General features: G+C 38.3%; 46 protein-coding genes (1 of these 46 only partly in view). 27 read left to right on the forward strand and 19 right to left on the reverse strand.

All coding sequences use genetic code 11. The features are described from left to right. Both F960_RS17510 and glnK read right to left on the reverse strand, forming a co-directional pair. Window positions 1-470: the start of an ammonium transporter gene (locus F960_RS17510; RefSeq protein ID WP_004868202.1), read on the reverse strand. Its footprint begins 922 nt before the window's first position; only the first 470 of its 1,392 coding nucleotides appear in the window; it begins with the start codon at window positions 468-470; its stop codon lies beyond the left edge, outside the window. Window positions 471-527: 57 nt separating this feature from the next. After that, window positions 528-866, reverse strand: a complete 339-nt coding sequence (glnK, locus tag F960_RS17515) for a P-II family nitrogen regulator (RefSeq protein ID WP_004868205.1) — start codon at window positions 864-866, stop codon at window positions 528-530. 289 nt (window positions 867-1,155) lie between these two features. Here glnK and F960_RS17520 point away from each other — a divergent pair, with 289 nt between their 5' ends. Further along, window positions 1,156-1,377 carry an accessory factor UbiK family protein gene (locus F960_RS17520; protein ID WP_004868208.1) on the forward strand — a complete coding sequence of 74 codons (222 nt, stop codon included), beginning with the start codon at window positions 1,156-1,158 and terminating at the stop codon, window positions 1,375-1,377. A 67-nt stretch (window positions 1,378-1,444) separates the two neighbouring features. Next, a complete protein-coding gene (locus F960_RS17525) occupies window positions 1,445-2,932 on the forward strand; it encodes a YifB family Mg chelatase-like AAA ATPase (protein WP_004868210.1) in 1,488 nt (495 codons plus the stop codon). A 151-nt stretch (window positions 2,933-3,083) separates the two neighbouring features. Here F960_RS17525 and F960_RS17530 read toward each other — a convergent pair whose 3' ends face one another. Together F960_RS17530 and F960_RS17535 are read right to left on the reverse strand one after the other, a co-directional pair. After that, window positions 3,084-3,866 (reverse strand): TorF family putative porin, encoded by a 783-nt coding sequence (locus tag F960_RS17530; protein ID WP_004868211.1) that lies wholly within the window; start codon window positions 3,864-3,866, stop codon window positions 3,084-3,086. Window positions 3,867-4,413: 547 nt separating this feature from the next. Then, window positions 4,414-5,184: a TorF family putative porin gene (locus F960_RS17535; protein WP_004868213.1), complete on the reverse strand. Its 771-nt coding sequence runs from the start codon at window positions 5,182-5,184 to the stop codon at window positions 4,414-4,416. Between the two features lie 291 nt (window positions 5,185-5,475). Between F960_RS17535 and F960_RS17540 the strand changes: the two genes are divergently transcribed. After that, window positions 5,476-6,786 (forward strand): OprD family outer membrane porin, encoded by a 1,311-nt coding sequence (locus F960_RS17540; protein ID WP_004868215.1) that lies wholly within the window; start codon window positions 5,476-5,478, stop codon window positions 6,784-6,786. A gap of 148 nt (window positions 6,787-6,934) precedes the next feature. After that, window positions 6,935-7,855 (forward strand): pyridoxal-phosphate dependent enzyme, encoded by a 921-nt coding sequence (locus tag F960_RS17545; RefSeq protein WP_004868217.1) that lies wholly within the window; start codon window positions 6,935-6,937, stop codon window positions 7,853-7,855. A 32-nt stretch (window positions 7,856-7,887) separates the two neighbouring features. On the opposite strand, the gene F960_RS17550 is transcribed toward F960_RS17545, so the two are convergent. The 4 genes from F960_RS17550 to F960_RS17570 form a co-directional block, all read right to left on the reverse strand. Next, a protein-coding gene (locus F960_RS17550) for an IS3-like element ISAba20 family transposase (protein WP_085945805.1) occupies window positions 7,888-8,963 on the reverse strand; the annotation gives its coding sequence in 2 pieces (ribosomal slippage) (window positions 7,888-8,711 and window positions 8,711-8,963; 1,077 coding nt in all). Between the two features lie 239 nt (window positions 8,964-9,202). Next, window positions 9,203-9,706, reverse strand: a complete 504-nt coding sequence (locus tag F960_RS17560) for a YbaK/EbsC family protein (protein ID WP_004868219.1) — start codon at window positions 9,704-9,706, stop codon at window positions 9,203-9,205. Window positions 9,707-9,887: 181 nt separating this feature from the next. After that, window positions 9,888-10,412 (reverse strand): inorganic diphosphatase, encoded by a 525-nt coding sequence (gene ppa / locus F960_RS17565; protein WP_004868221.1) that lies wholly within the window; start codon window positions 10,410-10,412, stop codon window positions 9,888-9,890. A 132-nt stretch (window positions 10,413-10,544) separates the two neighbouring features. Next, window positions 10,545-10,949, reverse strand: coding sequence for an MAPEG family protein (locus F960_RS17570; RefSeq protein ID WP_004868223.1), 405 nt, complete (start codon window positions 10,947-10,949; stop codon window positions 10,545-10,547). A gap of 97 nt (window positions 10,950-11,046) precedes the next feature. Here F960_RS17570 and F960_RS17575 point away from each other — a divergent pair, with 97 nt between their 5' ends. After that, a complete protein-coding gene (locus F960_RS17575) occupies window positions 11,047-11,424 on the forward strand; it encodes a hypothetical protein (RefSeq protein WP_004868225.1) in 378 nt (125 codons plus the stop codon). A 93-nt stretch (window positions 11,425-11,517) separates the two neighbouring features. Here the strand turns inward: F960_RS17575 and F960_RS17580 are convergent, their stop codons facing one another. The 5 genes from F960_RS17580 to F960_RS17600 form a co-directional block, all read right to left on the reverse strand. Continuing rightward, a complete protein-coding gene (locus tag F960_RS17580; RefSeq protein ID WP_004868226.1) occupies window positions 11,518-13,194 on the reverse strand; it encodes a long-chain-fatty-acid--CoA ligase in 1,677 nt (558 codons plus the stop codon). Window positions 13,195-13,343: 149 nt separating this feature from the next. Next, window positions 13,344-15,563 carry a DNA topoisomerase IV subunit A gene (gene parC, locus F960_RS17585; protein ID WP_004868229.1) on the reverse strand — a complete coding sequence of 740 codons (2,220 nt, stop codon included), beginning with the start codon at window positions 15,561-15,563 and terminating at the stop codon, window positions 13,344-13,346. A gap of 181 nt (window positions 15,564-15,744) precedes the next feature. Then, entirely contained in the window at window positions 15,745-17,064 is a 1,320-nt protein-coding gene (niaP, locus tag F960_RS17590; protein WP_004868232.1) for a niacin transporter NiaP, read from the reverse strand. A gap of 98 nt (window positions 17,065-17,162) precedes the next feature. Then, a complete protein-coding gene (locus F960_RS17595) occupies window positions 17,163-17,807 on the reverse strand; it encodes a trimeric intracellular cation channel family protein (protein ID WP_004868235.1) in 645 nt (214 codons plus the stop codon). A gap of 59 nt (window positions 17,808-17,866) precedes the next feature. Further along, the gene (locus tag F960_RS17600) at window positions 17,867-18,337 is read right to left on the reverse strand and encodes a YchJ family protein (protein WP_004868238.1); all 471 of its coding nucleotides are present in this window, start codon (window positions 18,335-18,337) and stop codon (window positions 17,867-17,869) included. A gap of 205 nt (window positions 18,338-18,542) precedes the next feature. Here F960_RS17600 and F960_RS17605 point away from each other — a divergent pair, with 205 nt between their 5' ends. Together F960_RS17605 and iaaH are read left to right on the forward strand one after the other, a co-directional pair. After that, complete coding sequence (locus F960_RS17605) at window positions 18,543-19,280, forward strand: response regulator transcription factor (protein ID WP_085945830.1); 738 nt, start codon at window positions 18,543-18,545, stop codon at window positions 19,278-19,280. 68 nt (window positions 19,281-19,348) lie between these two features. Further along, window positions 19,349-20,800, forward strand: coding sequence for an indoleacetamide hydrolase (iaaH, locus tag F960_RS17610; RefSeq protein ID WP_004868242.1), 1,452 nt, complete (start codon window positions 19,349-19,351; stop codon window positions 20,798-20,800). A 122-nt stretch (window positions 20,801-20,922) separates the two neighbouring features. Here the strand turns inward: iaaH and F960_RS17615 are convergent, their stop codons facing one another. After that, complete coding sequence (locus F960_RS17615; RefSeq protein WP_035373702.1) at window positions 20,923-22,503, reverse strand: TerC family protein; 1,581 nt, start codon at window positions 22,501-22,503, stop codon at window positions 20,923-20,925. 405 nt (window positions 22,504-22,908) lie between these two features. Here F960_RS17615 and F960_RS17620 point away from each other — a divergent pair, with 405 nt between their 5' ends. From F960_RS17620 to F960_RS17700, 17 genes are all read left to right on the forward strand, one after another. After that, window positions 22,909-23,541: an LOG family protein gene (locus tag F960_RS17620; protein ID WP_004868246.1), complete on the forward strand. Its 633-nt coding sequence runs from the start codon at window positions 22,909-22,911 to the stop codon at window positions 23,539-23,541. Between the two features lie 141 nt (window positions 23,542-23,682). Continuing rightward, entirely contained in the window at window positions 23,683-25,074 is a 1,392-nt protein-coding gene (gene mdtD, locus F960_RS17625) for a multidrug transporter subunit MdtD (protein WP_004868248.1), read from the forward strand. 90 nt (window positions 25,075-25,164) lie between these two features. Continuing rightward, complete coding sequence (locus F960_RS17630; RefSeq protein ID WP_035373703.1) at window positions 25,165-25,914, forward strand: glycoside hydrolase family 25 protein; 750 nt, start codon at window positions 25,165-25,167, stop codon at window positions 25,912-25,914. Window positions 25,915-26,093: 179 nt separating this feature from the next. After that, the gene (gene dinB, locus F960_RS17635) at window positions 26,094-27,149 is read left to right on the forward strand and encodes a DNA polymerase IV (RefSeq protein WP_004868251.1); all 1,056 of its coding nucleotides are present in this window, start codon (window positions 26,094-26,096) and stop codon (window positions 27,147-27,149) included. Window positions 27,150-27,644: 495 nt separating this feature from the next. Continuing rightward, on the forward strand, window positions 27,645-28,196 hold the full coding sequence (fimA, locus tag F960_RS17640; protein WP_004868254.1) for a type 1 fimbrial major subunit FimA: 552 nt from the start codon (window positions 27,645-27,647) through the stop codon (window positions 28,194-28,196). Window positions 28,197-28,280: 84 nt separating this feature from the next. Next, window positions 28,281-28,727: a hypothetical protein gene (locus F960_RS17645; RefSeq protein ID WP_228681424.1), complete on the forward strand. Its 447-nt coding sequence runs from the start codon at window positions 28,281-28,283 to the stop codon at window positions 28,725-28,727. Continuing rightward, window positions 28,728-29,447 carry a fimbria/pilus periplasmic chaperone gene (locus F960_RS17650; RefSeq protein WP_004868259.1) on the forward strand — a complete coding sequence of 240 codons (720 nt, stop codon included), beginning with the start codon at window positions 28,728-28,730 and terminating at the stop codon, window positions 29,445-29,447. Window positions 29,448-29,452: 5 nt separating this feature from the next. Then, complete coding sequence (fimD, locus tag F960_RS17655) at window positions 29,453-32,071, forward strand: outer membrane usher protein FimD (protein WP_004868261.1); 2,619 nt, start codon at window positions 29,453-29,455, stop codon at window positions 32,069-32,071. Between the two features lie 9 nt (window positions 32,072-32,080). Further along, a complete protein-coding gene (locus F960_RS17660; RefSeq protein ID WP_004868262.1) occupies window positions 32,081-33,091 on the forward strand; it encodes a fimbrial adhesin FimH in 1,011 nt (336 codons plus the stop codon). 8 nt (window positions 33,092-33,099) lie between these two features. Then, the gene (locus F960_RS17665; protein WP_004868265.1) at window positions 33,100-33,645 is read left to right on the forward strand and encodes a fimbrial protein; all 546 of its coding nucleotides are present in this window, start codon (window positions 33,100-33,102) and stop codon (window positions 33,643-33,645) included. A gap of 190 nt (window positions 33,646-33,835) precedes the next feature. Then, on the forward strand, window positions 33,836-34,852 hold the full coding sequence (locus F960_RS17670; protein WP_004868267.1) for a helix-turn-helix domain-containing protein: 1,017 nt from the start codon (window positions 33,836-33,838) through the stop codon (window positions 34,850-34,852). Between the two features lie 418 nt (window positions 34,853-35,270). Further along, window positions 35,271-36,578, forward strand: a complete 1,308-nt coding sequence (gene shiA / locus F960_RS17675; RefSeq protein WP_004868269.1) for a shikimate transporter — start codon at window positions 35,271-35,273, stop codon at window positions 36,576-36,578. 65 nt (window positions 36,579-36,643) lie between these two features. Further along, the gene (gene creB, locus F960_RS17680) at window positions 36,644-37,384 is read left to right on the forward strand and encodes a two-component system response regulator CreB (protein WP_035373704.1); all 741 of its coding nucleotides are present in this window, start codon (window positions 36,644-36,646) and stop codon (window positions 37,382-37,384) included. Between the two features lie 86 nt (window positions 37,385-37,470). Continuing rightward, window positions 37,471-38,931 carry a two-component system sensor histidine kinase CreC gene (creC, locus tag F960_RS17685; protein ID WP_035373700.1) on the forward strand — a complete coding sequence of 487 codons (1,461 nt, stop codon included), beginning with the start codon at window positions 37,471-37,473 and terminating at the stop codon, window positions 38,929-38,931. A gap of 87 nt (window positions 38,932-39,018) precedes the next feature. Beyond that, window positions 39,019-40,419, forward strand: coding sequence for a cell envelope integrity protein CreD (creD, locus tag F960_RS17690; protein WP_004868275.1), 1,401 nt, complete (start codon window positions 39,019-39,021; stop codon window positions 40,417-40,419). Window positions 40,420-40,489: 70 nt separating this feature from the next. Further along, window positions 40,490-40,729: a hypothetical protein gene (locus tag F960_RS17695; RefSeq protein ID WP_004868278.1), complete on the forward strand. Its 240-nt coding sequence runs from the start codon at window positions 40,490-40,492 to the stop codon at window positions 40,727-40,729. Window positions 40,730-40,766: 37 nt separating this feature from the next. Then, window positions 40,767-41,126 carry a RidA family protein gene (locus F960_RS17700; protein WP_004868281.1) on the forward strand — a complete coding sequence of 120 codons (360 nt, stop codon included), beginning with the start codon at window positions 40,767-40,769 and terminating at the stop codon, window positions 41,124-41,126. An 83-nt stretch (window positions 41,127-41,209) separates the two neighbouring features. On the opposite strand, the gene F960_RS17705 is transcribed toward F960_RS17700, so the two are convergent. The 3 genes from F960_RS17705 to F960_RS17715 all read right to left on the reverse strand — a co-directional run bounded on the left by F960_RS17705 (window position 41,210) and on the right by F960_RS17715 (window position 48,127). Beyond that, a complete protein-coding gene (locus F960_RS17705) occupies window positions 41,210-41,749 on the reverse strand; it encodes a DUF2726 domain-containing protein (protein ID WP_004868282.1) in 540 nt (179 codons plus the stop codon). A 621-nt stretch (window positions 41,750-42,370) separates the two neighbouring features. Then, window positions 42,371-44,773, reverse strand: coding sequence for a YgiQ family radical SAM protein (locus tag F960_RS17710; RefSeq protein ID WP_004868285.1), 2,403 nt, complete (start codon window positions 44,771-44,773; stop codon window positions 42,371-42,373). Window positions 44,774-45,706: 933 nt separating this feature from the next. Beyond that, window positions 45,707-48,127 carry a heavy metal translocating P-type ATPase gene (locus F960_RS17715; protein WP_004868288.1) on the reverse strand — a complete coding sequence of 807 codons (2,421 nt, stop codon included), beginning with the start codon at window positions 48,125-48,127 and terminating at the stop codon, window positions 45,707-45,709. A 72-nt stretch (window positions 48,128-48,199) separates the two neighbouring features. Here F960_RS17715 and cadR point away from each other — a divergent pair, with 72 nt between their 5' ends. After that, window positions 48,200-48,652 carry a Cd(II)/Pb(II)-responsive transcriptional regulator gene (gene cadR, locus F960_RS17720; protein WP_004868290.1) on the forward strand — a complete coding sequence of 151 codons (453 nt, stop codon included), beginning with the start codon at window positions 48,200-48,202 and terminating at the stop codon, window positions 48,650-48,652. A 144-nt stretch (window positions 48,653-48,796) separates the two neighbouring features. On the opposite strand, the gene F960_RS17725 is transcribed toward cadR, so the two are convergent. Together F960_RS17725 and F960_RS17730 are read right to left on the reverse strand one after the other, a co-directional pair. Beyond that, window positions 48,797-50,008, reverse strand: a complete 1,212-nt coding sequence (locus F960_RS17725; RefSeq protein WP_004868292.1) for an MFS transporter — start codon at window positions 50,006-50,008, stop codon at window positions 48,797-48,799. A gap of 339 nt (window positions 50,009-50,347) precedes the next feature. Beyond that, window positions 50,348-50,659: an ankyrin repeat domain-containing protein gene (locus tag F960_RS17730; RefSeq protein ID WP_004868294.1), complete on the reverse strand. Its 312-nt coding sequence runs from the start codon at window positions 50,657-50,659 to the stop codon at window positions 50,348-50,350. A 362-nt stretch (window positions 50,660-51,021) separates the two neighbouring features. Between F960_RS17730 and F960_RS17735 the strand changes: the two genes are divergently transcribed. Beyond that, window positions 51,022-51,837, forward strand: coding sequence for an FkbM family methyltransferase (locus F960_RS17735; RefSeq protein ID WP_004868295.1), 816 nt, complete (start codon window positions 51,022-51,024; stop codon window positions 51,835-51,837). A 61-nt stretch (window positions 51,838-51,898) separates the two neighbouring features. Further along, complete coding sequence (locus tag F960_RS17740; protein WP_004854881.1) at window positions 51,899-52,861, forward strand: IS30 family transposase; 963 nt, start codon at window positions 51,899-51,901, stop codon at window positions 52,859-52,861. Window positions 52,862-53,137: the final 276 nt, after the last annotated feature.

The raw sequence follows: 53,137 nt of genomic DNA on the forward strand, positions 1-53,137 counted from the left end.
GGAATCGTTCCACTCAGCGCATCAGTTGTAATCCCTGAAAGCATGGCTTTATCTAAGCCACCAATAAAGGCATTACCAGAACCAAAAGCTAAGCTGTACCCAATCACAACCCAAACGACACTGACAATCGCTGCCGCTGACAAACTATGTGCCATTGTCGATAAGACATTTTTTTTACGAACCATTCCGCCATAAAACAATGCCAAACCCGGAATCGTCATGAGTAAAACTAATGCAGTTGAAACTAAGATCCATGCCGTATCCCCTGTATCCAATTTTGGTTTTGCAGGTTCGGCAGGTGAAGCAGCAGGCGCTTCTTGAGGAGTGGCAGCAACAGGAGTCGTTGCTGAATCTGTTGAAACAGTTACAACATTTGACGCAGCAGGCTCAGTTACGGCATCTTCTGCCCATGCAACTGAACCACTGAGGAGCGCGCTTGACAGGCCGAGCGCAAGTAGCATTTTTTTCATTGTGTCCCCCAACCTTTTTTTGCGAGTTATACAATACTCAGCAAACTTTATGCCAACTTAAACAGCATCTGGACCTGTTTCACCTGTACGGATACGGATCACTTGTTCTAGATTCGTTACAAAGATTTTTCCATCACCAATTTTGCCTGTGCTAGCAACACGAGTGATTGACTCAATAACAGAATCCACCATGTCATCGCTGATCGCGATTTCAATTTTTACTTTAGGTAGAAAATCAACAACATATTCAGCGCCACGATAAAGTTCTGTATGACCTTTTTGACGACCGAAACCTTTCACTTCTGTTACGGTGATGCCTTGAACACCGATTTCAGAAAGTGCTTCACGCACATCATCCAATTTGAATGGTTTTACAATTGCAGTTACGAGCTTCATGTTCTTTTCCTTCGGCTTCTTTCACCAGTAAGGTTATATGTTCAAAAATCGTGCCAAAAATGCTCCAATGGTTGGGGATATCAAAGCATTTGTGACAAGCTGTCTTTATAACCTATTTTATACTCTAAGATGTAGATTAGGCTTCAAAAAAATATAAATTTTCTTGAACGTTTTACAATTTTACCTAAGAAAAATCGTCGTTTAAATTTTTTATCCTAAAGTACGAGATTCTATCGCTGTAAACTGCGTGCTACACTAGCAAACACTTTACTTGGCATTTGGAATACCGATGATTGAAGCATTATTGCAAGCGATTTTGGAACAAGTCGATCAACCCAAAAAAGATCTCGAACATAATCTTCGCGCACTGCTAAATGAAGCTGTGACAAAAATGGATCTCGTTTCACGTGAAGAACTTGAACGCCAACAAACGGCTTTAAATAGTGCAAATCAAAAATTAATCGCCTTACAAGAACAAGTAAAAACGTTAGAAACATTGCTGCAAAAATAATTTTTGCGCACTTTTGGTGCAAAAATCACATATAACGATTAAAAATAAAGCAACACTTGGATATTTTATGTCTTTTGCAAAAATTAATACTCGGGGATTATTGGGTCTGCACGCCCCTTTAATAGAAGTTGAAGTGCATATGAGTCAAGGTTTACCTTCTTTGACCATCGTTGGACTCGCAGAAGCAGCCGTTCGAGAAAGTAAAGATCGGGTGCGCTCTGCCATCATCAACAGTGGTTTTGTTTTTCCCACCAAACGCCTGACCATCAATCTTGCCCCTGCTGATTTACCCAAAGATGGATCTCGTTTAGATCTGCCTATCGCGCTTGGCATCCTGATCGCTTCGGGTCAATTACCTGAAAATATCACAGATGATTATGAATTTGTCGGTGAATTGGCACTAGATGGGCAACTGCGAGCCGTCACTGGCACACTTTCTATCGCAATGGCATGCCAGCAAGCCGAACATAAATTGTTATTACCTCAAGATAATGCCCAAGAAGCTGCGCAACTTCCTGATATAGCGGTCTATGCCGCAAGCAGTTTACAGCAGGTTTGTGAGCACTTTTCAAATATGAACAAAATTGAGGCAACCATAGCTGAACGCTCACTTTTGGATCAACACTATCGCTCGGATTTAGCAGATGTTAAAGGACAGTTACGTCCGCGACGAGCACTTGAGATTGCGGCAGCTGGCGGACATTCGATATTATTTAAAGGGCCTCCGGGTACAGGGAAAACATTATTGGCATCGCGTTTGCCTAGTATTTTGCCGCCTTTAAATGCTGATGAAAATTTGCAAGTCGCCAGTATCTATTCGATTGCAAATGCCTCACATCAGTTTGGACAACGCCCTTTTCGTGCCCCACATCATACAGCTTCTGCAATTGCATTGGTTGGTGGAGGCTCGCATCCTAAGCCCGGTGAAATTACCTTAGCGCATCTCGGGGTTTTATTTTTAGATGAATTACCCGAATTTGACCGTAAAGTTTTGGAGGTTTTGAGACAGCCCTTAGAATCCAAAGAAATTGTCATTTCTAGAGCTTCAAGACAAATTACTTTTCCCGCAAATTTTCAACTTATTGCAGCTATGAATCCTTGCCCATGTGGTTATGCATTCAATCAAGATTCTCGCTGTCAATGTTCCGCTGATGCGATTAAACGCTATCAAAATCGGATCTCTGGACCTTTGCTAGATCGCATTGATTTGCACATCGATGTCCCACCCCTCAAAGCACAAGAATTACAAGATGATCGTCCAGTTGAAAGCTCTGAAACCGTGCGGACTCGTGTCATCAATGCTTATCATCTACAAATAAATCGGCAAAACTGCCTCAATCAAGCCCTCTCCCCAAAACAATTAGAGACATACGCAATACTTGATGACCCGTCTAAAAATATGCTCGAGATGGCACAGCAACGATTAAATCTATCTGCACGTGCTTATCACCGCATCCTACGTGTTGCTCGAACTATTGCAGATCTTGGGCAAAGTGAGCTGATTCAGAGTATGCATTTATCCGAAGCCTTGTCTTATCGTGGGCAGCAGCATTGATAGGTCTATAATTATTTAATGGGTTTATTGTTATTTAATTGATTTCATCAGATATCTCTCACCCTACCTTCTCCCACAATGGGAGAAGGTGCTTTATGATATTTATAGCGAATGGATGATGATTTTGGACTTTTAAAAAAAGCTCTAAAGCTTAAAAGGTTTTAGTTAAAGTAAAAACTGCGCCAGTTTCTACACCACGTTTGGCAGCGCCAGATAAACCATCAGTGTCGATATTGGTACCCACACCCGCAAGTTCTGCGGTCAAACCCGGAATTGATTTAACTGCATAATTTACCCCAACTTTCCAATCGACATAGTTATCTTTACCATCTGGCAATGCCTTTTTATCCATTGTGGTATACCCGACATTTGCTAGACCGCCAAAACCTGTATCACCAAATGGCGCAGAATATCCCACATTAAAATTCCAACTGTCTCCACCAACAGCCGCCCAATCGTCGGTATAGTTGACATTGGTCAATAAACTACTGCCTTTAACAAATACATCAGCAAAAGTTAATTTGAGATACCCTTCAGTCCAATTGAAATCATCCGTTGCGCTTGGATAGTTATATTCCACAATCCCGACATCTAAAACAGGTTTAAAATGTTCAGAAATATTGAGCGGTGTGCTAAAACCAATCGACGGATCCAACTCCAAATGAGGATCTTTGCCCTCAGCTACACCAAAATCGACATTCGAAGCAAATGCACTAAAATACAAGCCTGAAGTATGCGAAATCGTAAAGCTGCCTTGAACTGCAGGATCTGATTGGGTTTGCGTCATTCCACGAAAACGATAATCTGAAGTTAGTGCGGCATTGCCTGAAAAACTAAGACCTAACTTTGCCAATGCAGTATTGTCTTCTGCCATCGCCATAGTTGCGGATGATGATAATGCAACAAGTGCGGCTGCTTTGATTGAGAATTTCATCGGCTCTCCCCCATCGATAGATGTCTATTTATTTTGCTGTTTGATGAACTCAAAGACTGGATTGCAATTGCTATGCCAATTCAAAAAATCACCAACTCAAAATAAAAAATAAAATTTAATTTTCAAATCGTTAGATTGCTAAATTAAAAATTCATATAAATCTTCATCATCATCAAAATGTTGGATATTGCCTAAAGAAACACTTAAAAATATATAGCTCATGTCGATCTCACTTTTTTGAAATAGTTCAAAAATGATCAACCATCTCGGCGTAAAAATTCTAGTTATATCTATTTGAATTACATAAATTTTATATAAAATTAAACACTGATTTTTCTAAGTAAATCACTTCGCAAGCTCTAGGCTGAACTGTCTCTTTTCTAATATCGTGTTTTGCTCAATATTGAATATTTTCAGGTTTTTATTTAATTTTTTGAGACAGCTACAATATTTTCAGTTTGATTTAATTCTGAACTGTTATGCGTAAAAAAAGTGCATTATTGCTGAAATAATGCACTTTTTTTGAGAATCTAAATATTTTTAGATCTTAAAAATTATAATTTAAACCAAAAACCACATGATCATCAAAGTCTTCACCTGAACGATCTTCACCACCGATAACATAATCCACAGAAGCGACTAAGCCTGTATTGGCAAAGTGTTTACTCACCCCAATCCGAGCTTCATTAAATGCGAAATCTTTCTGAGTTTGCACCACTTCATCATCATGACTGCTGTTATAAGCTGTTGCACCAATAGAGGTATTTAAGCTGAAATCTTGTGGCAATGCATAGCTATACATCGCGCTCAGGTAGGTATCGCCAATATTTGAAGCAGATGAATCTGCGAGAGTTACTGCACTCAATAGGGTTAGATTTTTATAAATGAGGCTGGCTGTCAAATCATAAGAAGTTACAGGGCGCTTATCACCATTATCCGCCACAATGTTATTGGTATTGTGATAGATATACGCAGTTGCCTGTACGTTATAGCTCCAGTTTTGGTTAATTTCATGACCATATGCGAGATATAAATCATTTTCAAAACCGAAGTTTTTATCTTCATGCGCAGGATTGTAGTCTAGCGTAGATCCCCAATAGCCGACTTTTATGCCACTTTTATGTGCATATTCAATTCCGCCTTGTGCTGCAAGGTCATCACTTTCTACCCCACCGCGATAAATGTATTTTGATACAACGCCAATATTTCCTGAAATCACACCATTTGGTGTTTGGACAGACGTTTCATTTGCAAAAACAGCACCGCTCATAGCAAAAAATACAATTGCCACGCGTTTACTCAAATTTAAAATAAACATAAATTTTCGACAGCAGGGAGAAAAATTAAGAAAGCGATTTTACAGGTTTTTCATACTATAGTGGATTGATATTTCAAATATATTTCATTATTTTTACGATTAAGTCTATATTTAAAAACACAATTTCGGCATTTTTCAGCGAAAAAATGCACGAAATCTTATGCAAAAGTCGTATAACATTAGTGAAATAAAATTGATAAAAAACGTATCTTTTTTATAAATTACTTATACAATTTATCCATTTTCTGGGCACAGTAAAAAAATTGTAATTTTTTATTTAAGAGGCACTCGATGCTAAAAGCACAACAACTAACATTAGCGGTACTGATCCAAGCCGCACTCGTTTCAACAGCATTTGCTAGTGAACAAAGCGAATCTAAGGGTTTTGTTGAAGATGCAGAAGGAACTGTATTATTCCGTACGGGTTATTTAACTCGTGATAAAAAAAATGGGACGCCAGATACAAGCTCTTTTGCTCAAACAGCAATGGTTAACTTAGAGTCTGGCTTTACCCAAGGTCCTGTTGGATTTGGTGTTGGTATTATTGGCGACACTTCATTTAAAATCGGAAACAATAAAAATGCTGGTAACGGCATGATTCCTCGCGAGACTCTTAATGGCGTGAAAGGTGCAGGCGATACCTATGACACTTGGACTCGCGGTGGCGGAATCGTAAAAGCACGTGTATCAAATACAACTGTACGTTATGGTACTCAAGTTTTAGATATTCCTGTATTTGCAAGTAACACAGCTCGTTTGGTTCCTGAGTATTTCACAGGTACTTTACTTACTAGCCATGAAATCAAAAATTTAGAAATCATCGGCGGTAAATTCACTAAAGATTCTTATTCAGATCAAATCAACACTGACGGACGTAATCTTCGTAGTGCTTGGGTTTGGGGTGCTAAATATAAATTTGATGAGAACTTAACTGGGTCTTATTATGGTTTAGACATCAAAGATAAACTTGATCGTCACTACCTCAATGCAAACTATAAATTACCTTTAGCAGATAAAAGCTCAGTAACTTTTGACTTAAGTGGTTACCGTACAGAATTTGATGCAAATGCGAGCACTTATTCTGCGACAGTTCCAGATGGTCAAGATCGTACAAATAATATTTGGGCTTTATCAGGTACTTATAATCAAGGTCCACATACTGTGATGTTGGCTTACCAACAAAATACAGGTAATGTTGGTTATGATTATGGTGAGAATGCTGATGGTGCACAAAGTATTTACCTACCAAACTCATATCTTTCTGACTTCATCGGTAATCATGAAAAATCAGCTCAAATCCAATATAACCTTGATTTAGGGGCATTTGGTGTACCTGGTTTAAATTGGACTACTGCTTTTGTATATGGTTGGGATATTAAAGTTGCTGATTCAAGTGACCGTACAAAACTTATCTCAGACAATGCAACTGAACGTGAATTCTTTAACCAAGTAAAATATACAATCCAAAGTGGTTTTGCTAAAGATGTAAGCTTACGTGTACGTAACTCTTATTACCGTGCTAGTGCTGACTATCAAAAACCATATATCGGTGACACCAACGAATGGCGTTTATTCCTTGATATTCCTGTAAAATTATTTTAATCACTAAAATAATTTAAACAGTAAAAGCCTGCAATTTTGCGGGCTTTTTTTGTGAGTTATATTTGATATAAGTTCACTTTTAGCAAGTGAAGCTTCATTTTCACGCAATAGCATGATAAATCTTCTTTTTTAATAAAAATTATGAAATATGAGTGCAAATACCCCTTGTATAAGATCAAGCGTTTTAAGTGAATTGAACCATTGTAATATATGGCTAAAAATGGAATCGTGCCAGTCTACTGGTTCATTTAAACAAAGAAGTATAGGGAATGCTTGTTTGCAATACTCAAAACAAGGGGCGAAAAGATTTATCAGTTCATCAGGGGGGAATGCTGGTATTTCTGTTGCTTATATGGGGAATGAACTCAATATTCCAGTCACTATCGTTGTTCCTAAAACGACTTCTGCTAAAGCGATACAACTCATGCGTGAAGAAAATGCAGAGGTTATTGTTCATGGTAATTCATGGGGTGAAGCTAATGATCTAGCTTTAACGTATGTAAGTCCTGAAGCAGTATATATTCACCCGTTCGATGATCCATATCTATGGAATGGTATTGCACCTATTATTGATGAGGTTATCGCTGAGGGTATAAAACCTGATGCCGTTATCTTATCTGTCGGTGGTGGTAGCCTTCTCTCTGGAATTAGCCAAGGTTTAAAAGCAAATTCACTCACGATCCCGATCTATGCCATTGAAACTGAAGGAACTGCCTCTCTTAATGCTTCTATTAAAATAAGCAAATATGTCAAATTAGAAGACGTCACAGGCATTGCTACAACACTCGCAGCCAAACAAGTATGTGAAAATGCTTTTAAAATTTCTCAAAATGAAAACATCGTTGGGTTAACTGTTACAGATGAAGAAGCTCTTCGTGCTTGTTTTCGTTTTTTGGATGACCATAGGACATTGGTTGAACCTGCTTGTGGGGCAACGTTATCAACACTATATGATAAAAAAATCTCATTTCCCTCTTTAACAAACGTTTTAGTGATTGTTTGTGGAGGAGCATCAATTACTTTAAAACAGTTATTAAAATATGCTGAAGGTAATACCCCCCATTTTTAATTGAATTAATGGGTAGAAAATCTAAAGCCTTGTTATTGTTTAAAAATAGGTGGACAACCATTTACTGACATATGAGGTCGTTCATGATTATAAAAGTACTGCCAGTCAGTTGTATAGTCCTGCACCTCGCTCAGATCTCGAAATAAATATTGATTTAGACACTCATAACGTACTGTACGATTAAATCGCTCAACATATGCATTTTGCTGTGGATTGCCTGGTTGAGTAAATACATGCTCAATACCATGCTGATCACACCACTTTTCCATCAGCTCACTTATATACTCTGGGCCATTGTCGGTTCTAATGCGTTTAGGTTTACCTCGCCATTCAATGAGCTGATCAAGTCCTCTCAGCACACGTTCTGCTGGCAACGAAAAGTCAATCAATATATCCAATGACTCGCGATTATAGTCATCAATCACGTTGTGAACTCGATAACTACGTCCATCACTGAGTTGATCATACATAAAGTCCATTGACCATGATTCATTCTTAGCTGTCGGTACTGCAAGGGTTTCAGGCTGTTCTCGTTTAATCCGCTTATTAGGCTTGATTCTTAAATTAAGCTCAAGCTCCTTATAAATGCGATAGACACGTTTGTGGTTCCATTTGTATTTTTTAACATTACGCAAATACAGGAAACAAAGCTTGAAGCCCCATGTTTTATGATCATTGGTTAATTGAATCAACCATTCGGCAATCTGTTGATTCTCTTCATCTAAACGAGCTTTATAGCGATAACACGTTTGACTGACTTTAAAAATTAAGCAGGCCATGCTGATTGAAATCTTAAATTGCTCAGTAGCTTGCTGAGCAAGTAACTTTCGCTGAACAGGCCTTAAAACTTTTTTAAAAGTGCATCTTGCAAGATGTCTGACTTTAGCCGCTCATCAGCATACATGCGTTTTAAACGGGCATTTTCAGCCTCAAGTTCTTTAAGCCGCGTCATCATTGAAAGATCCATGCCGCCATATTTGGACTTCCACTTGTAGAATGTAGCAGAGCTCATACCATGTTCGCGGCACAAGTTCGGTATGGGTGTTCCTGCTTCAGCTTGCTTCAAGATACTCATGATCAAGCTGTCTGAATACTTAGATGTTTTCATAGAAAATCTCCTTAAATCAAGGTTATTCGATTTTCTACTTTTAAACTCAATTATTTTTAGGGAGGATTACCGAAGATTTTAAATTTAACATATAGTTTTCAGGGAAAATTAACAATTTTTGTCAGCAGTAGACAGGCCAAACCACTGATAGTCGATTAACTCCATGATTCATTTTTCCGACTCCTAGATTGACAAAGAATCACTTAAACCCAGTTTATGGATACATCACAAGTCTAGCATCAAACTTCTTGGATAATATCCAATAATATCGGCTGTACGATTTGCAAATAATCTTTTGATTTCATTTTAATTGATTTGCTCAAACTGCCTGCATTAAAAGCAATTTCATCAAAACGATTAAAAATATCATGATCAGCAATCACCGTTAATGCATCATGAAAACTAAATGGCGGTACTGAGCCCGGAACACATGCCGTCAACTCAAAAGCTGTTTCCACGCTTGCCATTGAAACACGTTTCACTTGTATGGCTTCTGCTAGTTTTTTAAAGTCAACTTTGCGATCACCTGCACTAATCACCAAAAGATATTGGTACTTACTTTGCCCACGAATCTGACAAACCAAAGCTTTCGCACCCTGCCCTACTTCTGTACCTCGAATTTTGGCGACTTCTTCACTTTTTCCTTCTGATGCATGTTCAATGACTTGATATTGGACATGCTTTGAATCGAGTAAACTTGAAATTTGCTCAAAAGGCGACTGGTTTAGGGATGCTTCAGTCATGTTATTCTTCCTCAATTTTATTCTTTAAAATACGACTAACACATTAAAGTCATCGCGTTAAACTTTTGTGATAAATATAATATATCTAATGGATTTGAGCGATTAAGATCAAACCTACACTGATATAAAAAAACCTGCATATTGATGCAGGTTTTTGATTTAGAAAATAAATTCTAAATGATTATTTAGCAGCTTCGATTGCTTTAAGTACTTCTGCTTTAGCAACATCAGCACCTTCCCAACCAGTCAACTTAACCCATTTTCCAGGTTCTAAATCTTTGTAATGTGCAAAGAAATGTTCGATTTGGTTGATCAATAATTCAGGAAGATCTGTATATTCTTGAACATCTTTATAAAGTGGAGTCAATTTTTCGTGTGGAACTGCTACAAGTTTAGCATCGATACCACCGTCATCTTCCATGTTCAATTTACCAACAGGACGACAACGAATCACTGAACCATGTACCAATGGGTAAGGTGTAACAACCAATACGTCTAATGGGTCACCATCTTCAGATAAAGTATTTGGTACATAACCATAGTTCGCAGGATAGAACATTGCTGTAGCCATGAAACGGTCTACAAACAAAGCATCAGAATCTTTATCTACTTCGTATTTGATTGGTGATGCGTTTGCAGGAATTTCGATAACAACATAGATATCGTTAGGTGCATCTTTACCCGCTGGGATATTACTGTAGCTCATACAATACTCTTTAACAGTTCAATGTTTAAATCTTGCCGATTATAACGCTATAAATCGCAAATTTATGCAAATTATACAATTTGCCAGATAAAAATAGCGAAGTTCATAGACAATGCTTGGCTATTTTTATGTCTAGATCGTCATCATTTTGATAATAATAATGAACAATGTAATAGGACAAAGGAGTGATAAGAACCAAATGATCGATCTCAAGGTCGATAGATTGGCCAAATAACATAGTCCATAAATCACACGTAGTGCGATATAGATCATTCCCAATTTCATAATAATGAATTGAGGGACGACCAAATACTCTGCCATCAAAATTGAGGCGATAAAGAGAGGCAAACTCTCAAAACTATTCTGTTGCACAGCATTGGCACGTGCTGCAAGCCCAGTGGTTTTTGCTAAAAATTCACGTGGATTTTGATTATCTTTGAGTTTAAATCCACCCACAACCTTTGCAATAATTGCAAAAGCATAAGGTAGCAAGCAAGCTGCTAAAATGAGATAGATAATGCCACTGATCTCTTGCATGAATATTATTCTCATGATTTTTTCAGTTGCATATCATAGCATGGTGTTTATAAGATGTTTTTTGTTAAATAGTACGTTTTACAAAATTGGAGCAGACATGATCAATCCAGATCAGAAAGAAATGTTAGATGTGTTAGATCAACGACAGAAGCATCAGCAAAAACTGGATCGGGTATTTAAAATCGTGATTCCAATTATGGCCTTTTTACTCTGTGTGATTTGCGCCAATATGAATTGGCAATCGACATTAGGCACATTTATCATGCTTTGGGTCGCATTTTACGCTGTTGGCATCAAACGTTTAAACGTCTGGTTGTGGGTGTTTGTCGTCGCTTTATATTGTTTGGTCGATATCTTTTTTAGTTATGGCACATTTCAGATTGAAGCCATTGGTCGCCAAATGGGTACGATGATGGTATTTGTGATTATTTTAGGTATTGGTCGCCCTTATGTTGATCAGTGGTTTATAAAATAATCCTCCCTGCTCCAAATAAAAAAACCTCTTACATTGAAGAGGTTTTTTTATTTTCAAATCACTCAAATCATATCAATGAGCGACATGATTGGCTTAGTTGGTTTTACGTAAGTCTTTACGCAAGATCTTGCCTACATTTGATTTTGGCAATTCATCCATAAATTCAACATAACGTGGACGTTTGTAGCCCGTTAAGTTTTCTTTTGCGAATGCTAAAACTTCTTCGGTTGTTAAAGATGGATCTTTTTTCACAACGAATAATTTTGGAACTTCACCTGATTTTTCATCAGGAACACCAATAGCTGCAACTTCCAAGATTTTTGGATGAGTCGCCATCACTTCTTCGATTTCAGAAGGATAAACATTAAAACCTGATACCAAAATCATGTCTTTTTTACGGTCAACAATCTTGGTATAACCGCGTTCATCCATCACACCGATATCGCCAGTACGGAAGAAACCATTGGTCATGACTTTTTCAGTTTCATCAGGGCGATTCCAGTAGCCTTTCATGACTTGTGGACCACGAATCGAAATTTCACCTTGTTCACCCAATGCAACTTCATTGCCATCGTCATCTAAAATCGCAACTTCAGTAGATGGTAATGGAACACCAATCGTACCGCTAAATGCTTCAGATGCTGGTGGATTTGCTGTTGCAACTGGTGAGGTTTCTGAAAGACCATAGCCTTCAATAATCGTCGTGCCTGTAATTTTTTTCCAAGCTTCAGCGGTTGAAGGAAGTACTGCCATACCTCCGCCCATTGCCATTTTCAACTTGCTAAAATCAAGTTGTTTAAAATCTTCATTGTGCACAAGTGCATTGAACAAAGTATTTACAGCAGGGAAAAATGCAGGTGGATGATTTTTTAAATCTTTAATCACAGAGGGTAGATCACGTGGGTTGGCAATCAATACGTTCGCTTCACCTTTATACATACCGTATAACGCACATACCATGAAAGCAAAAATATGGTATAGCGGTAAGGCACAGATAATACGATCATCTTTGCTGCCATCTTGTGCGCCAAACTTACTTTGGAAAATGCCATCACATTGCAAAAGGTTTGCGACCAAGTTGCGATGTGTCAATTCAGCACCTTTCGCAACACCTGTCGTCCCGCCTGTATATTGCAGAACTGCGGTATCGCTCAAAGTCATATTTGGACGTTTGTAATTGTTTGCATTGGCTTTTGCCATCGCAGCATTGAAACGGATATGCCCCGGAATATTCCATGCAGGAATTTGTTTACGCACTTTACGTAACACAAAATTGACCAAAGTACCTTTCAACGTACCCAACATATCCCCAACCGAAGCAACGATGACATGCTTCACAGGTGTTTTACCTAAAATACTTTGATAAACAGAAGCAAAGTTTTCGATAATCACCAACACTTCTACGCCTGCATCATTTAACTGATGCTCAAGCTCACGCGCGGTGTAAAGTGGATTAACATTGACCAATACCAGACCTGCACGAAACACGCCTAAAGCCACAACTGGATATTGGAAAACGTTTGGCATCATTACGGCTACACGTGTGCCTTTTGCAAGTCCTAAGCTTTGCAAATATGCTGCAAATTTACGGCTTGCAGCATCAAGTTCATCAAAGGACATTGTTTTATCCATAAAGATAAAAGCATCACGTGAACCAAATTTCTGGAAATTACGTTCAAAAATGTCGTTTAAAGATGTATTTTCTGGTGGCAATTCAATTGTTTCAGGAATTCCAGTCTTTTTGTACTCTGCGTACCAGATCTTTTCCATAATGCCATTATCTCCAATCAGTAATCCTTAGTTTTAAACTGTTTTTTCTCAATATTAAGCATCGTTTTTTGCCTTGTTTTGCTCAATATTGCATCCATTTTCACGAATTGTTGTCATATATAACGTATTTCGATCAATGGATGCTAGTTTTATCTTTGAATGAACAGTTTATTTGCTTTTTGATAACCCCGTGGTAAGAGTTGACCTTTACTTGCACGCTTACCCATATATTTTTGTAGATCATCGCCTTTTAGTTTTAGCTGTTGATTCCCTGCAAACACTTGAATTATTTCATTTAAATTCAATGTTATCACGGACTGAACCAGATCATCAGCTTCAAGTTGTATCAACTTGTTTCCTTTCCCTTTGTTCAGGATTGGCAAATCTGACAAATCAACAATCAACAATCTTCCAGCTGTACTTAAAATGGCGAGATGTGTTGCGTCTTCTGTTTTAAGTAATGGTAAGGCTTTACTATCGCTCGACACACTCAAGAAAGATTTACCTGCTTTGGCATTGGTATCCAAATGTTTGGCATTGGTTGTAAAGCCGTAGCCTTTAGTACTGAGTGCCACGATATTTTGTTCATCTTCTGCGACCATGATTTGGATAAATCCAACACCATTTGCAGGAGAAAGTTTTGAACTCAACGGTTCACCTAAGCCACGTGCCGATGGCAAACTATTGATCGGTAATGCATAGCTACGCCCTGTTTCATCAAGCACGTAAACACGTTGATTGGACTTACCAATATCAGAACTCAAATATTGGTCGCCTGCACGGAAGTTGAGATTTACAGCATCAACCTCATGACCTTTGGCACAGCGAATCCAACCTGCTTCTGAAAGGACAACAGTCACAGGCTCAGCCGGCATCAAATCTTGTTCACGAATCGCTGATGCTTCTGCACGTGTCACAATCGGTGAACGACGATCATCACCAAATTTTTTCGCATCATCTTTGAGTTCATTGATAATCAAGTTTTTCAAAGATTCTGGATTTGCCAATTGTTCACGAATCACTGCAGCTCTCGCTTCAAGTTCGTCTTGTTCACGGCGAATTTCCATTTCTTCAAGTTTTGCCAAATGACGTAACTTAAGTTCTAAAATGGCTTCTGCTTGAATCTCATCAATATTGAAATGTGACATCAATACTGGTTTAGGTTGATCTTCTTCACGAATAATCTTGATCACCGTATCAATATCCAAATAGGCAATCAATAAACCTGCAAGGATATGCAAGCGTTTTTCGATTTTACTTAGATGATATTGCAGACGACGTGTGACAGTATCTTTACGGATTTCAATCCATTCTAATAAAATTTTACGGATGGATTTAACTTGTGGTCGACCATCTGCGCCAATCATATTCATATTGACACGATAGCTTGACTCAAGATCAGTCGTAGCAAATAAATGGCTCATCACTGCGTCAGCATCAATACGATTTGAACGCAGTACAATCACCAAACGGGTCGGATTTTGGTGATCAGATTCATCACGTACATCGACCACCAATGGCAATTTTTTTGCCTGCATTTGGTCAGCGATTTGAGTGATAATCTTTGAACCAGACACTTGATATGGCAGCTCTGTGATCACGATTTCATTTTTATCGATCGTATACACCGCTCGGCTACGATAACTTCCACGCCCTGTGGTTTGAATTTTCAATAATTCTTCTGCAGGCGTTATGATCTCGGCTCTGGTCGGTAAATCAGGACCCGGTACATATTCTGCGACTTTTTCATCGGTCAGATTTGGATTGCGAATCAATGCAATCGTACCTTTGACCACTTCACGTAAATTGTGCGGTGGAATGTCAGTCGCCATACCTACTGCGATCCCTGTTGTCCCGTTCAGCAAGATATTGGGTACACGAGCCGGTAAAGTGATCGGCTCTTTCATCGAACCGTCAAAGTTATCTTGCCAGTCCACAGTGCCCTGACCCAACTCTGACAAAAGTAGATCACTATAAGGTGATAATTTTGCTTCGGTATAACGCATCGCAGCGAAGGATTTTGGATCGTCGGGTGAACCCCAGTTACCTTGACCTTCAATAAATGGATAACGGTAGCTAAAGGGCTGAGCCATCAGCACCATTGCTTCATAACATGCCGAGTCACCATGCGGATGATATTTACCTAAAACATCCCCGACGGTACGCGCAGATTTTTTGGGTTTACCACTTGGTTTTAAACCAAGTTCACTCATGGCATAAACAATACGACGCTGTACTGGTTTTAAACCATCACTAATATGCGGTAATGCACGATCCATAATTACGTACATCGCATAGTTTAAATATGCTTGTTCAGTAAATTCGGCTACGGAGCGGTTTTCTGTCGCATGATGCGCAAGGCTTGTCATAACAACTGTTAATCCTAATAAATCGTTTTAATGTAAAGGAGGCAAAGCCTCTTATTTGTTTTATATGCTAAGTCGCAAGGTATCTGGATACAAGGGGAGAATCAATACCTTACGACACACCTTGTCTTATGATCAAAATTATCAACGATTAAATCAAGGTTCAAGTCAAAAAGTAGAACAATTATAATCCTATAGATTCTAAAGTTTTACCTTTGGTTTCTTCACCCAAGATAAGAATCACTAAGGCAACTGCAATTAAAACAGCAGTAAACATAATGAATACATGACTAAAACCATTATTCATGACCATCATATGTGTCACCACCATTGGTGCAACTATACCACCTAAACGCCCAATCGCAGATGCCCAACCCGAACCAAAAGCACGAATATTGGCAGGATACTGTTCAGGTGTGTAGGTATAAAGCACACCCCATGCACCAAGATTGAAAAATGACATTAAACAGCCCCAGAACATGATCATGCCTACTGTGCTTGCTTGCCCGAAGAAATACGCCGAGACCGCACACATGCCAATAAATCCAGCCAATGTTGCCTTACGACCTAACTTTTCAACCAACCATGCCGCAGCAACATAACCAGGAAGCTGCGCCAAGATCATGATCAAAACATATTCAAAAGACTGTACGATACTGTAACCTTGTTTGACCAATAAACTCGGTAACCACGTAAAGATTCCATAATAAGAATAGACAATGCCAAACCAGATCAACCACAACATCAAGCTACGCTTGGCAAAACCACCTGACCAAAGCTGACGAAATGAAATATTGTGCTGAGCTGCAACAGGTTGCACCTCGATTTTTTCAATCACCTCGACACCACATTGTTTTTCAAGTTTTTGTACCAAAGCATGCGCTTCTTCAATACGCCCACGATTGATCAAATATGGAATAGATTCTGGAACTTTCTTTAAAATAATAAAAATATAAAGCGCAGGTAAACCACCGACCAAAAATGCCGCATGCCAACCAAATTTTGGAATTAGAAAATAGGACACCAAGGCTGCAACTAACCAGCCCAATCCCCAGAAACTTTCAAGCAAAACAATAAAACGTCCACGTACATGTGCAGGAACATATTCACTGACTAGCGTTACAGCCACAGGAAGCTGTCCACCCAACCCCAAACCCACGATAAAGCGGAAAACCAAGAGCCACGTCAAATTGGGTGCAAAAGCACATAGTGCCGTCGCGATACTATAGGTCACTAAAGTTGCAGCAAAAACAGTATGACGACCAAACTTATCAGCCAAACCACCTGAAAATACTGCACCGATCGCCATTCCCACAAAGCCGATACTGACGATCAAACCACTCTGCGAAGGCAAAAGCCCCCAGTCCTTGACCAAGGTCGCCATGATGAATGCAATGATACCGGTGTCCATCGCATCAAACATCCAACCTAAGCCAACCACCCAAAGCAAAGTATAGTGAAATTTGCCAATCGGCAGACGTTGCACACGTGAAACTAAATCCATATCTAGATCTCTGAAATTCGTGAAAGGGAAATAACTGCTTTCACAACAGGATGTATTATTGTGCAGATTTTAAGCATTTTTAGAGTAAAAATATAATTTTAATTTTCATCTTTTGATGAGGCGGATTGTTCATCATCATCTTGATAGATAAATTTAGGCATTTCTAAACCAAAATAAATCGCGATACAGCGTAAAGAAAAACCAAAAACCAAGGTCGAAATAATGGTTACTTCTTGAGATAAACCAATATCTTGGCAAACCCAATAACAAATCACTGCAACAAAAGAAATACTGGCATAAAGTTCACGGCGGAACACCAATGGGACATCATTACATAAAATATCACGTAAAATACCGCCTGATACCCCAGTTAAAACTCCCGCAACGGCAGAAACGACAAAACCGTGTCCCATTTGCAAGGCGATCTGACAGCCAATGATGGTAAAACCAATCAGACCAAGCGCATCAAGTAATAAGAAGATTTGACGTAAATGACGCATCCATTTGGCAATAATAATCGTCACAAATGCAGCAGCACAGGTCAAAACCAGATATTCAGGATGCTTCACCCAAGTCAGAGGATAATGTCCAAGCAATACATCTCGAACGGAACCACCGCCGAGTGCTGTTACACAGGCGATCAGGACAACGCCAAACCAATCCATACTACGTCGACCTGCAGATAACGCACCCGTCATCGCCTCAGCCGTAATCGCAATAATATAAATAATCAGTAACAACATTGCCCTTCTTCCACTAGGGTTTTTATTGCGCGCTATTTTAAGCTATCTTTAGAAAAAAACTAGATAAAATGTGCACAACAAGATTTAAATTTTTTCCCTGATCCACAAACACACGGCTGTTTCATTGTGATTTGCATATCCGTTGTCGGATCTAAAAAATACCAAGTATCATCGAATTTAACAAAGTGTGATAACTCTTGGTGAATTTGTGCCTTTTGTCCATCATAATAATGTGCTTTGAACTCGACCAATGCATGATTTTTGTCAATTTTTTCATTTGTTTGTACGATTTCAAGTTTTAACCATTGATTGACCTTGCTCCACTCTGCAATCGCTGGCACATCCAAAGCCTTTTGTTGCCCAAGTGCTGTCGTTGCTACGATATAGTCAATTTGCTGTTTAGCAAAAGCACTATAGCGTGAGCGCATCAGTTGTTCGGCTGTTTGGGCTTTAGCTTGGTTTAAATGCAAAGGCTGACAGCAGTCTTGATAATGTTTTTCTGAACCACATGGGCAAGATAGGTCTGACATATAACAACTCAGAGAAGGGTTAATTCAATCAATATTTTAAGTCTAAACGAATGCATTTAAATATATCATTTTAAGGACTGTTTTAATCACTTTACATAGGCAACAAACGCCCCAAATCACAAATAAAATACAGATCTGCCATTCTACTTTTAGATATCAATGCATATATTATTTATCCAAGATTCAGTCTATTTATACGTAGAATATTGCTGTGCTTTTACAACAAGATTTAAGCTCTTCAGAGCTAACACTATTTGCTGAAATATTATGGAAACTTGGATCAAAAAAAGGAGAAAATGACTTACGGGAAAATATTATTGCCGATATTGCAGCCTTACTTCACGCCGATTTCGCTGCATCCTATGTCTGGGATGCCAAGCATGCTTTATCTAAACATCCCATTATGTGGAAAATCGACCAAAAGGCCATTCAAGAATATGAGCAAATTTGGCAATATGATGATCCCATAACATCAGAGCTTCGAAAACGGCAAAAACCAACTTTTGTCAATGAAGTGATGGCTTATTCTCATCTAAAAAAAACTTCATATTACAATGAGTTCCTGCAACCCTATGGTTTATATCATGGTTTAAATATCTACTTTATGCGTGATGGTATTGATCTTGGTGATTTTCGGATTTGGCGTGCCTCTGATTCAGCCATGTTTACCGATCGAGAAAAAAGAATCTTAAATATTCTTGAGCCCTATATAAGCAATGCATTGCCTATAGAAATCTCAACTCGCTACGACTTAACCCCTCGAGAACATGAAATTGTTCTTTTAGTTTCTAAAGGTTTGAGTGATAAAGATGTTGCAAATTTATTGAATATTGGCTTTACCACGATCAGAACACACCTAAAAAATGCAATGAAAAAAATAGGTTGTAACAATCGTACAGAAATGGCACTTCATGTTCAGCATTCACGCAATCCTCAATTTTGAGGATGCCCAATGACTTCATAGTTGTATTAAATTGATACGACCATAACTTAAACGGATTTTAAGTCATTATGTTAGCGAACCATGAAAATACCAACCTAAAGCCTTCACTGGATTTATCAAAATTATCTACAAATGAGATATCGACACTAATTCACAGCAAAAAAATTAGCTGTGAACAACTGGTACATTTATATTTTTCCAATATAGAACAATTGCAGTCATTAAATGCATTTGTCACTGTAGATAAAGCTTCAACATTACAACAAGCAAAATCGTGGGATCAGCATATTTTAGAGGGTAAACCTTGCCCTGCTTTAATCGGAACGTTAATTGCAGTCAAAGATAATATTCATGTTGCAGGTTTTCCCAATAGTGCAGGAACACCTGCCCTCGCTCAATTTAGACCAGAAACGTCTGCACCGATTATTCAAAAATTGATTGATCAGGGCGCGATTATTGTTGGCAAAACGCATATGCATGAACTTGCATTTGGCGTGACGGGCTACAATCCAGCTATACATTTCAATGACGTGATCGGCACTCGTAATGCCACAAATCCATTGCATATTGCGGGCGGTTCTTCTTCTGGAAGTGCCGTAGCCGTTGCTGCGGGTATGGTTCCCATTGCCATAGGAACTGATACAGGTGCTTCAGTTCGATTGCCTTGTGCTTTAAATGGCTGTGTTGGTTTTCGCCCAACGCTTGGCAGATATGCTCAAGACGGAATCACACCCATTTCGCACACTCGAGATACAGCGGGTCCAATGGCGCATACCGTTTCAGATATTGCATTGATTGATCATGTGATCACTCAGCAAACGATTAAAGCACCCATTCCTGCCCAACAGATTAGGCTTGGAATCAATCAATATTTTTGGGCAAACTTAGATGAAAACGTCCATCATCATGCTCATCTTGCACTTGAGCGCTTAAAATCTGCAGGCGTTAAAATCGTTGAAGTACAAATGCCTGAGTTAGAACAACTCAATCATCATATTTCGTTTCCAGTTGTGATCTATGAAGGCAAACATGATCTCGTTCAATATTTAAAAAATAACACTCAAATCACGATCGAATCCGTAGTCGATCAAATCACTAGTCCTGATGTTCTTGCTTTGTTTAAGCAAAATATTCTTCCAGAATTAATGGCAAATGCTGAAGGAGAACTTGTACCTGTTTTGCCTTTATACCAAAAAGCCATCAATGAATTTAGACCTCAATTACTCGCACTGTATGAAAAAACATTTAAGGAAAATAATTTAAATGCTTTGATCTTTCCGACATCCCCAATTGTTGCACCGCTGGCAAATGATGAAGCAAGTTCTATAGAAAATTTCCAAAGATTAATTCAAAACACAGACCCAGGCAGCAATATCGGACTCCCTGGACTGAGTTTAGCTATTGCAAATGTCACTGAATCCAATCTTGCCATTGGACTGGAAATAGATGGTTTACCCCATTCTGATGATGAGTTATTGGCAATCGGTATGACTTTAGAATCTATTTTAAAGAACGTATAAGTGACCGTTTCAAGAACTTAAGCAAAAAATAGGATGTACTGATCCTCGAACCATTTTGCTTCTCCATAAAAAAAACCAAGTATTTAAATACTTGGTTTTTTAACTAAAAACTAAAATGCTTTTTATTCATCATTTTCAGGATCTTCAGTCGCGATAATATGGACTTTCTCGATTTTATGCCCATCCATCGTAACAACTTCAAAGATATAACCATTGGATTCAAACTTTTCGCCATTTTCAGGCAAACGTCCAAGATGGAATAAAATAAATCCTGATAAGGTTGAATATTGCTCTGATTCATCAACCAAATCACAACCTAACAGTAGAGAAACGTGACGAATATCTGTTGATCCTTCAAGGATCAATGAGCCATCTTCCAAGCTTTCAGCCGCAGTTTCCAGTTCATCTTCATCAGGGAATTCACCCGCGATCGCTTCTAAGATATCAATCGGTGTGGCAATCCCTTCGATTGAGCCATATTCATTGAGTACGATCGCCATTTGTAATGGTGCTTGACGAAGTTGTTCCATCACCATTAAAACTTGCGCATTTTCATGCACGATCACAGGTTCACGGATATGCTTCGCAAAATTGAGTTCACCTGTTTCAATATAGTCATTCAAAACTTTATGGGTCAGAACCACACCCGCGATATTGTCCAACTCACCATGCGCCACGATCAAACGTGAATGCGTCATACTCATCAAACGATCTTTGACGGTTGCATGATCATCATCCAAATCGAGCCATTCTAATTCGGGACGAGGAGTCATCACAGATTTTACTGGGCGTTCAGACAAACCAAGCACACCCTGCACCATAACACTATGGTATGCCCCATTTTCAGGGTCAAACATTTCATCTGCTAAAGCTTGAGTGGCAAGAACATCTTCGGTTTGACCTGCATTTTCATTTGAGTTTTTACCACCCAACATACGCAGTACGGCAGAAGCAGTGCGAAAACGCAAATCTGTCGTTGTCACCATTTTCTCTTGGTTCTTGCGCATGGTTTGGTTCATAAACTCGACCAAAACCGAGAAGCCAATTGCTGCGTATAAATAGCCTTTTGGAATATGGTAACCAAAGCCTTCAATAATGAGTGAGAAACCAATCATCATCAAAAAGCCAAGACACAAAATCACCACGGTAGGATGACGTTCAACAAACTCCATCAGGGGTTTGGATGCCCACATCATGATACCAACGGCAATAATCACCGCACAGATCATCACGGGTAGGTCTTTAACCATACCAACAGCGGTAATGACGCTATCTAGGGAGAACACAGCATCTAAAACCACAATTTGAACGATTACCATCCAAAATGCTGCATGGACTGGGTTTTCATCTTTCAATTGCTGCCCGCCCTCAAGACGTTCATGCAATTCCATTGTGCCTTTAAATAACAAGAACACCCCACCAAACAGCAAAATCAGATCACGCCCTGAAAATGGGTGCTCAAAGATATGGAATAGCGGTCTGGTCAATGTCACCACCCAAGCAATCGACATGAGCAAGATAATTCGCATTCCAAGCGCTAAAGCTAAACCGGTTAAGCGCCCTGCTCGTCTTTGTTCTGGTGGAAGTTTTGCTGCCAAAATCGAAATAAAGACGAGGTTATCAATCCCAAGTACAATTTCGAGCACGATAAGCGTGGCAAGTCCCACCCATGCAGAAGGGTCAGACATCCATTCAAAAAACATCATGATTGAGACTCCCCTGCTTTTTGCATAGAGAGATTTGGGATATATAGATTAAAGGAAAAATCAGAACTGACTTTTGCTATTGTTATTTCTACAGGCTGATGATATTCAGACAAATTATTTTCGGAGCGATGACAACCACTACCCATGTTCGTACGTTTGTTGTGAGACACGATTTTATTATAACAAAAATCACTTTAGATTTATCAAAATTATGTTCATTTATGTTCTATTTATTTGTGTGATAATCCATGTGATTTAGCTGCAATCTATTTTCCTACAATAAAACCAAAGCCATACAATTGATTGCAAAATACTGTGATTACACGCATAGATTTGTCATAATTATTGCTTAGAGTAGCTGTATATATAAGAACATGATAGTTTTAAGGAGAAAGATAATTGATGAATAGTGTATTAAAACAGATGACAAATGAAATTGATGATTTAACTGCAAACTTAGAAAAAACAACACAACCCTTGGTCGCCTTATATTGTGGTTCAAGACCAGGTAACAATCCAATTTATAAAGAAAAAGCCATTCAACTGGCACAAGGTATCGCCAATCATGGTTTTGGCATCGTTTACGGCGGTGCAAGTATTGGCTTGATGGGTCAAGTTGCCGATACAGTGATTGAAAATGGTGGTGAAGTCGTCGGTGTCATTCCAGAATTTATGCTGGATTATGAAATCGCACATAGCCAATTGACCGAATTGCATGTGGTGAAAACCATGCATGAGCGTAAAGCAATGATGGCTGAACGTGCCGATGCATTTATTGCCCTACCGGGTGGCTTAGGTACGTTTGAGGAAATTTTGGAAATCGCCACATGGGGGCAACTCAATCAACACCAAAAACCCATGATGCTTTATAACGTCAATGGTTTCTATGATCACATGATTGCACAGCTTGATCATGCTGTTGAAGAAGGTTTTTTACCACCTCAGCATCGTTCAAAATTGATTGTTTGTAAGCATAAACATCAAATTTTCAATGCGATTAAAAATTTGGAAAGTCCAAAAACCTTTGTAGTCTAAAATCCGATCTAAAAGTTTAAATCACCAAAACAAAAGTGAGCCGATGCTCACTTTTATTTTTCGACTCGAATAAATGATTAATACAGAATTTCACACTTAAAATCAGTACACTGAATATAAAAATAATGATCACATATATTCATGAATCAAGCACCCGTCCACGAAAGCTTACAACCTGAATTTAGACTCTTGGTATTTTTGGTTTCTATTGGCTTTTTTATGCAAGGCTTAGATACCACGATTATCAATACTGCGCTTCCTGCAATGGCGCACAGTCTAAATGAAAACCCGCTACGCATGCATAGTGTGGTGATTAGTTACGTGCTTTCGGTGGCTGCCTGTATTCCATTAAGTGGTTGGTTCGCTGATCGTTTTGGGGTACGCAATACTTTTTTTGCCGCAATTGTGATTTTCACATTGGCATCTTTAGGTTGTGGGTTATCTCAAAATTTTAATGAATTGATTTTCTTTCGCGTCTTACAAGGTATAGGCGGTGCATTTTTATTGCCTGTTGGGCGTTTGGCGCTGTTAAAAATCATTCCCCGTTCGCAGTTCTTATCGGCAATGAGCATGATGAGTCTAGCAGGTTTGGTCGGTCCACTTTTAGGTCCAACTTTGGGTGGTTTTCTCGTTGAAAAAGCCTCTTGGCACTGGATTTTCTTTATCAATTTACCGATAGGTTTGCTGGGGGTTTTAGTGACATTTAAAGCCATGCCCAATGTCACCGAACCTACCGTTAAAACATTTGATCTCAGTGGTTTTATCTTATTGGTCATTGCCATGGTTGGACTGGCTCTTGGGATTGAAAGTATTACCAGTAAAGACGTTTCAAAATGGTTAAGCATGTCGATGCTGGTTGCTGGCATCGTGGCTTCTCTGATTTATGCCTATCATGCACATACGCATCAAAATGCATTATTTAGAAGTAAACTTTTTAGAAATCAAGTTTATACCATTGGTGTATTGGGCAATTTCTTTGCGCGTTTAGGTGGAAATGCCATCCCATTTTTGATGCCTCTGATGTTGCAAGTGGCGTTCAATATTGATCCATTTATCACAGGTCTGATGATGACGCCTGTGGTTTTAGGGTCTTTATTTTCCAAACCGATCATTCGCCCGATTGTACAATACGTCGGCTATCGCCGCTTTTTATTAATCAATACCCTGTTGGTTGGTGCATGTATTGCAAGTTTTAGCTTGACCAATCAAGACACGCCAACATGGATTCGGACGATTCATTTCTTTATTTTTGGGGTACTCAATTCTTTGCAATTTGTCACCATGAATACCCTGACATTGAAAGATTTACCGCAACAAGATGCCAGTAGTGGTAATAGCTTTTTATCCATGATTATGATGCTTTCCATGAGTATTGGTGTGGCTTTGGCAGGAACATTACTCAATGCATTTAGTGCTTATTATGGTAATGATCAAATGACAAAAGCCTTTCATGTGACTTTGTTATGTTTGGGTTGTATCAATATTTTAACGGCGTTTATTTTCAAACAAATTCCAAAAGATACACCGATCTAGCCATGTAGTTTTGCGTAAATTTAATAGAGTTTAGCAGCTGATCAGGATAAAATTGTGCCTGATCATTTGATACAAACTTTTGACTTTTACATGAAAAAAACCGCTTTTTTGAACAAAACGAAGATGAAATATCTTTCATTCTTTGCCATTTGTGCGCTTGGGGTTTTGCTCATTTTGACCTTGTTTATTTTCAAACCTAAATATGCAGTCGCCCAAGACTATCCTGTGCAAGGCTTTGATATTTCTCATCATCAAGGTTCGATTGACTGGTCAAAAATTTCACCCCAAAAATATCAATTTGTTTATATCAAAGCCACGGAAGGTGGTGATTATAAAGATGATCGTTTTCAGGATTATTGGTTAGAAGCTCGTGAACGTGGTATGCGTGTAGGTGCTTATCATTTTTATCGTCTATGCAAAGATGGTGCAAGCCAAGCACAAAACTTTATCGAAACTGTTCCAATTAAAAACAATAGCTTAGCCCCTGTGATTGATCTTGAATACGATGCGAACTGTATCAATCAATACACTAAAGAGCAGCTACTCAAGCAAATTCAAATCATGCATGATCGTTTGCAGCAGCATTATGGCAAAGCCCCTATTTTTTATACCTCGAAAATTTTCTATAACATGGTGTTGACTGGAAATTTTCAAAAAACGCCGATTTGGATTCGTGAATATAAAGATTCGCCCAATCTCAAAGACAAACGCCCGTGGACGATTTGGCAATATAGCAATACTGGTAAAATTCAAGGCATTGAAAAAGCGGTAGATTTAAATCGCTATGCAGGCTCAGAACAAGACTGGAAACAGTATTTAAAATCGATTGGTCTTGAGTAGTTTTTTAAATAATACTTTGATTTAAATCAGTTTATATTTTAGACAAACTTAAATAAAAGCCTAAATAAAATCTTAAAAGACAGAATATGTCGCCAAAAACAATGTCCTGATTAAAACACTGCGCCATTTCAGTTAAACTAAGAGCATATATCGCGCGCTAAACTAGATGAGATTTGTGCATGAGAAAAATCATACACATTGATATGGATGCATTTTATGCCTCTGTTGAACTTCGTGAACGTCCTGATTTAAAAGGACTTCCTGTGGTTATTTCTTCTCATCATCCACGCGCTGTGATTGCCGCAGCATCTTACCCTGCTCGTGCCTTTGGACTGCGCTCCGCCATGTCGATGTCTCAAGCACGTAAACTCTGTCCGCAAGTCATCGTCATTGAGCCAAATTTCCAAAAATATCGTGATGTTTCAAGCCAAATCCATCATATTTTTCAGCAATATACCCATCTTATTGAACCCCTGTCTTTAGATGAAGCCTATCTAGACGTCACAGAAAATCTGCAAAATATCCCTAGCGCAACCGAAGTTGCCGAGCGTATTCGGGCGGATATTTTCAAACAAACAGGATTGACGGCTTCAGCAGGTGTGGCACCGAATAAATTTTTGGCAAAAATTGCTTCAGACTGGCATAAGCCCAATGGCATTTGCATCATCAAACCGAGTCAAGTTCAGCACTTTATCCGTGATTTAGCATTAAAGAAAATTCCGGGAGTCGGTAAAGTCACGCAGGAAAAACTGAAAAGCTTAGAACTTGAGACGCTTGGAGATTTACAGCAAATTGATGAGGCAGTATTGATTCACCATTTTGGTAAATACGGGAAACAATTATTTTTATATGCTCAAGGGATCGATGAGCGCCCTGTTCAATCTGAACGCCAAAGACAGCAAATTTCCAAAGAAACCACTTTTGATCAAGACTTTGTCTTGCATGAATGTATGCCTTATTGGCAGCCCTTAGCAGCAAGTATTTGGCAGAGTTTAAATAAGAAAAATATGATCGCGCGTGGTGTAAGCGTCAAACTTAAGCTAAAAAATTTCCAAGTGTTACAACACAGTAAAAGTTTTAAACAAGCTTTGGGATCTGAAGATGAACTGTTGCAAGTGGTTCACATCCTTTTACAAGAAATGCAGATTCCCATGCAATACCAATTTCGCTTGGTCGGAGTAGGTGTCTATCAACTCGATGACAAAGAGCAAGATGTGCAACTGAATTTGTGGTGAAAAAAGTTTCGACTCAGCTGTGACAATCAAAATAGCAAATCAGCAAAAAAACCATTTATTGTTTAATAAATCTTAAAAAGATAACCAGCAAATACGATCTAAAATACATATTTGCATAGCTTATATCTGAATAAAATCACAATCGAATTTTAAATTTCGGTATAAAAAGTCTACTCATCACTAACATAACTCCTACAAATGCAAAAATCGTTAAAAATCTGCAAAATCACCTAAAGACTATGCCTAGTGTATCTTTCAAGCGATTTAACAATATTTCACCAAAACACATATTCGCTAAATGCAGATTAACTATGTGCGAAATGGAAAGCTGAATAGTGTGAACCAGATCAAAATAATTCTATATTTTTCTTAGTAATTCATCTAATTATTCAGAAAAATGAAGCTATGGAAGTTTTTCCAAGTCGTCGGGCAAGCTTTCAAAAATTTTAAAATTAGGCAAAAAATTTTTTCGTCGCACTATAAGTGGGTCTTCTTATGAAACTAGGTTTAATTTGTATTTCAACTTTATCTGCTCTTGCAATCTCTACTTCTGCTCTTGCAGCTGATCCTGTAACAGTAAATGGCGGTACAGTTCATTTTACAGGTGAAATTGTCAATGCTGCTTGTGCGGTAAGCACAGAATCTGCGAACCAAACTGTAGATTTGGGTCAGTATCGTACTGCTCGTTTAGCGGTATCTGGCGATAAAACAACTCCAGTTCCTTTCCAAATCAAACTCGTTGACTGTGATCCAACTGTTCAAGCAACAGCTGCGGTTTCTTTCTATGGTCAATCAGATGCAACTAACGCGAACTTACTTGCTGTTTCAGCTGGTGGAACAAACTCAACTGCTGCAACAAACGTAGGTATCGAAATTGCTGATGATACTTCAAAAGTTTTAGGTGTTGCTGGTACTGATTTCTCTACACCTAAACAATTGATCGAAGGTGATAACACACTTCAGTTCAGCGCACGTTATGTAGCAACTGGTGCATCAACTCCAGGTCAAGCAAATGCTGATGCTACTTTTGTTGTTAAATACGAATAATCAATTTAACGATAAGTGATTGATGATATGAGAATTTACCCCACCAAAAACCAATATTTAATTTTCATTGCGATGCTAGGTGTTATGTCCAGTAGCGTAGCTGAAAGTTATGTATTTGGTGGGAGAGCTCATTTTCAGGGGGTTTTAATGAATCAAGGGTGTTCTGTGCTTGTTAGCAAAGAGCAATCTCCAAACATTAAAACTCCCACTATTCCGATTGAAGTCAACTTTTCATTATGCCCAGTAGGAATATATGACAATTTGACCATTAGCTTATCTGAGCTCGAAAGCCTTACGAAAGGTGAGTTCTATATTGATGCTCAAAATCGGAACGTGATTTATTTAAACAATGAATTGAATATTCCCAGTCTAAATTTGATGAACATCAATCAACGATTTATTCATCATATTGATTTACCAACTGAATATGACAGCTTTTCAAAAAATACGATGAGTATTTTTATGAATCAAAGCTATCCCGAGAAATCTACGCTCTCTTCGAATATTTTGATTTCTGTTTTCTATCCATAAATGATTTTTAAGGATGTATTTAAATTGAACTTATTTAAAAATAGCGTTCTAAGTATAACCTTAGCATGTTTGGCAACGTCTAGTTTTGCAAATCAAAACGTCATTGGTGGAATCTCATTAGGATCAACTCGCATAATTTATCCTATGGATGCCAAGCAAGTATCTTTAGCGATTGTAAATAGCAATCTTAAAGAACGCTTTTTAATTAACTCATGGATAGAGGCAACTGACGAAAAAAAATCTAAAGATTTTTTGATTACACCACCACTTTTTGTTGCAGAAGCCAATACTGAAAATACCTTACGTATCGTCAGCTTAGCGACAAACTTACCCCAAGATCGCGAATCGGTTTTTTGGGTCAATGTCAAAGCTATTCCTTCAATTGATAAAGCGAATCTGGTTGATAAAAATATTTTGCAGCTTGCAGTTTTATCTAGAATCAAGCTGTTTATCCGCCCCAATCATTTAAAAATGAAACCAGAAGCGGCGCTTAATGAACTGAAATTTTCCAAATCTGCGGACGGCGTCTATGTCAATAATTCGTCCCCTTATCACGTTTCTTTTGTGAATATTCACATCGACAACCAGAAGTTGCCGAATACGATGGCTGCCCCTTTCGCACAAACCAAAATCGCCAGTAAAACAGGTGCGAAATTAAGTTATCAAACAGTCAATGATTACGGTGGTTTGACTCCAAAAGTGAGTTTGGAACTGAATTAATTGCTATGAATATGCTATGTAACACGCCAGCGAATGCTGTATGTATGAGAAGAAATATCAAATTATCACCATTTGGTAGCGTGATTACTTTGGCTATTTCAATGACTGTTGCAGGTTTAACACATGCTGAACAGGTATTTAACCCTGCATTTTTAAAAGATAATTTATCCCATGCTGAAGTTTCCGATTTAACTCGATTTGAAAAATCGACCTATCAGCTTCCCGGGGTTTATCGTGTTGATATTTATGTCAATGATCAATACGTGATGACTCGTGACGTCAATTTTATCGAAAAGCAAGATATTCAAGATAAAACAGGTCTAATGCCTTGCCTTGATCAAAAAACGCTACAAGGTTTTTCGATCAATATGGGGCAATATCCTGCATTAACTGAGCAAAATCAGCAATGTCCAGATTTTATTTCGATTATTGAAGGCGCAAATAGTCAGTTTCAATTTGATAAGCAAAAATTGTATATCAGCTTGCCCCAAGCATCTTTACGTAACCAAATCCGTGGTTATATTGCCCCTGATCAGTGGGATGCGGGTATCAATGCGATGTTTATGAACTATCACTTATCAGGCTATAACAACTCAAAAACAGATAGTGATAGTCTTTTTTTAAGATTGGACAATGGTATCAATCTCGGTTCATGGCAGCTCAGACATTCAAGTAGCTGGAACTATAGTAGCCGAAATGGCAGATCTACCGATGACTGGAACAATCTCAATACCTATTTGCAAAAAACCATTATCCCGTTGAAAAGCCAATTGGTGATCGGTGATGGTTCAACCAATAGTGAGGTATTTGAAAGTTTTGGTTTTAGAGGCGTGCATTTATCAACTGCTGATGCAATGTATCCTGATAGTCAGCAAGGCTATGCACCAACCGTTCGTGGTGTTGCCAAAACCAATGCCAAAGTTGTGATTAAACAAAATGGTTATGTGATCCAACAGACCAATGTCGCCCCCGGCCCTTTTATTATTCAGGACTTGAACCCAACGTCAATCAGTGGTGACCTATTGGTTACGATTGAGGAAAATGATGGTTCAGTGCAAAGCTTTACTGTGCCCTATTCAAGCTTACCGATTTTGCAACGTGAAGGTCGTACCAAATATAGTGTCGTTGCTGGTGAATATCGTAGCGGGCTTAATTCTCAAGACAGCCCAACAGTCGTACAAGCCACAGCCATTCACGGTTTAAAAAAGGGCTTCTCGGTTTATGCAGGTACGCAACTCTCTGAAAAATATAAAAGTGCGCTTTTGGGTATGGGTGCAAACCTCGGTGATTTTGGTGCATTGTCTTTTGACTTCACCCATGCAGACAGTGAACTTGCAGACAAGTCAACTCATCAAGGGCAATCATTACGTTTTCTTTATTCAAAATCATTGTTGAGTTCAGGTACTACATTTCAGCTCTTAGGTTATCGCTACTCAACCAAGGGTTTCTATACTTTAGGAGATGTTGCCTACAACCGTATGAGTGGTTACCACACTTCTGAAACTCAAGATGGTAATCAGGCCAATACTCCGATTATCACAGATTATTTTGATTTATATGATGCGAAAAAAGGTCGTTTTGAAGTCAACATTTCGCATTCATTGGGTAAATATGGTTCGGTATTTGTCTCAGGCAACCAGCAAACCTATTGGGGTACAACCAAACGCAATGAATGGATTCAAGCAGGTTATGCCAACTCTTGGAAAGCACTGAATTATTCATTTTCAGTCAGCCATAACAAGTTTTCACAGATTGACCAAAGTGAAACGATGTATGCCTTCAACTTATCGTTCCCTTTAGATCGCTTATGGCCTAAATCCAATTTCCAAGACTCACCGATTAAAAATGCTTATGGAACATTGTCGAGCACACAAAACTCAAATGGCAACGACTCTTATCTTGCAGGCTTGAGCGGCACGCTACTGAAAGACCGCAATCTCAGTTATAGCATCAATCAGGGACGTGTTACGACACAGGGTGATATTGGGTCCGTGACGCTCAACTACGATGGCCGCTATGGTTCAGTGGGTGCAGGTTATAGCTATGAGAAAAATTCAAATCAATTGACCTATAACGCATCAGGTGGTGTTTTGGCTCATGCAAATGGTCTGACATTTGGTCAGCCATTGGGTGCGACATCAATTTTGATCAAAGCGCCGGGGGCAAAAGATGTTGATATTGAAAACTATACAGGCGTCAGAACTGACTGGCGTGGTTATGCCATTGTCCCTTATGCAACAGAATATCGCGCCAACAGAGTGGCACTCAATGCCAACAGTTTTAGCAACAATCTTGAAATCAACAATAATGTTGAAAATGTCGTACCGATCAAAGGTGCGATTGTACGGGCGAATTTTGATACCAGTATTGGTGTAAGAGCACTGGTGACCTTATCTCATCAAGGTCAATTTGTTCCTTATGCCAGTAGTGTGATTGAACAAAATAGTTCAGCCCGAGGCATGGTTGCAGATGATGGGCGCAGTTATCTCACGGGCTTACCAAGCAAAGGTAATTTAGAGGTTCGTTGGGGCGATGCTGAAAATGAAAAATGCTTAGCGGTATATGACATTTCAGAACAAGATTTAAGTAAACCTGTTGTTCAATTCGATCTTGAATGTAAGTAAGGAGATATTATGAAATACAAACTCTTGATCTCCACTTTATTATTGCTCACTTCAGCAAAATCGTTTGCAGTTGTTTGCTGGAATAGCAAAGGACAAGGTGTCGTAGATGAGGTTTTTTATGACTTGTCAAATAGCTTTAACAGTTCAAATAATGCTGTGGGCAAAATCGTTGAACTGAAAAAAAACTTTAGTAATCAACTTTATGGTGTATGTCCTGTGCATAACTCAGGTATCAGTAGCAACATGACAAAACGTAGCTATACGACTGATTTACCAATCGTTGAAACTATAGACCAATACCAATATTTACCCATCAATGAATATTTGGTTGGTGCAATGAAAATTACCGATAGTTATGCAGGCGACTTTTATCCACCTGTTAAATATGTACAAATGGGCATGCACCCCAATGTGAGTATAGGACAACCTTTCCCGATTGAAGATTCTAACTTTACATTTAGAGTCAAAGTTGTAAAACCATTTATCGATTTTGTACCGATTCCAAAGAAAACCATGCTAACGGTTTATATCACCACAGGATCGGGCGAAGCGCTCAATATTCCTGTATATAACATCAGCTATAGTGGCACGATTACTGTACCTCAGAACTGTACGATCAATACTGGCGATGTACTAGAAATCAATTTTGGTGAAATTCCCGCTTATGCATTTAGCCAAGCTGGAGCAGGCGGTAAGCCAGCGAATGTCAATAAACAAGTCAAAACTTTAGCGATCCAATGTACCAATATTGAGGCTCAGGCTATGCTGACATTGCGACTTGAGGCTGAGAAAGCCAGCAACGATATGATGCTTTCAGATAATCCTGATATAGGATTTAAAATTTCAGATCAAAATGACCAAATCCTGATCCCCAATAGCATCAATAGCTACATTCCCTTTAACCTGCTTCAACAGCCTGCGAATGTCACGATTAAAGCTTGGCCTGTGAGCAGTACAGGAAATACACCTGAAATCGGACCATTCCGTTCTAGGGGTTATCTCCGTGTAGACTTTGAGTAGGTAAAAAGATGAAAAATATAACAAAAGTAATGATGAGTTTGATGCTAATCAACTGTTTAAATATATCAAATCCTGCGTATGCGAATACTTCAATTGAGTTGGCAAAAATCAACATCGAGCTTTACGGGGTGGTCACTACGGCAAGCTGTGGAGTACTTGAGTCAGAGCAAGAAAAATATGTAAAGCTCGGTACGATCAGCAGTAAAAATCTAAGCCAAACAGGAGATCAGTCTGCGCCTATTCCATTTCAATTTGAAATGCGCAATTGCCCGCCTGATGGCTCCGTCACTATTCGTTTTGATGGAGTAAAAGACACTGATAATATTGAACTTTTAGCATTGGAAAATGTAACAAACAAAGCGAGTAATATCGCCATTGAAATTCGAGATCAAGACAAAAATCGCTTAGCAATCGGTCAACAAAGTACTCGTTTTAAGGTCGATGCCGATGGTCATGCTTCAGCATTATTTTATGCCAACTACATCGTAACGAAAGGACAAGCGACAGCAGGTAGCGCAAATGCAAATGCGCAATTCTCCATTCAATATGATTAAAGCATGCCATTGACACCTGGATATTTAATCGCCAATTTAGCAAGCAATACTTAATTTAAAAATCAAAAGCATATAGATAAATCTCTTATGCAATACGTTCAAAATACCTGAAATTCCAAGGTGCAAAATGCACCATTTTATCCAGTAAAAAACTCAACAAAAGTACATACAATCCTTGATCGGGGCGTTTATGAAGTCATATTTAAAAAGAAGTAGTGTCGGCTGTGGTATTTTTCAGTTATTAGATGATTTTTGTACATTATCTAAACTAAATTCACCGATACAGCAAGCACATGATTACAACATCACTGAACGCATTCCTTTTGACCTTTGGTTGGAATGCTTGGGGGAAATTAATAATCAATATCAACAAGATGGTCTTGGTTTAGATATTGGTATTTTGGCGCAACCTCATCATATTGGTATCGTGGCTTATATCGCTAAATCCTGCTCACAACTCTCTGAATATATCTCTTTAATGCCAAAATATGAAAAGCTTTGGTTTGATTATGTGTCCAAAAAATATCGGATATTTAAGGATAACTTCACGATATCTTGGGATAAACCCGCATATTTACAATCAGGTATCTACACACAAGAAACCGCGATTTCAGAAGAAATTTACATTGCGATTTTATATCGACATCTGATGATATTGACTGATTTAGATCAAGATATCTTTTTAGGTCTCGAACTTGCTAGAGCAAAACCACAAGATATTCAAAAATATGAAAAATTTTTCAATTGCCCGATTAAATTTAATGCCATAAAAAGCAAAATAACCCTCTCTAAATCGTTGCTCAATATAAAACTACAAGATGCAGATCCAATATTGTTTGAAATTTTGAGCAATCAAGCCAATTGGTTTTTAGAAGATATTCCAATTGAAGATCCATTTATTGAAGAAGTTCATCTAGAAACCATTAAAGCTATTGCGAATAATAAGGTGCATATTGATGATATTTCTGAAGCACTCAATATTTCATCAAGAACATTGCAAAATAGACTGAGAAAAAGAGATATTTCTTTCAAATATATTTTAAATAGTATCCGCTCGGAGCTGGCAAAAAAATATTTGAAAAATGATGATTTAAATATTACCGAAATTGCATTTTTACTTTCTTATAAAGATCAAACTTCTTTCAATCGAGCATTTAAAAGTTGGACTGGACTTAACCCCTCAACTTGGCGACAAAAATATGGCTAAAATTGGATTTCACCACCAACAGCCTTGATGTGTAAAAACATAAATAAGGATGATTATAATTTTAAATACAACAATAAAAATCAATTCATAACAATACATAATATGCAATTTTAAATGATAAGCACTGAATCGCCCCATTCCTTTTTTACTTTATATATACTCTATAGAACTTCATCTGCAAGCTTCATTTTCTCAAAGCCTGCTGTGTATTTTATAAGCAAAAGAACAGTATTAGACCAAATAGTTATACCAATCACACCATTTTAGAGTAAGCTTATCCGCGCAATACATTACCCATGTATCTGCTTGAGTTGCCAAAAATCACCTTTACTTTTGGCAAGTTGTCCCTGTGATTGGCGTGACGATCAAATCCGAATATTGCAGGGCACTCTGATCATGTCATGGGCCGTTCAATTTAATGCAATCCTCCCCTCTTTCTCCTGAACTCCAAGAACAAAAAGCACGCAAAGCCGCTCTTAGTAGCTTTATCGGCGCTGTCGTTGATTGGTACGATTTTCTGCTTTATGGCATTGTTGCCGCTCTTATTTTCAAAGATCAGTTTTTTCCCAGTATCGGCAATCAAATGGGCACTTTGGCCGCGCTCGCAACCTTTGGCGTTGGTTTTTTATTTCGTCCCTTAGGTGGAATTGTCTTTGGTCATTTTGGCGATCGGATCGGTCGTAAAAAAATGTTAGTCCTCACTGTGGTCATGATGGGATTGTCTACCGTAGGCATCGGTTTATTACCCAATTTTGAGATGATTGGTTGGTGGGCACCCGTATTGTTGGTGACATTACGTGCTTTACAAGGCTTTGCTGTAGGTGGCGAATGGGGCGGCGCAGCGTTGATGGCTGTTGAAAATGCACCAAAAAATAAAAAAGCCTTCTACAGTAGTGGCGTTCAGATCGGCTACGGCGTAGGACTGGTTTTAGCGACTGGTGCAGTATCTTTGATCATTGCCACATTAGGCGACCAAGCTTTCAATGATTGGGCTTGGCGTATTCCATTTTTAGCCAGTATTGTACTGATCGGCATTGCTATGTGGATTCGCCGCGGGCAAGAGGAGTCTACAGAGTTTTTAGCGGAAGTTGCTCAGACTCAGCAAAAACCTAAACGCTTACCGATCGTAGAAGCTGTGAGCAAACATCCAAAAGCATTTTTCTACATTATTGCATTGCGTTTGGCAGAGCTTTTGACCATGTATATCGTGGCAAATTTTGCTCTAAACTATTCAACCCAAAACTTGGGTATGGATAAACAATTTTTCCTCAATATTACCCTGATGGTCGGTGCGATTAGTTGTTTTAGCATCCCGTTATTTGCTTGGTGTGCAGACCATTTCAATCATAAACGCATGATTGTGATCGGTGGTTTAATCGGTGCACTTGCTGCATATCCTTTTTTTCTTGCCTTAGATGCTCAAAATACTTGGGCAATCATTGCCTGTTCGATCTTACTTGCCAATGTTGCGCATGACATGGTGGTGAGTGTCCATCAACCTATTTTCACTTCATTATTCGGCACAGCCTATCGCTATAGCGGTGCGGGTGTGGGCTATCAAGTGGCGAGTATTGTCGGCGGAGGTTTTACCCCTGCGATTGCCGCTTCATTGGTTATTTGGGGTAATGGTTCTTGGCACTATGTTGCATTATATTTGGCGATCGGCTGTTTAATCACGGCACTGGTAGCAGCGACTATGCCCTATAAAAATACGAGCAAAGTTTAGCTTTTCCATCTAAGATACAACTGTCCAAGTTACATGTTTGATTGAATACAGACAGTTAAAATATGATGAATAATAAAAAACAAATCCTGTGCGTAGAAGATGATGCCGCAATATTGCTGCCCCTACGCTATGCGCTCGAAAAAGAAGACTGGCAAGTCTTTTGGGCAAATACGGGCAATCAAGCAATCGATATGATTGGGCAGCAGGCTTTTGATTTTATTATTTTGGATGTGGGTTTACCTGATCTCAATGGTTTTGAAGTTTGCAAAAAAATCCGAACCTTCAATCAAACGCCCCTGCTATTTTTAACTGCGCGTGATGATGAAATAGATCGAATCATTGGTTTGGAAATCGGTGCCGATGATTATTGTCCCAAACCTTTTAGTGCAAGGGAAATTGTGTCACGTATCAAAGCGATTTGGCGCAGAATGGATCTACAAAATCAGCAACGCAATTTTCAGCAAAACAATCTTCAGCAAAATGAAAATCTATCTGAAAATTCTGAAAATAAAAATCTGCAAACATGGCAGTGCCATGATGAATCCTTGAAAATTCATTATTTAAATCAAAGCCTACAACTGACCCGTTATGAATATCGCTTATTGAAACTTCTCATAGAACACCCTGAACAAGTGTTTAGCCGTCAGCAGTTGATGGATCATGTATGGGAAAATCCTGAGCATAGCTTGGAAAGAACCGTAGATACACATATCAAAAGTATCCGCAATAAACTCAAACAGATCTCACCTGAAAATGACCCGATCGAGACACATCGGGGGTTTGGCTATAGCCTCAAAAAACAGTGATATACGCTCAAGCAATAGCGACGATTTGCCAATAAACCCAAACTCATGCTATCTATATTTTGAATAGACTTTAAACAATAAAACACATGTCCATTTTCATCCGTATTTGGTTTTTCTTTGGCTTGATTATCTTGCTTGGACTTTGTTTCATGTCCTATACATTCAATCAACAAGTCAAACCCAATGTTCGTCAAGTGGTTGAAGATACACTGGCTGAAAATGCCAATATTATTGCCATGCTTGTCGCTGAAGATGTGCATAACAAACAAGTCACTACGCCTGAGTTTAATGAAAAAATCCAAAATGCCTTGCATAGAAAACTCAATGCCAATATTTGGCAACACAGCAAACAACAAATCAATCAACAGATCTATATTACCGATCCACAAGGTAAAGTGATTTATGATTCAAAAGGAGAAGCTACAGGGCAAGATTATTCAAAATGGAATGATGTCTATCTGACCTTGCAGGGCAAATACGGCGTACGCTCTACCCGTAGCGATCCAAATAATCCTGACAGTAGCGTGATGTATATTGCAGCCCCGATTTATTATCAAAATGAGCTGATTGGTGTAGTCAGCATTGGCAAACCGAATAGTTCAGTACAGCCCTATATCCAGCGTGCCGAAGATAAGCTGATCGTGCAGGCACTTTGGATCACACTTGCAAGCCTATTTTTAGCCAGCCTTGTGGCCTATTGGCTCAAACACAGCATAGATCGGGTCCGAAAATATGCTCAGGCACTTGCTCCAGTCAATCAAGCCCCACATTTTCGTTCTGCACATGAACTCAATCAGGTCACCGAAGCACTTGAAAATATGCGGGAAAAACTTGAAGATCGTGCCTATGTTGAACACTATGTCAATACACTTACGCATGAACTCAAAAGTCCACTCACTGCGATCCAAGCAAGTGCTGAAATTTTAAAAGACGATATTCCCCAAGCAGATCAACAACAGTTTGCAACACATATTATTTCGCAAAGTCAAAGGCTTAAAACACTTATTGACCGCATGTTATTATTGACACGACTCGAACAGTCCAAATCACAGATTGAGCTAAAAAATATCTGTGTATCTTCTTTAATTGAACAAAATATTGAGCAATACCATAGCCTGATCCAACAAAAAAATTTAAATCTGATTTTAGATATTCAAGCCAATTGCCAGACTCTAGCTGATCCATTTTGGCTTAGCCAAACCATTTCTAACCTTTTGGACAATGCTTTTGATTTTGCTGAAGCTCAAGCAAAAGTCTTCATTCAACTCAAACAATACCAAGATACTATCGAAATCATCATTTTTAATGAGGGCGAACCCATTCCTGCATTTGCGCTCAATCAAATCTTTGATACTTATTTTTCATTGCCTCGCCCATCGACTAAGCAACGTAGTTCTGGCATAGGGCTGAGTATCGTTAAACAAGTCATTGAACAGCATCATGCTTCCATCAAGATAGAAAACTGTACTCAAAATCAAATTGGTCAGCTTGAACCACACCAACAAGGGGTTATGGTTCACATCCAACTTCACACAAAGTTCACATAAATTTCGTCAAGATTTCACTTTTAAATCAAATAGACCACATATCCGTTTCACATAATCAGGCTGTCAAAAACCTAAAAAGAGACAGCTATGCGCCTACCTTTATTCAATCTCAAAATCTATGCCATTATTATTTTAATTTTTGTGTTTTACATCGGATTATTTTTTATTTCAAATTTAGTCAGTGAAAGACAGCATTACCAACAAAATTTTTTACAAGACATTAGCCAATCTCAAATCAGTGAACAAAGCATTGTTTCACCCTATATCCGTATCCCTTTTGAGCTTAAAAAAGTATGCACCAATGAAAAGAAAGAGAATTATGATTGTATCGAAACACAATGGACCTATATCGGTGCAAAAAATACTGATTGGCGTGGACAGTTCAATGTTTCCAACAACACCTACAAACGCAGTATTTATCGTGCAACCAGCTATGATGCTGATTTCAATGCGATTGGAGAATTTGCGAAAGAGAATTTATCGGTACAAAATTATCTTTGGAATAAAGCCGAAATCGTCTTTCCGATTCGTGATGCACGTGGTTTAAAATCCAAACCTAGCATGCAAATAGGAACGACAACATATCAATTTGATTTTACAAAGCAAAATAAAGAAAAAAATGGTTTTGATTTTATGAGTATCAGTGCTGAACAACATCCTGAACTCATTACAGCCATACAAAATGGCTTTAAATTTAATGCCCAACTCAATCTCAGTGGGCTGAGTAAATTTACCCTGATTCCAACCAGTGATGCTTTTGTTTATCAATCACAAGGAAATTGGGCTGACATCAAATACGATGGGCAAATTTTACCATTTCAAAAACAAAGCAAAGAACAACAATTCTCCGCAAAATGGAACAATATCGCACTCGGACAAAGTAATTTAGAGACCTTTACTAGCTGTAAAGACACACAATGTTTTAAAAACTTTAGCCAAGGTTTGCTCAGCACCGATCCAGAATATGCTGAAAAAAATCAAAAAATTGGAGCGACAACAGAATTTATTGAATCAGCAGACATCTATACACAAACTGACCGAGCAATCAAATACGGCATCGTCATTATTATTATCAGCTTCATCAGTTTCTTTCTATTTGAAGTTTTAAAAGGTCTACGCATCCACCCTATCCAATATTCATTGGTTGCCATTGCACAAGGACTATTTTTTGTATTATTGCTTTCAATCAGTGAATATTATGCATTTACTTGGGCATATCTCATCGCTGCGGTTGCCTGTATCTCACTGATTTCAAGTTACTTATATTTTGTGATGCAAGGACTAAAACCCGCTGTTTTATTTTCACTGATCCTGAGTGCTCTCTATGCCATGGTTTATCTGTTGCTTGGTTCGAGCGGAAAAACCTTCTTAATTGGTTCCATCATTTCCTTCTTATTACTTGCTGTCGTGATGTATATCACTCGTTCAATCGATTGGTATGAACTCAGCAATAAACAAGAAGGTTCACAAATGAAAGTAGAAAACTGATTTCTAGCGCTTATTCATCCAAAACTTGATTTGATAGTAAACAAATCGAGTTTTGCAAAGAGAGACCATCATGAACATTCATAGCAAAATTTACCAACAGGAACTCAGACAATTTTTTCCACCCGATACCCCTCTAGCCTTTTGTTTAAATCAATTAAGAAGGCTAAAAATTGAATTTTTAAACTTGGGCAATATCATTATTTGTCCAAAGCAAAAATGCATTTTTATTTTCCAAACAAAATATCTCAATCGTATCGAAGATTACAAAGCAACATGTTCAGAACTTGATTCATCACGTAAACTAAGTTAAATAACGCAAAACTTCAATTTGATGAAATGAGAAATATATGACTGTTCAACGTCTTCATGTCGAAAAACGTTTTTCTGAAATCGCAATTTCAGGCAATCTAGTTCATTTGGCTGGACAGCTCGCGACTGATCTAAGCTTAGATATCAAAGGGCAAACCCAACAAACTTTAGATATCATCGACCAATTTCTAGCTGATGCAGGCACAGATAAAAGCCATATCATGTCTGTTTTGATTCATATCAAAGATATTGAAAATGACTATGCGGGTATGAATGAAGTTTGGGATGCTTGGTGTGCCGATATCCAAGCTTTGCCACGTACTTGTGTTGAAGCAAAAATGTATTTGCCAGAAGTTTTGGTTGAAATGACAGTTGTCGCTGTACGACCAGAAAAATGAAATAAAAAAACCAAGACCAAATCATACATTCAATCTTGGTGATCATGAGATGAGAAAATGCATGCCATCCGCATGCATTTTTATTATGAGTTTAACAATAAACTTGTATCTGTTTGATACGCTTTCATATTTGTAGGGGCTTGCACAGCATAATCTTCAAAATGATGATCGACTTCAGATTTTGAATGAAAATCCATTCTCAATTGTTGATGATCAGGAACCCCGCGATAGCGATATACACGATAACCTGCCATTTGTAGCAATTCATCCTGATAACGATCTTGCTTGATACGTTTAATCGAAGGATTGGCATCATCTACAGCAACAATCGCCACCACTTGATAGTCTTGGTTTAAAATGACAAAGTCTGCAACCATACTCTTGTATTTATTGCGAGTATGAGAATATTTAGTCGTTAAAAGCGCGTCAAATGACACTTGTGCCAACACTGTTGAGCCCACTAAAATTTCTTTTAAGCGTGAAATGGTCAATTGAGCTTGGCTATTCAGCACCGCTCTTTGCCGTAGCACACTATCTGTCGGTTTTTTGCTCATGTGACTTTTAATCATCGCCATGATCGCAATTGTAAGCAAAACCACACTTACAATAATGATTAAGTTCATTTTCTTGTCCTTAATATAGTTATAATCTGTAACGGATTGATCCGACTATCTTGTTATAAAATGCGTTTTTTTATATCAACTTACATCCTACCTGAAACCAACCTCTAATAAAATAATCAACTTCTTTATTTCATCTGAAAATTAGATAATCACATTGTAAGTTATTTCATTTTAACAATTTGTCGATTAGAACCTATTGATTTCCATCCATGTTAAGTAATCAATATTTACCTGTTCTAAAAAATAAATTATCCGCTAATTAGTTTTAATTAATATTACAATCACCCAGCATTGTAAATATAGAAAATACTTTGGTCGTATCCCTATAAATTTACTATATTAACTAAACTCAAGTTAATCAATTAGCAACCGCTAAATAGCTGTGATATTTTTGTAAACTTATATTTATCAATAATTTAGTTTTTTAATATTTGATATTTTTCATGTAATATTTTATGTGCCCCACATTCTTAATTGACTTTTGTGACAGAATCCACAGTTTTGATCATTTTTTGTTGTGTTTAAATGTTTATTTATTATTCTCCATAAATATATTTTTAGCTTCAATAGTCTAAAAAATCCTTTACCCCCATAAAAAAGGACGCTTTCGCGTCCTCTATTTTATGCTTTCGATTTATTTTTTGATTTTGGCTTAGTACCACCAAATGGCTTTTTACGATCACCCGTTTCACGTGGTGGCAAACCGGTATGTTGTGTCAAAATCTGACCTTTTTTCGGTTGATTTCCACTTGCACTGCGATTTTGATTTTGCTGACCGCGCACACCGCTAGTACCTGTACGTTTTTGCGAATCCCCAGCAACGCTTGAATTCTTTTTACGCGCAGACTGATATTGACCATCGGTACCTTGTGGCTGATAGGTTGGAATCAAATGTTGTTTCGAATTACCAATCAAATCAGCACGCCCCATATCACGTAGAGCATCACGTAATAAAGGCCAGTTATTTGGATCATGATAACGTAGGAATGCTTTGTGCAGACGACGACGTTTTTCACCTTTAACAATATCGACATTTTCAGTATAACGTGCCACTTTTGCTAATGGGTTTTTCAAAGTGTGGTACATCGTGGTCGCAGTCGCCATCGGAGATGGATAGAAAGTCTGAACCTGATCGGCACGGAAACCATTTTTCTTGAGCCAAATCGCCAGATTCATCATGTCATAATCGGTCGTACCCGGATGTGCCGCGATAAAGTACGGAATCAAGTATTGTTCTTTACCTGCTTCTTTACTGAAACGATCAAACATTTGTTTAAAGCGGTCATAGGTCCCGATCCCCGGTTTCATCATCTTCGACAATGGACCTTTTTCAGTATGTTCAGGCGCAATTTTTAGATAACCACCGACATGATGCTGAACCAATTCTTTGACATATTCTGGATTTAAAACCGCCAAATCATAACGTAAACCAGAACCAATCAAGATTTTCTTGATCCCTTTAATAGCGCGTGCTTTACGATAAAGCTGAGTCAAAGGTGCATGATCGGTGTGTAAGTTTTGGCATACACCCGGGAATACACAAGACGGCTTACGGCAGTTCTTTTCGATTTCAGGATCTTTACAGTGCAAACGATACATATTTGCAGTCGGTCCACCTAAATCGGAGATAATCCCTGTAAAGCCCGGTGCAGTATCACGAATTTTTTCTACTTCACGCAGAATCGAGTCTTCCGAACGGTTTTGGATAATACGGCCTTCATGCTCTGTAATTGAGCAGAAAGTACAACCACCAAAACATCCACGCATGATATTGACGGAAAATTTAATCATGTCAAAAGCAGGGAAACGCGCTTCACCATAAGATGGATGAGGCAGACGTGCATAAGGCAAATCAAAAACGTAATCCATTTCTTCAGTGGTCAATGGAATCGGTGGCGCATTTAACCAAACATCTCGCTCACCATGTTTTTGTACCAGTGCTCGTGCATTGCCCGGATTGGTTTCGAGATGCAAAATACGGTTGGCATGTGCATACAACACAGCATCATTTGCCACTTCTTCAAATGAAGGCAAACGAATCACAGCCAATTCACGTGGTGGCAATTTATGTTTAATGGCTTTTGATGCAGGTTGTAGTCGAACAATTTGGGTATTTTCATCCAACTGATCGCCTTCACGAATCACTGGATTTGCAACGGCTTCTTTTTGAAAATTTTGATATTGGGTTAAAGAATTGCCTTTGTCTTTTTCAATGTCACAACCATCCAAATCCTCAGTCATCACATAAGGATTGATAATCGGATCAACACGTCCAACGCTATCGACATCGTTTGAGGCAATTTCTACAAACTGTGATTTAGACGCACGATTATTTTTATTGATAATAAATGCTGTACCACGAACATCTGTGATCTCGTGAATTTTTTCACCTTTAGCAAGGCGATGCATCACTTCGATAATCGAACGCTCACCATTACCATACATTAAAAGATCAGCTTTAGAATCCATCAAAATCGAGCGACGAACTTTATCTGACCAATAATCATAATGCGCAATACGTCGTAATGAACCCTCGATACCGCCCAATAAAACAGGTACATCTGGAAATGCTTCACGGCAACGCTGACAATAGACTGTTGCAGCACGGTCTGGACGTTTATTGGGTACATTATTTGGAGAATAAGCATCATCAGAACGGATTTTACGATCTGCCGTATAGCGGTTGATCATCGAATCCATATTGCCTGCGGTTACGCCCCAAGCGATATTTGGCTGACCTAAAACACGGAAAGCGTCGACATTGGTCCAGTCAGGTTGAGCAATAATCCCCACACGGAAACCTTGAGCTTCAAGAACACGCCCAATGATCCCAGATACAAAAGATGGGTGATCAATATAAGCATCGCCACAGACCAAAATAAAGTCACAACTATCCCAACCGAGTAGATCCATTTCTTCACGTGACATAGGCAAAAAGGGTGCTGGTTCAAAGCACGATGCCCAATATTTGTCATAATCAAACAACGCTTTTGGCGCAGTCTGAGCGGTATATGCAGTAGACATGGTAAAAAATCTCGATTGGCGGTTGGCGATCGGAGAGGATCAAAGATGAAAGGCGCTCATTTTAACATGAAAATGCTTCACTTATGTAGATTAAAATTTGTTCGTTTTTTAGTATTCTTTGCACATGAAATTTAAAAGGGAAATTTTTCAAGTATGCAGAGTTGATTCATTTTATTTTTAGAAATAATAGGGTCTGTTGACATTTCACAACTGAATTGCGTTGTTGGCTAAAATTGAGCAGGCAAGGCACGAAATGCAGAGAATGGCGAGACCATTTTCAAATTTCGTAACGATGCCTGAGATAATTTTAGCCACAACCCTGTGGGACGAGAGTATTTTTTGATGCTATTTCGTTGTAGCTTGATCATTTAGATCACTAAATTTCTCAATCCACGCCTCATATCATCTAAAAAATACTCATCGTCGCAACCAATTTGAAATGTCAACAGACCCTAATATGTAAATAAACTACTTTTCATGATTATTTCAAAAATGAAATTTAATTTGAGAATTTTTTAATCCCTCCCAACCTCCCTTTTGGAAAGGGAGGGGTTAATCAATTTAAACTTAATATTTTGAATATAAAAAATAATTTTTATAAATATCTAGTCTAAATATAATTTAAAACTTCCACATTAAACAAAAAGTTAATGTCTAAGACAAAATTTACAATCGCGATTAAGGCAGGATGCCGCATGGTCGGACAAGGGAGTTCCGCATTTTTTAAAGCAGTGCTTTAAAAATTGCTCAGGATGTAGCCCATTTGTCCGACACTGGTTTTCTTGCGAAATATATTTCTCATTTGTCCGAAAACAAAGTAAGAAGAATTATCTACGCAAAGTTATTTAAATCCTTCAAACAAAGTGTGATCACATAAACCACTATACTTTTCAATATCTCATAAGATAATGAAAAGTATCATTTTTTAAAACCTTATTTCCTTAATAGCCTTAATCCATTCGCCACAACCAACAAACTCACACCAACATCGGCAAAAACAGCCATCCACATTGTTCCAAGATTCATCAACGTAATGATCAAGAAAACCAGTTTTGTGATCAAAGCTAAGCCAATATTTTGCAACAAGATCTGATGTGTCTTTTGTGATAAGCGTATAAAACTTGGAATTTTACGTAAATCATCATCCATCAACGCAACATCGGCAGTTTCAATCGCAACATCCGTTCCCATTGTACCCATTGCAAAACCGATATTGGCACGAGCCAAGGCAGGCGCATCATTGATACCATCCCCCACCATGCCTATTGAGCTGGTTTCAGCATAACTTGCCACCAGATTCAATTTATCTTCGGGTAAAAAACTTCCTTTGGCATCATCGATTCCCACTTGTTGAGCAATGACATTGACCGTATGCACATTATCACCACTGAGCATCAAGGTTTTCACACCCAATTGATGTAGCTCTTGAATCGCTTGTCGACTACTTTCTTTGACCGTATCTGCTGCCGCTGCAATCGCCAAAACATGCTGATCTTTGGCAAAAAGTACAACTGTCTTACCTTGTTTTTCGAGTTCGGTGATTTGTGCCTCAAGTTCAGGAGAACAATAATTCAGTTCATGTATCAAACGGTGATTACCGAGCCAATACGTCACACCCGCTATTTCACCTCTGGTCCCACGACCTGCAAGCGCAGTAAATTCATTGACATCCAATACTTCCTGACCCGTTGAAGCCTGCACGATTGCCTGTGATACAGGATGATCTGAACGACTTGCCAGACTCAATAACAGAGGCTCGACTTCTGCTTGAGTATTTTCCAAAACAATTAAATCAGTAAGTTTCGGTTTACCATGAGTAATGGTGCCTGTTTTATCAAAAGCTAGATATTTAAGCAATCGACCTTCTTCGAGATACACCCCACCCTTAATCAATATACCTTTACGTGCTGCGGCAGCTAGCCCACTCACCACAGTTACAGGCGTTGAAATCACCAAAGCGCAAGGACATGCAATCACTAAAATAACTAATGCTTTATAAATCCAATCCAACCATGCCCCACCCATAAATAGTGGTGGAATAACGGCAATCAATATCGCAAAGGCGAAAACAATCGGCGTATACACTTTAGCAAAGCGATCAACAAAACGCTGTGTCGGCGCTTTTTCACCTTGCGCTTCCTCAACAGCATGGATGATACGTGCCAAAGTTGTGTCATTAGCCGCTGCTGTCACTCGATATTCAAAAGAACCAGCTTGGTTAATGGTGCCTGCATAAACCAAATCACCCTCAAACTTTTCTACCGGAATACTCTCTCCTGTAATTGGCGCTTGGTTAATCGTCGACTGCCCTTTGCTAATCAATCCGTCCAAGCCAATTTTTTCACCCGGTTTCACACGTACAGTCTGCCCGATGCTCACATTAGTTGCATCGACACTCTGCCATTGTCCAGACGGATCAAGTACCGTGACTTGATTGGGTGCAAGTTGCATCAATTGCCCAATAGCATTACGTGCACGAGCCAAAGATTTCGCTTCGATCAACTCAGCCAAAGCAAACAAGACCATCACCATTGCTGCTTCTGGCCAATGACCAATCAACAAAGCGCCTGTAACAGCGATACTCATTAAGGCATTAATATTAAGGTTTAAATTTTTAACAGCGATCAAACCCTTTTTATAGGTTTCAATCCCCGCGAGCGCAATCGCAACAACACTGGTTGCCAAAGTAAACCATGTCGGTAAATCAAACCAATCACCACATTCAGCAGCCAAGGCAAAAACCCCAGCCAACACAAAAATCCAAATCGGCTTTTGTTTTTCTACTGCAGGAGTGGCAAATTGCCCGTCAGTATTGGCAAGTTCAGGCTCAAAACCCAATTCCTGAATCGCTTTTACAATAGAAGATAAAGCTTCAGGCTCATGCACCACCGTTAAAACACGCTGCATCAAGTTAAAATCGAGTGATTTAACTGGAGGCATATTGCCCAATTTTTTTTGAATCAAACCTTCTTCCGTTGGACAATCCATTTGCATGATACGGATAGACGTTTTTAAATATTCACCTTGTTTTTCAGAAGCCGCCAATTGCTCAAAATGTAATGGTTCCGCGCTACAACAGTGTGTATTTTCAGATTTTTCTGAGGAGCAACATGTCTCAGATGATGCTTTTTGATTGGCACTACTACAGCAAGAATCAGTTTTCACAGCATGCTCATTTGTAGCATTGCAACACGACGCGCTTTTTTTCGGCTCAACCGTTAGCGATATATCGCCTGTACCGCAACAAACGCTTTTTACTGCCACTTTATTGGATGAATGATCATGTGAATGCTGGTCATGTGCCTGATGAGTATGAACTGAATCATCCGACAATTTTGCATATTTTTTATCCATGACTGATCCTTTTAAATGCTATACTGCTATTAAATACCCTGAAGTAACTTCAGACTCAAGTGGAAAAAACACATGAAAATTGGTGAAATTGCTGGGCAAATAGGCTGTAGTGTTGAAACCATTCGTTTTTATGAAAAAGAAGGTTTGTTACAAAAACCACTACGCAATACAGAAAATAATTATCGTCATTACGATCAAATGCATTTAGATCGCTTACGTTTTATACGTCGTTGCCGATCTTTAGGAATGACACACGAAGAAATTCGTACCTTACTCGGCGCAAAAAACAATCCTGATGGCTGTCATGCAATCAATGATTTGGTCGATATTCATTTACAACATGTACAGCATCGCATCCAAGAAATACAAGCCTTGGAACAAGAGTTATTACTTTTAAGACAACAATGCCAAGGTTCAAGTGAAATAGAAAAATGTGGAATATTAAAAGAATTAGAACGTGAAACTGATCATGTTGCGACAGCAGATGCAGTACATTCTGGTCAAATTTGTGGCCATAAACATTGAAAATAGCAGACTATTTTCGAGAGATTTTTTTGGCTAAGTCCAATTTTAGCTTAAGTTAATTTAACTTAAATACCCCCTTCTTTCACTATGAAGAGGGGGTTATTTGTATAAGTTCTAATTTCTATTTTCAAATATTTTATAAAATCATGACTTCGATAAAGTCAATTTTCGTAAATGTAAAGCGATCAAAAAGCCAAGGAAAAGTGCGCAAGTAATGGAGATGGTCAAACCCAACCAACCAAAACTTTCCCATACCAAGCCGCCGCTACTACCCAACAAGCTCGAACCGACGTAATAACAAAATAAATAAAGCGATGAACCCACTGCACGATACTGCAAAGACTGGACTGAAACCCAGCTACTTGAAGTCGAATGTCCAGCAAAAAATGAAAAAGTGAAAATCAATAGACCTAAAATAATCGTCCACATTGATGGAATCAACATGATCCAAAGTCCTAAGATCATCGTTAAAAACATGATCGGCAAGACTTTTTCACGTCCATATTTACGACACCAACTTGCCGCACGTGGTGAACTATAAATCCCTGATAAATAAGCAATCGAAATCAAACCGATCCAAGTTTGCGAAAGCTCAAAAGGTTTTTCTAAAAGATGATAACTAATATAATTAAATACCGTTACAAAACAACCCATTAAAATAAAACCTTCGGCAAATAACAAACGCAATTTTGCATCTGATAAATTCTTTTTAAAGGATTCTTTAAATCGAGAAAAGTTAATGGGATAAGGTTTAAAATGTTTTGAAGCAGGCAAAGCAATATAAAAAACCAATGCAATCACCAAATTCAGCAAGCCGATAATCATGGTTGCCGTTTGCCAAGAGATAAAATCGAGCAATACACCTGCAATCAAACGACCGCCCATACCACCAATCGCAGTACCTGAAATATATAAGCCCATAGCAAAACCGACATCTTTATCAGCGATTTCTTCGCCAATATAAGTCATCGCTACAGAAGCCACGCCACTGACTGCCAAGCCAATCAACATTCGTGTGGTTAAAAATATTTCCCAATACGGTAAAAATGAACTGACCAATAGCAAAATCGAAGTGGAAAATAACGAAATCACCATGATTTTTTTGCGACCAAACCGATCCGAAATCAGCCCTGCAAATAACAGACCTAAAGCTAGAGCGACTGTCGAAAAAGACAGAGGAAAACTACTGTGGGTCGGAGTCGTATGAAAAAATTTGGCAAGAAACGGCATCATTGGTTGCACACAATACAATGATGAAAATATGGCAAAACCAGCTAAAAATAATGACAGTAAAATGGCATAAAACGGCTTAGTTCCGTACTCAATATATACGTTTGTTTCGCTTGATTCAGACATAATGACTCCTTAGCTCGGATAATTATACGCCTGTTTTTTAAAATTAGTTAACTAGGTTTACAATATTTAAGACCACTGTTATTCCAAATATTTGTGATGGATATCACGTTTTGTAGCTAAAAACTTACACCAACTGTATCTCATTTCTACTTTGTGAATGTGATGCTTTGCAATATTCTATAAACATCAGGAAACAGGAAGTTTCCAAAACAATAAAAATAAAAGCAAAGTTTAAAATAAAAAATAAGGACGAATGATATGACAGGAGTTATATCTATTATAACCAATACGAAAAACCCTCGGCATGGATGTCGAGGGTTTTTCAATTTAAAGCCGATTTTACAAGCTTTTTAAATACGCAATAATTTCTTTATTTTCAGCCATTTCAGCAAGTTCTAATGCTGAATATTGAGCCTTATAATCGACATCAGCACCCTTCGATACCAACAACTTAACCACTTCTAAATGGTCATTTTCAGCAGCTGCTTGTAGTGCACTATACCCTTCTTCGTCGGTAGAATTTACATCTATACCCTTCTCTAAACTTGCTTGCACTTGCGCCACATCACCAAGCGATGACCAATAAACGAGTTCAGGGAGATGAAGTTCATCATCATCTTCGGGAATAGGGGAGAATGAGTTGAGTTTCATCATCAATCCGATTTAAAACCAATAAGAACAAGCTTACTATATTTTATTCTTCAATTTCTGTCCAAATTACGTGAATAGCTTTTGATAGCGCTAGCCTACTTCAAAGCACATTCATGGAACTTTTATATAAAAATAGAATATGAAACATATCCATATAATAAAAGTTTCTAATTCGCTTTATTTTTAAAAGATTGAATAAAAGAGCAAGCATACATAGAATACTAAAAGGGGAATATTATTTGCTTGATCATATAGTTAAACTCAAGGATTGAGATTTACAGTTATTGCTAAAATAAACCTTGAAAATATTAATCATGCGAAAATTCAATTAAAAAGTAATTTAATTCACTTATAGAAATCATATGAAAAAAACAGCACCGATGTCACTGCACCAATTGAAAAAAGTACCTGCGAAGTCAGCACAAAAATCGCAGAAGACGACATTATTTGAGCCAATTGTCCAACTTTATCCAGTCGAAAATATTCAATTCTTACTCTTTAATGGACCTGATATGATCAGTGCCCATCTAAGAACAGGGAAATATTGGGAACATTTTCTTATACAAATTCTTCAGCATTTTTTGGGAAGAATGCAGAAACCAGTATTTGTCGATATTGGAGCAAATCTTGGTTCAATTTCGATTCCTATTGGAAAATTTATCCAACCCAAACAAGGGAAAGTGATCAGTTTTGAAGCACAACGTGGTGTTTTTTACCAACTTTGTGGCAATATTTTTGCAAATAATTTAGTAAATACCTGTACTGCTTACAATATTGCAATTGGTCATATAGAGTCTGAAATTGATATTCCTATTTTAGACTTGAGTCATGAAACAAATGTAGGCTCTCTTTCATTGGATGCAGAGATTCGCAAAGAGCAATCTCTTTTAAGTACCACTGTAGATCAATTTGAAAAGGTTTCTTTAAAAACAATTGATTCTTTGAATCTCCCACATGCAAGCCTAATTAAAATAGATGTTGAAGGTTTGGAGCTTGAAGTTTTACAAGGTGCAAAAAACTGGATTGAATCCTCAAATTATCCACCCATCTTTTTTGAAGTATGGGGCGATTATATGAAAAATCAGATTTCAAAACGTGAAATGTTAATGGATTTTGTATGCAATACTTTAGGATACGCAGATTCAAATCCCAAGTGCAACACACTTGTAGTTAGTTGAAAAAGTTAGGTGTATTCATAGAATCATTAGACTTTTTCAACTCGCAATTGGAAAGCACACAATGAAGAAATACACCCAACTTTCTCAAGATGAAAGATACGAAATTTATGCTACTTTGAAAAGTAAAAGTTCAATCGCTAGCCTTGCTCGGGAGTTAGGGCGTTCACGATCAACCATCTACCGTGAGTTAAAAAGAAATACTGGGCAACGTGGATATAGAGCTCAACAGGCAGCGAAATTTGCAAGTCAAAGACGGTACCATCCTTCATCATCCATGACAGCATTTGCCTTCGCTTATATTGATTACTTAATTGGCTTAGACTGGTCACCAGAACAAATTTCAGGTGCTTTAACACAACGCGGTTGGCTGGATGTACCTTCACATGAGTGGATTTACCAGCACATTTATCAAGATAAATCACAAGGAGGTAACCTCCATCTACACTTAAGGCATCAGAAGAAATATCGAAAACGAGGTTACAAAAACACGGATCGTAGAGGGCAAATCATTGATAAAACAAGTATTCATTGCCGAGACCAGGTCATTGATCAGCGACAACGTTTAGGAGATTTCGAAGGTGATACGGTGATTGGTAAACATCATAAAGGAGCTTTATTAACCCTCGTTGATCGAAAGAGCCTGTACGTACATATTGTTCATTTAGGGTCAACGAGAGCATCCTCTAAAACGATTACTTGTGCATTAGATCGTTTACGAATGAGCCATGCTTATAGTGTAACATTTGATAATGGAAAGGAATTTGCCGAACACAAAAGAATTACTGATGTCGGCATAGATACTTATTTTGCTGATCCTTACAAGTCTATTCAGCGAGCTAGAAATGAAAATACGAATGGTTTAATCCGTCAATATCTGCCAAAATCATCATCGTTTGATGACGTGTCAAACGATGAAATAGAGCAGATAGAATTTTCACTCAACCATCGTCCTAGAAAAACACTAGGCTGGTATACGCCAAGTGAAGTTATGGCTGGGTTTTATACTGTTGCACTTGCTGCTTGAATCCGCCATATGAAACAATATTACAAGGTGAATTATGCATTGCTCAACATCCATCCAACAAATATGTAGAGATCACATTGGCAGAGAATAATTCACTGTCTATGAAATTTTTAAAGTAATCAACGTTTAGCTCTGCAACCTATTTTATCGTCTAGCACGCTTATTATTGAATCTAATCGTTATTTTCCGGCAAAAAAAATCCCTCATCTATTTAGATGAGGGATTTTAGAATAATGAGCTGGCGATGACTTACTCTCACATGGGTAACCCCACACT

The organism is Acinetobacter gerneri DSM 14967 = CIP 107464 = MTCC 9824, assembly GCF_000368565.1.
GTDB lineage: Bacteria > Pseudomonadota > Gammaproteobacteria > Pseudomonadales > Moraxellaceae > Acinetobacter > Acinetobacter gerneri.

Bases quoted from the DNA above. Each gene is read 5' to 3' on its own strand.
- F960_RS17715 (WP_004868288.1), bottom strand. From the start codon at position 48,127: ATGGATAAAAAATATGCAAAATTGTCGGATGATTCAGTTCATACTCAT.
- F960_RS17700 (WP_004868281.1), top strand. From the start codon at position 40,767: ATGACTGTTCAACGTCTTCATGTCGAAAAACGTTTTTCTGAAATCGCA.
- F960_RS17670 (WP_004868267.1), top strand. From the start codon at position 33,836: ATGAAGTCATATTTAAAAAGAAGTAGTGTCGGCTGTGGTATTTTTCAG.
- F960_RS17725 (WP_004868292.1), bottom strand. From the start codon at position 50,008: ATGTCTGAATCAAGCGAAACAAACGTATATATTGAGTACGGAACTAAG.
- F960_RS17735 (WP_004868295.1), top strand. From the start codon at position 51,022: ATGAAAAAAACAGCACCGATGTCACTGCACCAATTGAAAAAAGTACCT.
- iaaH (WP_004868242.1), top strand. From the start codon at position 19,349: ATGTTAGCGAACCATGAAAATACCAACCTAAAGCCTTCACTGGATTTA.
- creB (WP_035373704.1), top strand. From the start codon at position 36,644: ATGAATAATAAAAAACAAATCCTGTGCGTAGAAGATGATGCCGCAATA.
- niaP (WP_004868232.1), bottom strand. From the start codon at position 17,064: ATGGATTTAGTTTCACGTGTGCAACGTCTGCCGATTGGCAAATTTCAC.
- F960_RS17660 (WP_004868262.1), top strand. From the start codon at position 32,081: ATGAAATACAAACTCTTGATCTCCACTTTATTATTGCTCACTTCAGCA.
- F960_RS17600 (WP_004868238.1), bottom strand. From the start codon at position 18,337: ATGTCAGACCTATCTTGCCCATGTGGTTCAGAAAAACATTATCAAGAC.
- F960_RS17620 (WP_004868246.1), top strand. From the start codon at position 22,909: ATGAATAGTGTATTAAAACAGATGACAAATGAAATTGATGATTTAACT.
- F960_RS17740 (WP_004854881.1), top strand. From the start codon at position 51,899: ATGAAGAAATACACCCAACTTTCTCAAGATGAAAGATACGAAATTTAT.
- F960_RS17570 (WP_004868223.1), bottom strand. From the start codon at position 10,949: ATGCAAGAGATCAGTGGCATTATCTATCTCATTTTAGCAGCTTGCTTG.
- F960_RS17595 (WP_004868235.1), bottom strand. From the start codon at position 17,807: ATGTTGTTACTGATTATTTATATTATTGCGATTACGGCTGAGGCGATG.
- creD (WP_004868275.1), top strand. From the start codon at position 39,019: ATGCGCCTACCTTTATTCAATCTCAAAATCTATGCCATTATTATTTTA.
- F960_RS17665 (WP_004868265.1), top strand. From the start codon at position 33,100: ATGAAAAATATAACAAAAGTAATGATGAGTTTGATGCTAATCAACTGT.
- F960_RS17530 (WP_004868211.1), bottom strand. From the start codon at position 3,866: ATGAAATTCTCAATCAAAGCAGCCGCACTTGTTGCATTATCATCATCC.
- F960_RS17520 (WP_004868208.1), top strand. From the start codon at position 1,156: ATGATTGAAGCATTATTGCAAGCGATTTTGGAACAAGTCGATCAACCC.
- creC (WP_035373700.1), top strand. From the start codon at position 37,471: ATGTCCATTTTCATCCGTATTTGGTTTTTCTTTGGCTTGATTATCTTG.
- fimA (WP_004868254.1), top strand. From the start codon at position 27,645: ATGAAACTAGGTTTAATTTGTATTTCAACTTTATCTGCTCTTGCAATC.
- shiA (WP_004868269.1), top strand. From the start codon at position 35,271: ATGCAATCCTCCCCTCTTTCTCCTGAACTCCAAGAACAAAAAGCACGC.
- glnK (WP_004868205.1), bottom strand. From the start codon at position 866: ATGAAGCTCGTAACTGCAATTGTAAAACCATTCAAATTGGATGATGTG.
- F960_RS17540 (WP_004868215.1), top strand. From the start codon at position 5,476: ATGCTAAAAGCACAACAACTAACATTAGCGGTACTGATCCAAGCCGCA.
- parC (WP_004868229.1), bottom strand. From the start codon at position 15,563: ATGACAAGCCTTGCGCATCATGCGACAGAAAACCGCTCCGTAGCCGAA.
- cadR (WP_004868290.1), top strand. From the start codon at position 48,200: ATGAAAATTGGTGAAATTGCTGGGCAAATAGGCTGTAGTGTTGAAACC.
- F960_RS17695 (WP_004868278.1), top strand. From the start codon at position 40,490: ATGAACATTCATAGCAAAATTTACCAACAGGAACTCAGACAATTTTTT.
- F960_RS17535 (WP_004868213.1), bottom strand. From the start codon at position 5,184: ATGTTTATTTTAAATTTGAGTAAACGCGTGGCAATTGTATTTTTTGCT.
- F960_RS17580 (WP_004868226.1), bottom strand. From the start codon at position 13,194: ATGGAAAAGATCTGGTACGCAGAGTACAAAAAGACTGGAATTCCTGAA.
- F960_RS17630 (WP_035373703.1), top strand. From the start codon at position 25,165: ATGAAAAAAACCGCTTTTTTGAACAAAACGAAGATGAAATATCTTTCA.
- fimD (WP_004868261.1), top strand. From the start codon at position 29,453: ATGAATATGCTATGTAACACGCCAGCGAATGCTGTATGTATGAGAAGA.
- F960_RS17705 (WP_004868282.1), bottom strand. From the start codon at position 41,749: ATGAACTTAATCATTATTGTAAGTGTGGTTTTGCTTACAATTGCGATC.
- ppa (WP_004868221.1), bottom strand. From the start codon at position 10,412: ATGAGCTACAGTAATATCCCAGCGGGTAAAGATGCACCTAACGATATC.
- F960_RS17645 (WP_228681424.1), top strand. From the start codon at position 28,281: ATGTCCAGTAGCGTAGCTGAAAGTTATGTATTTGGTGGGAGAGCTCAT.
- F960_RS17730 (WP_004868294.1), bottom strand. From the start codon at position 50,659: ATGAAACTCAACTCATTCTCCCCTATTCCCGAAGATGATGATGAACTT.
- F960_RS17545 (WP_004868217.1), top strand. From the start codon at position 6,935: ATGAGTGCAAATACCCCTTGTATAAGATCAAGCGTTTTAAGTGAATTG.
- F960_RS17560 (WP_004868219.1), bottom strand. From the start codon at position 9,706: ATGACTGAAGCATCCCTAAACCAGTCGCCTTTTGAGCAAATTTCAAGT.
- F960_RS17650 (WP_004868259.1), top strand. From the start codon at position 28,728: ATGATTTTTAAGGATGTATTTAAATTGAACTTATTTAAAAATAGCGTT.
- F960_RS17710 (WP_004868285.1), bottom strand. From the start codon at position 44,773: ATGTCTACTGCATATACCGCTCAGACTGCGCCAAAAGCGTTGTTTGAT.
- F960_RS17615 (WP_035373702.1), bottom strand. From the start codon at position 22,503: ATGTTTTTTGAATGGATGTCTGACCCTTCTGCATGGGTGGGACTTGCC.
- F960_RS17525 (WP_004868210.1), top strand. From the start codon at position 1,445: ATGTCTTTTGCAAAAATTAATACTCGGGGATTATTGGGTCTGCACGCC.
- dinB (WP_004868251.1), top strand. From the start codon at position 26,094: ATGAGAAAAATCATACACATTGATATGGATGCATTTTATGCCTCTGTT.
- F960_RS17575 (WP_004868225.1), top strand. From the start codon at position 11,047: ATGATCAATCCAGATCAGAAAGAAATGTTAGATGTGTTAGATCAACGA.
- mdtD (WP_004868248.1), top strand. From the start codon at position 23,683: ATGAATCAAGCACCCGTCCACGAAAGCTTACAACCTGAATTTAGACTC.